41 protein-coding genes and 3 pseudogenes are annotated in these 41,595 nt (G+C 68.1%); 22 read left to right on the top strand and 22 right to left on the bottom strand.

The genetic code is table 11. The features are described from left to right. Positions 1 to 94: 94 nt before the first annotated feature. Positions 95 to 961, top strand: coding sequence for a tetratricopeptide repeat protein (locus ACWD01_RS33185; protein WP_451167111.1), 867 nt, complete (start codon positions 95 to 97; stop codon positions 959 to 961). Here the strand turns inward: ACWD01_RS33185 and ACWD01_RS33180 are convergent. Next, positions 952 to 1,113 (bottom strand): annotated as a pseudogene (locus tag ACWD01_RS33180) (IS5/IS1182 family transposase); the annotation flags it as partial. The gene ACWD01_RS33185 and the pseudogene ACWD01_RS33180 sit on opposite strands and share 10 nt — an antisense overlap. Here ACWD01_RS33180 and ACWD01_RS33175 point away from each other — a divergent pair. Then, on the top strand, positions 1,091 to 1,489 hold the full coding sequence (locus tag ACWD01_RS33175) for a hypothetical protein (RefSeq protein WP_451167113.1): 399 nt from the start codon (positions 1,091 to 1,093) through the stop codon (positions 1,487 to 1,489). The pseudogene ACWD01_RS33180 and the gene ACWD01_RS33175 overlap by 23 nt on opposite strands. A 44-nt stretch (positions 1,490 to 1,533) precedes the next feature. Further along, positions 1,534 to 1,701, top strand: a complete 168-nt coding sequence (locus tag ACWD01_RS33170) for a hypothetical protein (protein ID WP_451167108.1) — start codon at positions 1,534 to 1,536, stop codon at positions 1,699 to 1,701. Between the two features lie 32 nt (positions 1,702 to 1,733). Here ACWD01_RS33170 and ACWD01_RS33165 read toward each other — a convergent pair whose 3' ends face one another. Both ACWD01_RS33165 and ACWD01_RS33160 read right to left on the bottom strand, forming a co-directional pair. Beyond that, entirely contained in the window at positions 1,734 to 2,099 is a 366-nt protein-coding gene (locus ACWD01_RS33165) for a hypothetical protein (protein WP_319656745.1), read from the bottom strand. Beyond that, positions 2,096 to 2,359, bottom strand: a complete 264-nt coding sequence (locus ACWD01_RS33160) for a hypothetical protein (protein WP_359169482.1) — start codon at positions 2,357 to 2,359, stop codon at positions 2,096 to 2,098. Before ACWD01_RS33160 ends, ACWD01_RS33165 begins: the two co-directional genes overlap by 4 nt. Before the next feature lie 181 nt (positions 2,360 to 2,540). On the opposite strand from ACWD01_RS33160, the gene ACWD01_RS33155 reads away from it, so the two are divergent. Both ACWD01_RS33155 and ACWD01_RS33150 read left to right on the top strand, forming a co-directional pair. Continuing rightward, a complete protein-coding gene (locus tag ACWD01_RS33155; protein WP_451167105.1) occupies positions 2,541 to 4,529 on the top strand; it encodes an ATP-dependent nuclease in 1,989 nt (662 codons plus the stop codon). Continuing rightward, on the top strand, positions 4,516 to 6,384 hold the full coding sequence (locus ACWD01_RS33150; protein WP_451167104.1) for an ATP-dependent helicase: 1,869 nt from the start codon (positions 4,516 to 4,518) through the stop codon (positions 6,382 to 6,384). The genes ACWD01_RS33155 and ACWD01_RS33150 overlap by 14 nt, the downstream gene beginning before the upstream one ends. Before the next feature lie 288 nt (positions 6,385 to 6,672). Here ACWD01_RS33150 and ACWD01_RS33145 read toward each other — a convergent pair whose 3' ends face one another. Further along, positions 6,673 to 8,181: a hypothetical protein gene (locus tag ACWD01_RS33145; RefSeq protein WP_451167102.1), complete on the bottom strand. Its 1,509-nt coding sequence runs from the start codon at positions 8,179 to 8,181 to the stop codon at positions 6,673 to 6,675. A gap of 180 nt (positions 8,182 to 8,361) precedes the next feature. Between ACWD01_RS33145 and ACWD01_RS33140 the strand changes: the two genes are divergently transcribed. The 4 genes from ACWD01_RS33140 to ACWD01_RS33125 all read left to right on the top strand — a co-directional run bounded on the left by ACWD01_RS33140 (position 8,362) and on the right by ACWD01_RS33125 (position 11,725). After that, positions 8,362 to 9,354 (top strand): immunity 49 family protein, encoded by a 993-nt coding sequence (locus tag ACWD01_RS33140; protein ID WP_451167100.1) that lies wholly within the window; start codon positions 8,362 to 8,364, stop codon positions 9,352 to 9,354. Between the two features lie 338 nt (positions 9,355 to 9,692). After that, entirely contained in the window at positions 9,693 to 10,700 is a 1,008-nt protein-coding gene (locus ACWD01_RS33135; RefSeq protein ID WP_451167098.1) for a hypothetical protein, read from the top strand. A 157-nt stretch (positions 10,701 to 10,857) separates the two neighbouring features. Beyond that, positions 10,858 to 11,181, top strand: coding sequence for a WhiB family transcriptional regulator (locus ACWD01_RS33130; protein WP_451167097.1), 324 nt, complete (start codon positions 10,858 to 10,860; stop codon positions 11,179 to 11,181). Between the two features lie 166 nt (positions 11,182 to 11,347). After that, positions 11,348 to 11,725 carry a hypothetical protein gene (locus tag ACWD01_RS33125; protein WP_451167095.1) on the top strand — a complete coding sequence of 126 codons (378 nt, stop codon included), beginning with the start codon at positions 11,348 to 11,350 and terminating at the stop codon, positions 11,723 to 11,725. A gap of 326 nt (positions 11,726 to 12,051) precedes the next feature. Here the strand turns inward: ACWD01_RS33125 and ACWD01_RS33120 are convergent, their stop codons facing one another. Beyond that, on the bottom strand, positions 12,052 to 13,869 hold the full coding sequence (locus ACWD01_RS33120; RefSeq protein WP_451167093.1) for an RNA-binding domain-containing protein: 1,818 nt from the start codon (positions 13,867 to 13,869) through the stop codon (positions 12,052 to 12,054). 143 nt (positions 13,870 to 14,012) lie between these two features. Here ACWD01_RS33120 and ACWD01_RS33115 point away from each other — a divergent pair, with 143 nt between their 5' ends. Continuing rightward, on the top strand, positions 14,013 to 14,267 hold the full coding sequence (locus ACWD01_RS33115; protein WP_451167092.1) for a GNAT family N-acetyltransferase: 255 nt from the start codon (positions 14,013 to 14,015) through the stop codon (positions 14,265 to 14,267). Here ACWD01_RS33115 and ACWD01_RS33110 read toward each other — a convergent pair. Next, complete coding sequence (locus tag ACWD01_RS33110) at positions 14,251 to 15,132, bottom strand: nuclear transport factor 2 family protein (RefSeq protein ID WP_451167090.1); 882 nt, start codon at positions 15,130 to 15,132, stop codon at positions 14,251 to 14,253. The genes ACWD01_RS33115 and ACWD01_RS33110 overlap by 17 nt on opposite strands. A 90-nt stretch (positions 15,133 to 15,222) precedes the next feature. After that, complete coding sequence (locus ACWD01_RS33105; RefSeq protein WP_451167088.1) at positions 15,223 to 16,203, bottom strand: aldo/keto reductase; 981 nt, start codon at positions 16,201 to 16,203, stop codon at positions 15,223 to 15,225. A 99-nt stretch (positions 16,204 to 16,302) separates the two neighbouring features. On the opposite strand from ACWD01_RS33105, the gene ACWD01_RS33100 reads away from it, so the two are divergent. Continuing rightward, positions 16,303 to 16,725, top strand: coding sequence for a MarR family winged helix-turn-helix transcriptional regulator (locus ACWD01_RS33100; RefSeq protein ID WP_451167087.1), 423 nt, complete (start codon positions 16,303 to 16,305; stop codon positions 16,723 to 16,725). A 155-nt stretch (positions 16,726 to 16,880) separates the two neighbouring features. On the opposite strand, the gene ACWD01_RS33095 is transcribed toward ACWD01_RS33100, so the two are convergent. The 3 genes from ACWD01_RS33095 to ACWD01_RS33085 form a co-directional block, all read right to left on the bottom strand. Next, positions 16,881 to 17,063 carry a hypothetical protein gene (locus ACWD01_RS33095; protein WP_451167086.1) on the bottom strand — a complete coding sequence of 61 codons (183 nt, stop codon included), beginning with the start codon at positions 17,061 to 17,063 and terminating at the stop codon, positions 16,881 to 16,883. A 204-nt stretch (positions 17,064 to 17,267) separates the two neighbouring features. Then, the gene (locus tag ACWD01_RS33090; RefSeq protein WP_451167084.1) at positions 17,268 to 17,633 is read right to left on the bottom strand and encodes a hypothetical protein; all 366 of its coding nucleotides are present in this window, start codon (positions 17,631 to 17,633) and stop codon (positions 17,268 to 17,270) included. Continuing rightward, complete coding sequence (locus tag ACWD01_RS33085) at positions 17,630 to 17,893, bottom strand: hypothetical protein (RefSeq protein WP_451167083.1); 264 nt, start codon at positions 17,891 to 17,893, stop codon at positions 17,630 to 17,632. The genes ACWD01_RS33090 and ACWD01_RS33085 overlap by 4 nt, the downstream gene beginning before the upstream one ends. Before the next feature lie 120 nt (positions 17,894 to 18,013). On the opposite strand from ACWD01_RS33085, the gene ACWD01_RS33080 reads away from it, so the two are divergent. From ACWD01_RS33080 to ACWD01_RS33065, 4 genes and pseudogenes are all read left to right on the top strand, one after another. Further along, positions 18,014 to 18,337 carry a hypothetical protein gene (locus tag ACWD01_RS33080; RefSeq protein ID WP_451167081.1) on the top strand — a complete coding sequence of 108 codons (324 nt, stop codon included), beginning with the start codon at positions 18,014 to 18,016 and terminating at the stop codon, positions 18,335 to 18,337. A gap of 228 nt (positions 18,338 to 18,565) precedes the next feature. Continuing rightward, a complete protein-coding gene (locus tag ACWD01_RS33075) occupies positions 18,566 to 19,459 on the top strand; it encodes a nucleotidyltransferase family protein (RefSeq protein ID WP_451167079.1) in 894 nt (297 codons plus the stop codon). A gap of 186 nt (positions 19,460 to 19,645) precedes the next feature. Continuing rightward, a pseudogene (locus ACWD01_RS33070) lies at positions 19,646 to 19,819 on the top strand (DUF4396 domain-containing protein); the annotation flags it as partial. A 991-nt stretch (positions 19,820 to 20,810) separates the two neighbouring features. Continuing rightward, complete coding sequence (locus ACWD01_RS33065; protein ID WP_451167077.1) at positions 20,811 to 21,434, top strand: hypothetical protein; 624 nt, start codon at positions 20,811 to 20,813, stop codon at positions 21,432 to 21,434. A gap of 39 nt (positions 21,435 to 21,473) precedes the next feature. Here ACWD01_RS33065 and ACWD01_RS33060 read toward each other — a convergent pair whose 3' ends face one another. After that, positions 21,474 to 21,782: a hypothetical protein gene (locus ACWD01_RS33060; protein WP_451167076.1), complete on the bottom strand. Its 309-nt coding sequence runs from the start codon at positions 21,780 to 21,782 to the stop codon at positions 21,474 to 21,476. A 593-nt stretch (positions 21,783 to 22,375) separates the two neighbouring features. Here ACWD01_RS33060 and ACWD01_RS33055 point away from each other — a divergent pair. Next, complete coding sequence (locus tag ACWD01_RS33055) at positions 22,376 to 24,490, top strand: hypothetical protein (protein ID WP_451167074.1); 2,115 nt, start codon at positions 22,376 to 22,378, stop codon at positions 24,488 to 24,490. Next, positions 24,487 to 24,963, top strand: coding sequence for a hypothetical protein (locus ACWD01_RS33050; protein ID WP_451167072.1), 477 nt, complete (start codon positions 24,487 to 24,489; stop codon positions 24,961 to 24,963). Before ACWD01_RS33055 ends, ACWD01_RS33050 begins: the two co-directional genes overlap by 4 nt. A 277-nt stretch (positions 24,964 to 25,240) precedes the next feature. On the opposite strand, the gene ACWD01_RS33045 is transcribed toward ACWD01_RS33050, so the two are convergent. The 3 genes and pseudogenes from ACWD01_RS33045 to ACWD01_RS33035 form a co-directional block, all read right to left on the bottom strand. After that, a complete protein-coding gene (locus ACWD01_RS33045) occupies positions 25,241 to 25,501 on the bottom strand; it encodes a hypothetical protein (RefSeq protein WP_451167109.1) in 261 nt (86 codons plus the stop codon). A 50-nt stretch (positions 25,502 to 25,551) separates the two neighbouring features. Further along, positions 25,552 to 25,824 (bottom strand): annotated as a pseudogene (locus ACWD01_RS33040) (BtrH N-terminal domain-containing protein); the annotation flags it as partial. Next, a complete protein-coding gene (locus tag ACWD01_RS33035; protein WP_451167071.1) occupies positions 25,821 to 26,627 on the bottom strand; it encodes a MerR family transcriptional regulator in 807 nt (268 codons plus the stop codon). The gene ACWD01_RS33035 and the pseudogene ACWD01_RS33040, both read right to left, overlap by 4 nt. A gap of 1,589 nt (positions 26,628 to 28,216) precedes the next feature. On the opposite strand from ACWD01_RS33035, the gene ACWD01_RS33030 reads away from it, so the two are divergent. Continuing rightward, positions 28,217 to 28,972, top strand: a complete 756-nt coding sequence (locus tag ACWD01_RS33030; protein WP_451167069.1) for a hypothetical protein — start codon at positions 28,217 to 28,219, stop codon at positions 28,970 to 28,972. 48 nt (positions 28,973 to 29,020) lie between these two features. Here ACWD01_RS33030 and ACWD01_RS33025 read toward each other — a convergent pair whose 3' ends face one another. The 8 genes from ACWD01_RS33025 to ACWD01_RS32990 all read right to left on the bottom strand — a co-directional run bounded on the left by ACWD01_RS33025 (position 29,021) and on the right by ACWD01_RS32990 (position 38,456). After that, positions 29,021 to 30,229 carry a hypothetical protein gene (locus ACWD01_RS33025; protein WP_451167068.1) on the bottom strand — a complete coding sequence of 403 codons (1,209 nt, stop codon included), beginning with the start codon at positions 30,227 to 30,229 and terminating at the stop codon, positions 29,021 to 29,023. 48 nt (positions 30,230 to 30,277) lie between these two features. Then, positions 30,278 to 32,371, bottom strand: coding sequence for a hypothetical protein (locus ACWD01_RS33020; RefSeq protein ID WP_451167066.1), 2,094 nt, complete (start codon positions 32,369 to 32,371; stop codon positions 30,278 to 30,280). A gap of 79 nt (positions 32,372 to 32,450) precedes the next feature. Further along, positions 32,451 to 34,385 (bottom strand): hypothetical protein, encoded by a 1,935-nt coding sequence (locus tag ACWD01_RS33015; RefSeq protein WP_451167064.1) that lies wholly within the window; start codon positions 34,383 to 34,385, stop codon positions 32,451 to 32,453. 349 nt (positions 34,386 to 34,734) lie between these two features. Beyond that, positions 34,735 to 35,598: a thermonuclease family protein gene (locus ACWD01_RS33010; RefSeq protein WP_451167062.1), complete on the bottom strand. Its 864-nt coding sequence runs from the start codon at positions 35,596 to 35,598 to the stop codon at positions 34,735 to 34,737. 86 nt (positions 35,599 to 35,684) lie between these two features. Next, positions 35,685 to 36,875, bottom strand: coding sequence for a peptidoglycan-binding domain-containing protein (locus ACWD01_RS33005; RefSeq protein WP_451167060.1), 1,191 nt, complete (start codon positions 36,873 to 36,875; stop codon positions 35,685 to 35,687). A 149-nt stretch (positions 36,876 to 37,024) separates the two neighbouring features. Further along, on the bottom strand, positions 37,025 to 37,330 hold the full coding sequence (locus ACWD01_RS33000; RefSeq protein ID WP_451167059.1) for a hypothetical protein: 306 nt from the start codon (positions 37,328 to 37,330) through the stop codon (positions 37,025 to 37,027). A 45-nt stretch (positions 37,331 to 37,375) separates the two neighbouring features. Further along, positions 37,376 to 37,702 carry a hypothetical protein gene (locus ACWD01_RS32995; RefSeq protein ID WP_451167056.1) on the bottom strand — a complete coding sequence of 109 codons (327 nt, stop codon included), beginning with the start codon at positions 37,700 to 37,702 and terminating at the stop codon, positions 37,376 to 37,378. Positions 37,703 to 38,252: 550 nt separating this feature from the next. Beyond that, a complete protein-coding gene (locus ACWD01_RS32990) occupies positions 38,253 to 38,456 on the bottom strand; it encodes a hypothetical protein (RefSeq protein WP_451167054.1) in 204 nt (67 codons plus the stop codon). Between the two features lie 79 nt (positions 38,457 to 38,535). Here ACWD01_RS32990 and ACWD01_RS32985 point away from each other — a divergent pair, with 79 nt between their 5' ends. The 4 genes from ACWD01_RS32985 to ACWD01_RS32970 form a co-directional block, all read left to right on the top strand. After that, on the top strand, positions 38,536 to 39,612 hold the full coding sequence (locus ACWD01_RS32985) for a M12 family metallopeptidase (protein WP_451167052.1): 1,077 nt from the start codon (positions 38,536 to 38,538) through the stop codon (positions 39,610 to 39,612). Between the two features lie 8 nt (positions 39,613 to 39,620). Further along, positions 39,621 to 40,637 (top strand): MvdC/MvdD family ATP grasp protein, encoded by a 1,017-nt coding sequence (locus ACWD01_RS32980; RefSeq protein WP_451167050.1) that lies wholly within the window; start codon positions 39,621 to 39,623, stop codon positions 40,635 to 40,637. Beyond that, a complete protein-coding gene (locus ACWD01_RS32975; RefSeq protein ID WP_451167049.1) occupies positions 40,634 to 40,975 on the top strand; it encodes a YbaY family lipoprotein in 342 nt (113 codons plus the stop codon). The genes ACWD01_RS32980 and ACWD01_RS32975 overlap by 4 nt, the downstream gene beginning before the upstream one ends. A 375-nt stretch (positions 40,976 to 41,350) precedes the next feature. Continuing rightward, positions 41,351 to 41,595, top strand: a 245-nt coding sequence (locus ACWD01_RS32970) for a transposase (RefSeq protein ID WP_451167047.1), incomplete at its 3' end; no start/stop codon positions are given.

Here is a 41,595-nt window from a genome sequence, read left to right as displayed (position 1 = left end):
GAACCCCTCAGCAAGGTTCATCGTCCCAGGTCAGGAAGGCACTTTCGCGTTTCCGCCCCACCAGCCGCCGCACCCAAGCGAAACGGCGAGGCTAGTGGCCCTTTACGAGCAGGTGCTCGGCCGGGAACACCCCGACACCCTCCGCACCCGAGCCCTCCGCGCCAAGGTGACAGGAAAAGCAGGACGTTGGGAGGCCGCCCGCGACCAGCTTGTCGAACTGCTTCCCGCTATGGAGAACGCGCTTGGCCCCAACGCCCCTGAGACCTTGACCGTCCGGTCCGAGCTCGCCACCTGGACTGGCGAGGCCGGCGATTGGGAGGCTGCCCGTGACCAATTCGCCAAGCTGCTGCCGCTGCGCACGTACGTGTCCGGGACAAAAGCCCCCGAGACGTTGACCGTCCGCTCCAATCTCGCCACCGCGACTGGCGAGGCCGGCGATTGGGAGGCCGCCCGCGACCAGTTTGCCGACCTGGTTCCCCTCACCGAGGAAGTATTCGACCCTAAGGATCCCACTACCTTGAACCACAGGTCCAACCTCGCCACTGCGACCGGGCGGGCAGGCGATGCAGCCACTGCCCGGGCGCAGTTCTCCGAGTTGCTGCCCGTGTACGAGGAGGTGCTCGGGCCGGAACACCCCGACACGCTCACTGCCTGGTCCAACCTTGCAGGCTGGACTGGCGAGGCCGGGGATTGGCCCGCTGCCCGTGACCAGTTCGCGCAACTGCTGTCCGTGCGCCAACAAGTGCTGGGCCTGGAGCACCCTCACACCCTTAACACCCGAGCGAACCGTGCCCGAGCGACCGGACATGCAGGGAACCCGTGTGCCGCGCGCGACCAGTTCGACCAGCTGGTACCCGTCTACGAGCAGGTGCTGGGCCGGGAACACCCCGACACCATCAACACTGCTAAAAACCTCGCCTACTGGAAAAATCAATGTGGGGGAAACCAAGAGTGCGGCTGATGGTAGTCGGCCCGGCCCTGGCCGACGCGGTCACACTCGGCCAGGATGCCTCCAGCAGGACGAACTGGGGTCCGCGAGCGTAGAGCGCGCAGCAGGCCGGGGGCGTTGGCGTGCGCGGTGCCGACCGGGATGCCGAAGCCGGCGGGGATCCGAAAGACCCACACCATCCCCCAGATCATGGTCAACAGGGGGGGACCACTCATGCCGGGGCCGGAGGCCGGGAACCCCATTGCTGGGCCGATCAAGAAGGTAATGGGGGGCTACCAGTTCGTTCGCGACCGACAGGACGATCTCCGGGACGAACAACACCCGGATGGCCACGACGCGTACGTCGAGTCCTGGCGCGACGCCCACAAGCTCAGCCAGGAGTACGCTACTGCGGTTCACGCGGGCAACACCGATGAGGCCCGCCGCCTTCTCGAAGCGCTCATGGCCATGGCCGACCAGTGGAAGAGCCACCCTGACTTCCCCGCCGCAACCCGCGCCGTCCGCGCTGTGCACGGCGCGGACACCACAGCGGAGCGGTGATCATGAAGGGCTTCTAGTTTCTCATTTCGGGCACGGTCGTCGTCATGCTGCTCCTCACGCCCCTTGTGATCCGCCTTCGCATCACTTCGTGGACAGTGGGGTGGCTGGCCATCCTGCTGGGCTCCATCGCCGTGATGGCCCTGCTGGGTCTGACAGCACGCCTCACCGTTACGGATGGCCGGCCGACGCTCGTTGACGACCTGGAATCCTGAATCGGTACGGACCCCGGGAAGAGCCTGCTCGATCAGCTCGTCCAGGTCTTGATCTGAGCGGCGACCTCCCGCACCGGGAGCCCGTCCCGGGCCGCGCGGGCCAAGGGGACAACGGTGTCCAGACCGGGGCTTACCGGAAGGCCGCACGCCGAGAGATAGGCCGCGGTCACCGTGGCCGCGTAAAGAAGATTGCGCGCCTCCAGACTGGGGTTCCTCGCCAGCTCGCACAGCAGTGCGGCGGCTTTGTGATGGGGCTCGGGATAGACCTCGTGGTCCAGGATCTCCGCCCGGTGACGTGCTTCCGCCGCGACCGGCACGCCGTAGTCGACGACCTGGGGATCTCCCGGGATCTGCTGCGCTACTGCCAGGAGCCAGGCGAGATCGATTCGGAGATTCACGCGGCGTCCCTCGGCGCGCTCTCTGCCAGCCCTTCCGGAAGACCGGGGTACCGGTCCTCGCCGACCTCCGCCTCGAACTGCTCCGTGTACCCGGCCAGGAACGCCGCTGCGCCAGCCATGAAGGCGGCACGCGACTGGTTCACATCAGCCTCGATCAAGTCGGCCACGTATCCCTGCAAGCTCAGGCCGCGGCGCTTGGCCCGGTCCTCGGCCGCCGCCCTGACGGCGTCGTCCAGTCGGATATTCGTCTGCTTTGCCATACCCACCACCATAGCTAGCCACTGATACCGTCGGCTAGCAGTCGCGCAGAGGTCGGTACCACGGCGAGATCGCCTATCAGGCGGTCGGGAAGGCCCGCAAACGCTGGGAAACCGCCCATCGGCAGGGGCGCCCCTGGAATGATGAATCACCACATCGCACCAGATCGCCAAAAGGGGACGAATGGGCCTGCATATTTCGCGGATCGAGATACACAACTTCCGCAACTTCCGTCACCTGGTCATCGACGACTTCCCCGCCCACGCGGTGATCGTCGGCGAGAACGGTGTCGGTAAGTCGAACCTGCTGGAAGCGATCCGCTTGGTCCTCGACCCCTCTCTGTCCGACGCACGGCGCATGCTGCGCGAAGAGGACATCTGGGAAGGACATCCCGCAGGCCTGGCGGGCGGAGCCGAAGTGACCATCGTTGTCGAGCTACGCGGCTTCGACGGCGACGCTGATGCCAAGAGCATCCTGTCCAGTGCCGCGGTGGACTTCGATCCCTACGTAGCCCGGCTGACCTACCGCTTCGCCCCTCGCACAGAGGTAGCAACCGGCGACGGATCCCAGGTGCAGCCCACCAGCCGGCCGCTGACCGCGAAGGACTACGACGTCGTCGTCTTCGCCGGCGAGCGCGAGACCAACGACGTACGCGCCATCCGCCGCGAAGTGGCCCTGCGTGTCCTGCCGGCCCTGCGCGATGCCGAGTCAGACCTGCACAACTGGCGGCGCAGCCCCATGCGGGATCTCCTCGAACGGCTTCCCCTGGACCCGGTGAACCTGGAAGCCACCGCCTCCGCGATCGCCACCGCTGTCGACCAGCTCACCAAGGACGACAACGTCGCCAAGCTGGAAGGACACCTCACAGACCGGCTGCAGGCCATGTTCGGGCCGCGCCTGGCTGTCCAGCCCACCCTCGGCTTCGCCTCCTCCAAGCCCGACGAACTGATCCGCGCCGTACGGCTGTTCTTCGACGAGGCCCGCCGCAGAAGCATCTCCGACACCAGCCTGGGCAGCGCCAACGTCATCTACCTCGGCCTGCTGCTGGAAGCCCTCAGCCAGCAGCGACTGGACGAGGAATTCATCGCCACCCTGGTAGCCGTAGAAGAGCCCGAGGCCCACCTCCACGTCACACTCCAGCGGCACCTCTTCCGGTATCTGCTGCGCACAGGGCCGTCGCTCATCCTCACCACCCACAGCCCGCACATCGCCGCCGTCGCCCCGGTCCGCTCCTTCATCGTGCTGCGCGCCACCGAGAGCGGCACGACCGGAGCCACCACAGCCGCCCTCCCCGTCAGCAACGAGGAAGCCGCGGACCTGGAGCGCTACCTCGATGTCAGTCGCGCCGAGGTCCTCTTCGCCTCCGCCGTGGTGCTGGTCGAAGGACTGGCCGAGCTGTACATCCTCCCAGCCCTGGCCGAAGCCGCCGGATTCGACCTCGACGCCTACGGCACCGTGGTGGCCAGCGTCCACGGCACCGACTTCAAGCCCTACCGGGCACTCCTCGGCCCGAAGGGCCTCAACACCCCCCACGTGGTCATCACCGACGGAGACGCCGCACGCGACAAGCGCGGCCGCCGGGAAGCCGGCCTCAAGCGAGGCGCGAACCTCCACCCCGAGGGAGCCCGCCGCACAGCCCTCCTGGACCAGATCGCCGCCCTGCCGGAAACCCAGGAAGCCAGCTACCAGACGACCCGCGCTCCTCTCGCCGCAGAGCTCCAGAACATCGGCGTCTACGTCGGCGCCCAGACCCTGGAGACCGACCTGTGCTCCATGTTCGGCGAGGAGATCATCCAGGCCTTCAGGGAGCTGAACGGCAACGCCGGCGCGATCGGCGACGTGAGCCGCGGGGTCGCCAACGAGCTGAACGCGATCATCGACCCCGACGTCCGGAAGAAGATGCTCAAGCGGATCGGCGACCTCGGCAAGGGCCGCTTCGCACAGCGCCTCGCCGCGCACATCGCCCAGGTCGACCTGGGCGCCCGGATCCGGTCCGAAGCGCAGATCGCGGACGACGTCCCGCTGGACGAGCATGCCCTGCGCCGCCTGGGCACGGCTTCCTACCTCTTCCTGGCCATGGAACGCATCAGCCGTGCGGCCCGCGGAACGCCACTGCTCACCGGCCACGCGGCGCCACACGGCAGCGGGCAGGGCAGCGATGCAGGTCAGTGACACCCTCCTTGCGGAGCTCGACAGTCTGCACCCCAGGCAGCGGACCGCCGTGCTCCACGACGGCAACGTCGTTCTGCGGGCCGGTCCCGGAAGCGGGAAGACGCGCACCCTCGTCGCCCGGATCGCCTACGTGCTCCAGACACAGATCTCGGCCTTCCGCGGCGTGGCCTGCATCACCTACACCAACGCGGCGGCCGAGGAGATCCGCCGCCGCGTCCTCAGCAGCGGCGTGCGCGCCGAAGGGCGGATCACCTGCTCCACCGTGCACGCCTTCTGCCTGAACGAGATCCTGCGGGCCTTCGCACACCTGACCGGCCAGCCGGCACCCCAAGCCGGACAGGTCCTCAACAAGGCCGCCACCGAAGCCCTTTTGCAGCGCTGCTTCGATCAGGCCGGCATCACCGAGGTTCTAGCCCAGCACCGCATGCCCCACAACACCCGGATCCGCCGGGCCCTGGCCTGCAACGAGAGCCTGGACAGCTTCGACCCGCGGGAAGTCCAGGCGGCACGCCTCTACGAGGAACAGCTCATCCTCCGAGGCGAGATCGACTTCGAGGCCATGGTCACGCGGGCCGTACGTACCGTCCGGGAGCACGAGCACGTCCGCGACCTTCTGCGAGCCCGCTTCCCCCACCTCGTCGTCGACGAGTACCAGGATCTCGGCGGAGTCCTCCATGAACTCGTCGTCGCCCTGCGCGATCTGGCCGGCATCACCGTCTTCGCCGTCGGGGACACCGACCAGTCCGTCTACGGATTCACCGGAGCCGACGCCAAGTACCTGACCGAGCTGGCCGCTCGACCAGACTTCCGCGACCTGGAGCTCGAGGTCAACTACCGCAGCGGCCAGGACATCATCACCGCCGCCGAAGCCGCCCTCGGGCTTCCCCGAGGGCGCCTCGCACGCGAGGGCGCACCACCGGGCGACGTCAACCTCAAACGAGTCGATGGAGGTCTCGAGGACCATGCCCGACTGGCCTGCGATCTCGTCGAGGAAGCGCAGAACAGGCACATCAGCCCCGAACGGATCGCCATCCTCTACCCCGCTCGCGGTCCCCTTCTCGACGCCGTGCGCAGCGAACTCACCCGACGTGAGCTGGACTTCCGGCACGAAGGCGACGACAAGCTGCCCGCCGGAAGCCTCTCCCGCTTCGTCCAGAGGTGCGCGAGCCGCGCCGTCACCAATTACCAGATCCACACCGCACCGGGCGCCCAACGCGCTGACATGCTGCGCCGCGCGCAAACACCGTCCCTCGCCGCCCTGACCCGCGCCCTCACCACGCTGCGCACCGAGGCCCAGCTCGCCCCGCCGACCTCACGACTGCATCTGCCCAGAGCTCTGCAGCTGTGCCTCGATCCCGATGAGCTCTACCCCGCCGACGCCCCGGCCCTCGCCTGGCTGGAGCAGCTGCGCGCCGGCCTGGCCCTCGACGAGGTAGCCGCGGAGCACCCTGATCAGGACAACACGAGCAGCCTCGACACCATGGCCGACCTGTGTAGGTCCAAGGACCTCCTGCTTCAGGATCTGGCACGCGGCGAGGAGATCATCGGGAAGGTCCTACTGGCTACCTACCACGCGGCCAAGGGCCGCGAGTTCGACACCGTGATTCTCCCGGGCCTCCTCAAAGGCATCATCCCGCGGGACATCCCCGACCGAGGGAAGTGGCGCGAAGCCACGGGGACGGAGCTCGCGGAACAGAGACGTACTTTCTACGTCGCCCTCACCCGAGCCGAGTCGACGGTGACCATGATTGTCGGCCCCGGGTACCGGACCAACAGCGGGTACTGGATTTCCCGTGGGCCCTCCGACTTTGTGATCGAGATGGTGCAGCGACTCTCTCCGAAGGAACAAGCCTGACTAGAGTCAGCATCCGCTGCACTCTGCGGCTGCCCGCTGATCTGACCTCTTTGCGCAAGGCGCCGTGGCCGTACTGGGCGCGAGCCCGCGCGGCGCACGTACGTGTCGATTCCCTGATATGTGCGATAAGCGGGCAGTTGGCGCTGTACGTTGGCAAGCAGTCCTCCCGGGCGTCGCGTCCCCCCGTGCGCGGCGTCCAGGGGCATACCCGCCGGATCCTGCGTGACCATCGGCCGCCGCCTGTCTGGTCCGCCCACCACGCGTTCACCACCATTCGGGCATAGCGCGCTACTCGCTCTTCGGCAGCAGCGCACGCAGGCGTGGGTAGCGGGCGAGCAGCCGGGCCAGGTGGGTCCTGAGGCGGCCCGGCTTGAGCGCGGAAGCGACGTGGGCAAGCCAGAAGTCCTCCACGGTGCGCCTGGCGTGCGTCAGGGCATCCTGGGACGGCGCGGTCTCGTCGTGGTCGGGAAGGTGCCGGCCGTAGACGGGAATCACCTCAATGCCGGCGGCACGCAGCGCACACAGGCGGTGCTGGCCGTTGGTCAGATTCTGCTGTCCGGTGTCCCACCAGATGTGGCCCCCTCCGATGAGGGAGCGAAACCAGGCGCGGTCGCGCTCGCTCAGGTGCGTGGCGCGGTAGAGCCGGTCCTGTTCGTCGCTGTCGGGTTCGGCGCGGGCGAAGGCGAGCACGGCCGCCGTGATCGCCCTCCAGTCGTCGGCCTGGTGGTAGGGGCAGGCGGCGAAGTCCTGATCGCCGAGCCGGGCGAACAGCTCGGCGTGGGCGGTCTTGCTGTGACCCTTGGGGTAGGTGGCGGCCAGGGCCTTCGCCCGCTCACCGTAGGGACACTTGAACAGGCCATGGGGCCAGGGAAGCTGGGAGGCGGCGACGGGGCGGATGCCGGTGACGCCGTCCAGGTGCAGAGCCCGCTGGGCGGGGCTGCTGAACCTGCTGGGGTACAGAGCGGCCTCCGAACCAGGCGGCTTCGGCCGTAGGCGGGCATCGGCGTGGAGCTGCTCGGTGAGGTCGGGTTCGGTGACACCGGCCAGTTCGTAGAAGGGACCCTCGTGCCAGGCTTCGTCCTCGTCGGAGCGGCGACGCTCCGGGTTGGGCTGGATCAGGACAGTCACCGGAACCTCGGGCAGCACGAGGATGCCGGACAGGCCGTGGACCGAGGCGAGGGTAAGGCGACCGCGCGCCCAGGCAGGATCGTTCAGCACTGCGTCGAGGGCGTCACCGGCGAGGTGGCCGATCCATTCGACACGGTGGAATCCTTCGTCGATGCGCATGTCCCACTTCGGGTGCCGCAGGGCATGGATCTGCAGGTAGTCACCAACCATGACCAGGTGGGCCGGCTTGTCGAACACGGCTGCCCGCTGCCGCGGCGGCTGCGGCTCCGGCGCGGCGGCCGGCGCCACGAGGTCGGGGCCGTGGATGGTGCTGCGAAAGGGGTGCGGTCCGGCGGCCAAGCGGCTTCCGGTGAAAAGGGGCTCTGGTGTCTCTGGCCACCAGGGATGGGCGGAATCCCCGCGGGCCCGGTCGCTGTCGACCTCGCCGAGGGTCCACTGATCACCCTCGCGCAACATGACCGGGCCTGGCATGCCGTGACAGAACACGACCGCGATCTGCCGGGTTGCCCGGGTACGCACGTGGGTGGAGCCCGGAGCCAGGAAACCGATGTCGGTGATGATCTCCACCCGCTCGATCCGGGCGAACCCCTCGCCGTCCGGCACGCCGTCGACGGCCATCCGTTCCGAAGCGATCTGGAGGTAGTCCCCCGGGCGAAGCGCGGTACTCACGTGCGGAACGGTCATTCCCTACCCCCGGTGCGCCGCCTCACAGTGCGGCGGTTTGTGATCTCCTCGTGTATACCGCACCGGGCCAACAGCTCCTGCCCGGCCTCGCGAGAGGACTGTGCTGTCAGTGCCCGTTGATAACGTGCTTCGTCCAGTCGTGGAGTTCATGAAGGGGCGGGGTACGTGCGGAATGTGACATGCCATCAGGTTGACGGGCAGCGGTTGGCCGAGGCGCTCGACGACATTGACGGGCGGGCCTACACGCGGTGGCACTGGCTGCGGTACGGCAGCATCTCGCCGACGCTGATCCGGGCCATGGCGGACGAACTGCTCGACCATGTCGCCGCGCGGACGGTGATGGAGCCGGGGCTCGACGCTGCGGCCGGCATGGTCGCCGTCACCGCCGCGGAGTGTGTGCACGGAGTGCTGAGCATCATGTGCTTCCCGGACGGGGACCAGGAACTGCGGTTCCCCCTCGTCGGGGAGCGGATCAGCACGGATCCGGACGACGACGAGTTCGGGGACGGGCCCATCACCTTCCGGGACGTCGTCAAGGAGGCGCCCACCGCGCGGACCTGGCTCGACATGTTCGAGATGTGTGTCGTCAGCGGGCATGTGTGGGACTGGGAGCGGGTCACCGGGCTGCTGCTGCGCGGCGACTACGCGCCCGCCATCCGTGACGGCGTGCCCTACAACCGGTACACCTCCGTCTCCGACCCCGCCGACCTGGCCGCCATGGACGCCCTGTGCCCCTATCTCACCGAGGCGGCCGGGCATCTGCCCCGCGACTGGCCTACGGTTCCGCTGCGCAAGCCGGACGCCGGGGAGCGCGCGGAGGCCGCCCGGCGGCTCGACGAGGTCGATGACGCGTTGAGCGCGGACCAGCGGCTGCTCCGCGTACTCCTCGACGACGACCAGCACGCCTTCGAGGACGCCCTCGTCGCCCGGCTGGTCGCGTACCGGGAGAGCGTCGAGGCCGATGCCGGTGATCCCGCGCCCCGGTCCCTCCTCCCCCTCGGCACTCTCGCCCTGGCCTGCCTCGCCGTCCAGGTCCATGGGTGGGAACTCGGTGTCCGGTCCGGGTATCTGCCGTCCGGTCTGCTGGGATCGCCGGACGCGCTGCTCCGGGCGGCGGAGGGGAACCGGAACAGCTTGGGCTGCTGGGCCGCCAAGTAGGCCACCCGGGGTGCGGAGGTGGGCCTGGCCCGGCATCCAGGACATCGTCGTGGAGACGGACTCGTCCCCACCGAGGCAGCGCGTACGTCTGTGCGATAGCAGTCGGCGCCCCGAGCCGACGAACGGCGTGGCGCCCCCGTCGAGTCGAGCCCGGGGGATACGGTGGCGCCCTGCGGCATCGGTCTGCTGCTCCTCACGCGAACCTCGGCCCACTGGTTCAAGGCGGAGGCGAAGAAGCTCGGCTTCGATCAGAGCCATCTCACCGACCGCACCACCGCACACCAGTGCCTGTTCCTCACGCTCCGCGGGCCGACGGAGCGGAGCGAAAGGTACCCGCCATGTCGGCCACCCAGACCAGCAGCCGGGCCCGGACGTACGCCCTCTACACCGGAGCTCCCCGCCAGCTCGCGTGCGAGGTCGTCGCCGGCCTCCCCCGGCGCGCCCCTCTCATCCCCGCTCCCGCCCACCACGAGCAACTCCTGCTCGAGTCCGAGGTGTTCTACTGGGTTCTCGGCTCCCAGCGGAACTTCTTCGAGTTCCCCTTCGGCATCCAGTACGTGCAGCCCACCGCGGACGGCATCAGGCTCCACCTGGAGAGCAACGCGAGCCTCGACAGCCTGCTGGCCGGCCTGCTGCCCGGGTGGGTGAGCGTGGGTACCGGCGACGACGAGATCCACGGCCTCAACGGGTGCCGGATCACGGCACGAAGCGAGCGCGGCCTCGAGCTTCGCCGCCTCGGACAGCCGACCAGCATCCGGCTCACCGGACCCTCCCGACGCGCCTTCCAGAAGGCCGAAGCCGCGCTCGCCGAGCGCATCCGAGACCACGGCGGCGAGGCCAGCTGGCTCGCTGGCGACACCTGGACCGCCCACGAACGCCGTTGGGAAGACGAGCGCCAGCCACTGCCCTACGAATCCACCTGGCGTGACGCGGCCTGGCTCCCCAGCGGGCTGCTGCGCCGCCTCGGCCTCCTGCACACCGTCGCCGTCCCCCAAGTCGTCACCGGCCACGAGTCCCGGCTGGGGGAGTGGTGGGTCCTGGAGCTGGACCACGATGCCGACACCGGCCTGCGCCGCGCCGAGTTGGTCCAGGCCCTCACCGACCCGGAGCACGGTCTTCCGCTGGAACTGCGGGGACACCGTGACCTGACCCCCGGCAAGGGCCTCGGCCTGATCCTCCTGAAGTCCCCGGACAACACCGCCACCCTCCAACTGCGCTACGACCGCTTCGACTACCCGGTCAAGCCCGAGCGGGCCGAGATGTTCGCCGCGATCCGGCGACGGATCAGCACCGTGACGGGCGAGGCCCCGCTCCCGGCGATGCCCGACTGCTCGGCCACCGGCTGAGACGCCAAGCACCACCAGGACCGCCGTCAAGCCCCCGTCACCCGAACGGATTGCCGTCTCTCGGCGATCTCAGCCCCGTGTTCGTGCCGTACCGTTTCCGGACTGCGCCTGCCCGGGGGGGGGTAGGGGGCCGGACCAGGGAGAGGGCGGCATAGGGGTGGTCGGGGATGATCAGGACTGGAGTGAGCACGCGGCCTGCCGAACCGCCGATCCCGACGAGCTGTTCGTCGAAGGCGCGGCACAGAACAAGGCCAAGGCCATCTGCACCGGCTGCCCGGTGCGTACCGAGTGCCTCGCCCACGCCCTCGACCTGCGCATTGAGCACGGCATCTGGGGTGGGATGACCGAGCGCGAACGGAGGGCTCTTCTGCGGCGGCGCCCTCTGGTCACGTCCTGGCGCCGCCTGCTCGAGGCCGCCCGATCGGAGCACGAACAGACCGTCGGTGCCGAGGACGGACAGGCATGGGGCGCCACCGGATGACGAGTGGCTGCCTCGGCCGAACGGACCTCCCCAGTGCCGGCGGTCACATCAGTGCCGTCCGCCCGGCTGGCCGTTCCTGACAGCTTCGCTCCCCTTACCTGCAGCCGACTCACTAACGTCACCCCCTATGGCGACAGACCTCGTTAGCGGCCCTACCCGCAGCTGCATGCGGGAGATCAGCTCACGGATCGAACTCTCCCCACTCGCGGGGAAAACCGATCTGCTGCTGCGGATTGAGGACCGTAATGTCCTCGTCGGCGAGTGCAAAATCTGGAAGGGCGCCTCGAAGTTCCACGAGGCCATCGACCAGCTGTTCGGCTACCTGACCCGCTACGACCGCTTCGCGGTGCTTCCGCTGTTCATCCACGCAGCGCAGCCGAAGCCGATCGTGGAGAAGGCCACTCAGCTGCTGACCAACCATCCGCGCTGCGTCTCCGCGACTGTCCCCGATGACGACGGCCGCCAGTACAGCTTCGTGCTGAGGTCCCCTTCATCGACGCCCTGGGATGCGGAGGTGGCCCTGATTCCCTTCGTGATCAGCTAGGCGGCTCTGCACTGGGGGAACCGAGTGGTGGCACGTCCCGGAGCACCTGCGGGGACGTGCCACCGCAGGTCAGCCAGACGCTGACGCTTCTGCGTTCACTACGGTGGGCCACGGCAAGTTCTTCCGGGTCTTCGTGTAGCCGACCACCGCCGGCGCGGCCCCCGACACGGTCGACCTGACCGGCACCGTCCATATCGACTTCGGAGCTCGGCGCTCCCTGTTGGCGGCCCTGCCGCGACGACGGACAGGCCCCACCACTAAGCACTCCGCTAGACCAGGTTCCACGCTCTCTTCTCTGGCGCAACGCCGGTGCGCACAGTCCGGTCCTACAGGACGTCCACCTCGGCGTCGACGTAGCCGAAGTGGCGAGCCATGTGTACCAGCGCCTCCTGCAGCAGGCGCTGGCGCTTTGCGCGGACCATGGCGGGCGCCGTGGTGATGGTGACGGCCATCCGCAACCTGGGGCCGCCGTCGTTGGGGCCGAGCGGCGTCAGGTCGACGTGCGTGTCCAGGTCCGGCAGGACGCCGTTGTCGGCGGGCTGTTCGCACGTCATCCGCAGTTCGGTGGTGGGCGGGGCGGCCCACGACAGCCCGGCCGGGTCGCCGACGACATCGGGCAGCAGCTCGGCGGCTGTCTCCCACGCTGCGAGCAGCACGGCCTGGACCTCGTCGAGGCCCAGCCGCGTTTCCCCGCCGGGACCGAGGAGCGCGGCCCATGCCTCCGGGTTCTCTATCAGGACGTCCGCGCAGGCGACCACGGTGGACTCCATCGTGGTGGGCAGGGCGAGCATGACGGAGGCCTTCACGGCCGGGCCGCCGTCGGGCCCAGCGATCGTGCACGTGTAGCCGACGGAACGGGCCGAGTTGTCAAAGGGCCCCCGTTCCCAGCGAGCGGCGGGCAACTCCGCGCCCCGGCGCCGGGACAGCATCGTCACCGCGCCGGCCACCGCGCTGTACTGAAGCTGCTGTTCGAGCAGCGTACGCCGGGGTTTGCTGACCTCCAGCGCGCCCGGGTCGGCCCAGGGCAGGTTCACCAGGGCGCGAAGGCGTAGCGCCGGCGTCTGGCCGGCGGTCCCGATCTCGGCCGACCGGCCCTGGTCCAGGCTGAAACGGGGAAGCGGCTGCCACCGCCACACGCCGCGGCCCGAACACGACAGCCGGCCCGCACCCCACGATCCGCCGTCGAGGTCCACGCTCCGAGCGTCGGCCGGGATCACCCACGGGGTGTCCGAGTCGGCGGGAAGGCGGGGGAGGCCGATGGCCGCGAGCGGGTCCTGACCGCCCGGGGCACGCCGCCCCGATTCGACGATCGCCTGCCAAACAGGCGCGGCGACGGCGGCCGGAGGGCGGCCGGGCACCAGACACAGCACCCATCCCGGCTCGCCGTCCGCCTCATGCTCGAAGTCCTGCAGTACGGCCGCGCACTGCGCCCACGCCTCGCCGGCCGGTTTCCCCAGCCCGGCTTCGGTCAGCTGCTCGTAGGCCGCCCGCATCTCCCGCTCGCGGTCGGGCACGCCTTGTCCGACACGCAGCCCGCTGCCGGGCCCGGCAGCCGACACGGCCTGCCGCACGAGCTCGGTGAGAGCCTGGGCAGTGGGCATGCCGGAGGCGCGGACGCCGGCGGAGAGTAGCTGCAGGATCTCGGCCCGGGGCAGCCAGTACGTGCTGTCGCCGTCCCTCATCGGTACGGCGACAGTGTCTGAGCGCGGCGAACCGGGCTTGCCCACCGGGGCCGGCACGACGAAGAGAGCGTCGGCTCCCTGCACGGGGATGTCGATGAACAGCACCCGTGCGCCGTCCGCACCAGACCATCCGACGCGCACCCCGCGAGGAGCCGGGGCGACCCGCTGCCGGATCAGCTTGCGGATCTGGTCCACGTTCACCGCGGCCGGGTCGAGGCCGACGATGCGGTCCAGGACCTCTTCGTCATGCTCGAGTCGGGTGGCGATGCCGATGCCGATGACCCCGCCGCCTCCGTTGGCGAACGCCGCGACGTCCTTTGTGAGCTCCTCGACCGCCTTGGGATCGGCCAGTTGGTACGGGGCCGCCTTGGCGTCGAGCCACTGCGTCTCGCGTAGTCCGAGCAGGGACACCGGATCGTGGGCGTCCAGCGCGGCCAGCGCGCTCTTCAGATCCTTCACCACCCCTGCAGTATCCAATGCTGTATACCTCGGGCCACCGGGTCTCGACCGTCGCTGAGCCGGCGGCCGTTGTCCCGGCCACCCGCCGGTGGGGTCTCCGGACGAAGCTGGTCCGGGCGCAGCCGTACGCTGCCAAGGTGGCAGCCATGGAATCCGTCGACACCGCCCTGGACCGTGTCTGGCCCGCCCAGCTGCGCACCGACCGTCTCCTTCTGCGGCCGGTCACCCGGGAAGACGGCCCCCTGGTAAGCGAGTTGTTGACCGACGACCGAGTCCGCGCCCACCTCGGTGGTCCGGCCACGGAGGAGCGCGTCGCCGCCCGGCAGGCCGCCTACCCGACGATGGCCGGCGGGCGAGCCGACGGGCTGTTGCGAAATATCGGGGCTAGTGGGTGGTGGTGATGGGCTGGGTCTGGGTGATGGTGGCTTGCTGGAGTTGGGGGAAGCGTCCGTTGCCGTCGGTCAGGGTCCAGTCGTGGTGGGTGCGGGCGGTGACGGGGCGGCCGTCGGTGTCGATGCCCTGCCAGTCGAGGTCCATGGAGAGCGTCAGGTGGCCGGTCTCCTGGGGGTGGACGGTGAGGTTGTGTACGTCGTGGTGGCTGGCTTGGACGAGGCTGGGCAGGCCGGTGAACCAGTCGGCGATCGCTTCGGCGCCGTTGAGGGTGCGTCCGTCGCTGAGGTGGAACGAGGCGTCCTTGGCGAGGATCTCGGTCAGTGGGGCGGGGTCGGGGTTGCGGCTTTCGATGAGGGTGAGCCAGTAGTAGACCAGGCTGGCGGCGCGGTTGAGGGGGTAGGCGTCCTGGAAGGGTTCGTCGATGAAGTGGTCGAGTTCGACGATGACGCGCCGCATGGTGGGCAGAGCGGGAGTGCTGTAGTCGAGCTGCATGGCGTAGTGGAGGGCTCCGGCGCGCTCGTCGCCGTTTACCGACCGGTTGCTGTAGTGGAGGTCGATGCTGGCCAGCCACTGGCCGGTGGTGCCGATCGGCAGGATCTGGAACCGCTTGATGTGGTGGGCATGGCCTTCTCCGACCGGGAAGGCTTCCACGCTGGTGCGGTAGTTGTCCTTGCCGGTCTCGATGCCGCCTTCGGGTCCGACCCCGCGGATGATCTCGATGTCGTCGCTGAGGAGGTCGAACTGGTTGTCCCAGTTCTTGGGGTCGCGTTCGTAGAACGCGAACCAGCGGTGCAGTTGTGCGCGCGCGGTGTTGGCGGCGTTCTGCAGGTCGATCTGGGCCCGCAGCTGGGCCAGCTCGGAGTTCTCGGTCATGGGTGGGGTCCGTTCGTGGGGTCGGTGTTCTGGCGGCGGTTCTGTTGCCCCGGCCCTGGGGTTGTGCTGGGCGTCTGGGCAGGGGCGGTGTCAGTTGTTGACGCGGTCCATGAAGGCTTCGGGGTAGCGCAGGCCGGCGGCGGCGCCGGGCGGCATGGCTGCTTCCAGGGCGGCGAGCTGGTCGGTGTCGAGGTGGATGTCGGCGGCGGCGGCGTTCTCCTCCAGGTAGGTGATGCGCTTGGTACCGGGGATGGGGACGATGTCGTGGCCCTGGTGGAGTAGCCAGGCCAGGGCGAGCTGGGTGGGGGTGTGGCCGGCTTCGGCGGCCAGGGTGCGGACCCGCTCGGCCAGCTTCAGGTTGTTGTGCAGGTTCTCGCCCTGGAAGCGGGGGTCGAAGCGGCGGTAGTCGTCGGGGGCCAGGGTGGCGGTGTCGGTGATCTTGCCGGAGAGGAATCCGCGGCCTACGGGCGAGTAGGGGACCACGGTGATGCCGAGTTCGCGGGCGGTGGGCAGGATCTCGGGCTCCAGAGCGCGCTCCCACAGTGAGTACTCGCTCTGGAGAGCGGCGATCGGGTGCACGGCGTGAGCACGGCGCAGGGTGTCGGCGTTCACCTCGGACAGTCCGATGTGGCGGATCTTGCCGGCTGCGGCGAGCTCGGCCAGGGCGCCGACGGTGTCCTCGATTGGTACGGCGGGGTTGCGGCGGTGCAGGTAGTACAGGTCGATGTGGTCAAGGCCCAGTCGCTGCAGTGAGGCGTCGACGGCCTGCCGGGCGTATTCGGGGGTGGAGTCGACGGTGAAGTCGGTCCCGTCGGCGCTGGCCCGGGATCCGAACTTGGTGGCCACGACCGCTTCGTCGCGGCGCCGTCCTGCCAGGGCGCGGCCCAGGAGGCGTTCGTTGTGGCCGGCTCCGTAGACGTCAGCGGTGTCGAGAAGGTTCACGCCGATGTCGAGCGCGTGGTGGATGGTGGCGATGGACTGGCTGTCGTCGGTGGCTCCGTAGAACTCGGACATGCCCATCAGGCCCAGGCCCACGGCGGACACCGAGGGACCGCCGGTGCGCTGCTTCATGTGAGGACTCCTGTTCGGTGGGGATGAAACAACATTATGCTCCATAACCATTATTGTCAATCGTTGTAGATGGTTATAACTTCCTCTAGGGTGGGGTGCATGACGCTCACTCCCGACCCGCTGACCTCCGAGGTGACCGCTCTCTTCTCGACGATCACCGACCGGTACACCCGCGAATACGAGTCCGCGGCGGCCCACCACGGCCTCACCCCGCAGCAGGTCAAGGTACTCATCGCCCTGGAAGGCGCCGCCCTGCCCATGCGGCGCATCGCCGAGCGCCTGGGCGCCGAGCCCTCCAACCTCACCGGCATCGTCGACAAGCTCCAGAGCCGAGGCCTGCTCGAGCGCCAGCCCGATCCCGGCGACCGGCGTGTCAAACTCCTGGCCATCACGGACACCGGGAAAGAGATCGCCCGGGACCTGCTCGCCCGCCTCCGCTTCGCCCGCGACCCGCTCGCCGCCCTCGATGAAAACCAGCGGCGTGACCTGCGCGACCTGCTCCAGCTCATGGCCGGCACCTGAGAGCAAGGATCCACCTCTGCCCTGGCCACGGGGCCGGGCAAGTCGATCGCGGTCCCGAGCAGGCCGCACAGCTCCGGCAGGACCTCGCCCTGGCCCTCGCCATCGCACCCGCGCGGTGGATGTACGCGCACCGGCGCACTCCCCCGGCCATGGCTTCACCGCAGGTCCGGCTGCTCGATGGTGAAGGCGCTGCCGGCGTGGGTCAGCCGCGGCAGCCTGGCCAGTGAGTGCGGGACCGCGGACAGCCGCAGTTTCGTGCCGCTGGCCTTCGCCGCGCGGGCGGCTGGTGCCGCCGGGGCTGCCTCCGCGTCCCACACCAGCCGCGAAACCGACGCCACACAAGCACCGACACGGTGATCCACCCATGCCAACGGCGCTCTCCGGCATGCTCGCTCATCCAGACACTGACCAGCCCGGATAACCCACAGCGAAGATGTGGGACAGCTTCTGACGGCACGCCTCACCGTTACGGATGGCCGGCCGACGCTCGTTGATGACCTGGAATCCTGACTCGGTACGGACCGTGGGAAGAGCCTGCTCGATCAGCTCGTCCAGGTCTTGATCTGAGCGGCGACCTCCCGCACCGGGAGCCCGTCCCGGGCCGCGCGGGCCAAGGGGACAACGGTGTCCAGACCGGGGCTCACCGGAAGGCCACACGCCGACAGGTAGGCCGCGGTCACGGTTGCCGCAAAAAGGAGATTCCGCATCTCGAGGCTCGGGTTTCTCGCCAGCTCGCACAGCAGCGCCGCGGCCTTGTGATGGGGTTCGGGGTAGACCTCGTGGTCAAGGATCTCCGCCCGGTGACGTGCTTCCGCCGCTACGGGGACGCCGTAGTCGACGACCTGGGGGTCTCCCGGAATCTGCTGCGCCACTGCCAGGATCCACGCGAGGTCAATCCGGAGGTTCACGCGGCGTCCCTCGGTGCCGTCTTCGCCGGGGTCTCCGGGAGTCCGGGGTACCGGTCCTCACCGACTTCCGCATCGAACGCGTCCGTGTACGCGGCCAGGAACGATGCGGCGCCGGCCATGAAGGCCGCGCGGGACTGGTTCACGTCCGCCTCGATCAGGTCGGCCACGTACCCCTGCAAGCTCAGGCCCCGGCGCTTGGCCCGGTCCTCGGCGGCTGCCTTGACCTCTTCGTCCAGGCGGATGTTCGTCTGCTTTCCCATACCAGCACTGTAGCTATGTGCCGGTACCAGCGCATAGCAACTGGAGAGGTCGGCCCGGGACCGGAGCGGGAGGTGGGATCATTTCGGGGGCAAGTGGGACGGGTGCGCCGGAGGGGCAACATGATCGACCTGGAAGAGCGCGTGAACCGCGTGTTCAATCCGGACCTGCGTCCCCTCGTCAGCGAGGCGTACCGGTGCTACGTCTCCGGCTCGGCCCGCGGCGCGATCGTCCTGACGTGGACAGCTGTCTGCGCCGACCTCATCGCCAAGGCCCAGATCCTCCACGAAGGGGGCGAGAGCCACGCGAAGGACCTGGTCGCCGATGTGGAGCGAGCGCAGATCAGCGCGGAGTCCGAAGCGATTCACCTGAGTCCGCGCCCGCCCCGACCCGCGATCAGATTCCCCGATATGTGCGATAAGAGGCCAGTTGGCGCGGTACGTTGAGCAGCAGTCCCCCCGGACGCCGCGTCCCCCCGTGCGTTGCGTCCGGGGGCATAATCCGTCGGCTCCGGCCTGATCAACGGTCGCCGCCCGTCGGGCCCTGACATACACGGCCCTCGCCCGCGCGCCTCGCCAGGACCACTTCTCACCCCTCCGCGGGATGGCCATCGGTGGAACTCAACCTGATGGTCCGGCCACTACCCTGGTGGCCAGCGGGATCGAGGGAGCAACATGAAGCGCACGAGAGCTGTCGAACTGGTCGAAGCGATGCTTCACCGGCTCGACTGCCCTCAGGAATGGCCCCTCCGCCTGGTCCGGCAGGTGTGGCTGTTCGGCAGCTTCGCGCGCGGTGCCACCGAGCCCCACGACGTCGACGTCGCTGTCCGGTTCGAGCGCGACGAACGGATGAACCAGGCCGTCGTCCAGGCCATCTTCTCCGGCGGTAACCCCTACGCGCCGCTGCGCCGCGCGCTCGCCGGGGCGTCCCGCGGCCTGCAATTCCAGTTCGAGGACGCGGCCCGCGAGCAGCTGGAGGCCGAAGGCACCTTCATGCTCCCGCTGTGGCAACGAGGTGACACGCTTACCGAAGCTCTCGGCGTGCTCCACGCGATCACCGAGGACCCCGAAGCCGGCCGGGCCGAGCGACACGACATGATCGACGCTTTCGAAGGCCTCGACCGGCACATCCCCCGCCCGATCCGGGCAGAACTGATCGGGTGGCAGCGGCAAGAGGCCATCACCATTTCCCGCATTGAGCTCTCTGACGCGCCGGACGACACCGACCTGCTGGCGACCTCGGACATGCGCTGGGCCTTCCGCCGGTGGAACGACGACAGCCCGCTGCGCCGCGCGGCCCTGGCGGGGCTGGCCTTCATGAAGGAACTCGGGGTCGAGCTCGACGACGTCGAGCTGGCCGGTCAGCGGCTGCCCACGCCGCGGCGCCGTGCGGGGCACCGGAGTGAACCCCGCTGGTGGATCAACTGGAAGTGGCAGGGCCACCAGAGCATCCCGTACTGCGTCACCCGCGCCGACGGCTGGCTGGAGGTAGTACAGCCCACGCGGACGCGCCCGCTGAACGCGTTGGTGATCAAACCCGGGCCCAAGGCAGCAGCATTCCGACACTGATCTACCCGTGCCAGCAGCCGGTGATTCGGTGGACCCGCGAAGCGTGGCCCCCTCGCGATCACGCCCCGCCTCCAGGATGCTCCGACCAGCGCTGGCGTAAGAAGCACCCGGCAGAAGGCCCGACCCGGCCATGCCCCAGCTCCGGGCTCCACGTCCTCGTTCGCCGGGCCTGCCCACACGTATCGAGACGACGCGATCATCGCTCTCACGCCGGGCGCGATGGACGCGCACCTGTCCGATGGACTGTTCTGGTCGGCCCTGCTGGGCGGCTTCGTCGTCGCCTTCTTCATCACCACGCTGGTGAACAAGTGGATGATCGGCCGCGGCAAGGGCCACGCCGTCGTCCATGCCTACCACTGACCACCGCCCGCTCGACACCGTGCCCGGCCGCACCTTCACGGTGCGGCCGGGCACGTTCGTGGTCAGGGGCGTTAGCTGGAGAGGTACCCGTCCGCGGCCCCGCCGCCCCGGCTGGCAGGCCGACGAGTCCCGGACCCACTCGCCCGAGGGAACGCACGCCCCTCAGAAGGTCCGCGGCCGGCATGCCGCTATGCTCCCCGGCATGGTTGTGGCCCGGGCGACCCGTAGTGCGCCGCGGTCCCGCTCTCGTGCAGCGGGCCCGTGGCGAGTGTGGGTGCTGGCCGCGCTTCTCCTCACCCTTATGTACTCCCACGGTGTCAGCGCGGAGAGCGCCGTAGGCCACGCGCATCCCGGGGCGCCGACCACTGCGGTAGCCCTGGACGCTGCGAACCCGCATTCCGCTGGGCACAGCCACGAGGCGCCCGACCCGCACTCCGGCCAGGGGCATACCGATCACCAGGATGCTCCGGAGCCCGATCACGCGGCTCACCAGTGTGTGTCCGGCCAGCCCCAACAGGGCGCTGCGCTGCCCGGCCCGTGCGAGACCCAGGCCATTCACCGGCCTCCGTACGCGTACGCATCCGGCGCGGCTCGACCTGTCACGGCCCTCTTGGCCCCTGCCCCCGTGCCGGACTCAGCGGTCCTACGGATCTAGACCTTCACGCCAGCCAACCGGTCGACGTACTTGGGCACACCCCTCAAGCCGTCTCCGCCCGTGCACCAGCGGCGGCTCGGTCATGCCGCGCGTACACGCCTTGGCTGCCACGCGGTGGCGTGCGGCGCTGCATGGCCGGCTCACGTTGCGCTGTGCCCGGTGACGCCGATCTTCGGCCCCGTCCTGCCCGGCTGTCTCGTTGAGAGCCCCAGGCCCCACTGAACTTCCCTTGAAGGGTCCGCTTTGTCCTCCTCGCCTACTCTCGCCACGACGCCCCCGTCCCCGTCGCAGCCGACCCGCAGCCAACGCCGCTCCAGCAGCAGACGGGAAGGCGTCATGCTGCCGTGGCGCTATCTCGGCTACGTCGGCTACTACGTCGGTGCCGGCCTCATCAGCGGCGCGGTTGTCCACCACCCCATGGCCCCCACCCGCTATTCGTTGATCGCCGCGTCCGGCGTACTGGTCTTCCTGCTCGCGACCGTCCTCAACGACATCATCCTCGCGACCGAGAGGCAGCCCCTGGCACGCATCCTGCGCGTGCTCGGTACCTCGACGATGCTCTCGTTCGGCCTCGGCATGCTCAGCGGCGGCATGCAGCACTTCGCAGACCTCCCAGAACGCTGCGCCGTGCTGATACCGCTGGGCATCGTCCTGTCCTTCGTCGCCTTCTTCCTGAAGGAGGCCAAGAGGCCCTGGCGGCGCATCCTCAGCCTCACGGGCCTGGCCATCCTCGTCGTAACGGCCCTCACCTTCCTCGGCCTGCGCCACATCGCCCCCACCATGGCCGAGTCCGGAGGCGGACACAGCCACAGCGACGCCGTGACCGAGAAGGGAAGCGACGAAGGCCCGGAGGACCACCACGGCAGCAACCCCACCAGCCCACCCTCCCAGCCCGCCGCATCTCCGGAAGACGCCCATCCCAGCAAGGAGCCTGGGCACGACGACGGCCACCAGCATTGAGCCGACCTGCTTCCGCCGTCAGGCCCCGGCGGCGGGGGGTCAGCGTGGCTGGGTGATCTGCTCGCGCTGGCGACGGCGCCTGTAGCGGGTTACCCCGCGCGGCTTGAACACCGACAGGGCGGCCGCCGTCAGGAGCACCAGCAGGGCGGCGGCCGCGTCCGCGATCAGCTGGATGCGCATGCCCTCCAGCTCGCCGTCCGCGAGGGCGGCCCGGGCGGCCGCGTCGGCAAGATGGCCGACCGGCTGCATGTGGACCAGCAGCAGAAGGGTCGCCACCACGGTGATCAGGAGCTTCGCGATGACCCAGTAGTGCCGCAGCAGCCCCCATACCGTGCCGAACGACTGCACCAGGCCGGCTGCGGGATCCCGGCGTCGATCAGCGCGATGGCGCCTTCGTAGAACCCGCCGATCGTCTCCTCGGACGCGTTCGCGCAGTGCGTGCGGGACAGGCACAGACCGACGAGGGCCTGCTGCGCCACCTCGCGTGGCGCAGCAGCCCGAGTACGCCGGACGCCGCTTCGGCGTCCAGGAGACCGACGCCAGCAGGTAACCAGGTTTTCAGGAGGCCGAGTTGGGCCCCTGACGTGCACTGCTTGCGCGTCAGGGTGACGGTCCGTTACGGTTCGCTCGCCGACATGGAACATGTCGGCCGCGCACCGCTCCGGATATACGGAACTGCACGTCTCAGGGTTGGACCTGCGGCGTGAAGGGTGGCTGGCACCCGTCATCGACGGGAGTCCGGGTCCATACGACCTGGCTGACCAGCAGCCCGCCTAGCCCCGTGGAACACCGGTCGGCACGGAGACGTCCCGGACAAAGAGCCGGCGATGGCTCGTGACGGCGCTCGCTGCCCTTGTGACAGCGCGCAGTGGACTCCTTGGCACGATTGTCAGGGACAGCAGGTCATTCCTGCGGCGCGTTAGTCCCTGAAAGGGCCTTCCGTGAGCATGAACATCGACGACATTGACGACGGCAACCTGCCTCCCTCCCTGCGTCGGCCCAATCCCGTGCCCGACCCCGTGCCCGTCACGCAGCTTCGCGGTCTTCGCAAGGCACTCATCGAAAACCCGGTGAACTCGCTCGACGACAACGCGGTCAACGTCGTCACGGGCGGTGTGGTGGAGCCGATCCGGCTGCGCCAGATGGTCGAGGCACGGGGCGAGACAGCGGACTCCGGCCTGCTGCTCAACAAGCCGGTCGTGGGCGGCACCTTGTACGCGGTCGGGCAGCACCTGCGCTTCCTGGACCTCGACGTGCTGCCCGACTTCATCAACCAGCGGTGGGCGCACCAGTTGCGCACCGCCATGGACGTGGAGCCCTCCACGACGGACCCGGTCACCTACGAGACGCTGGTCGACAAGGAGAGCGGAAAGCCGCTCGCGATGTTCGTCGTCCGGGTTCGGGACCGCAAGGCCCTGGCTGCCCTGGTGGCCGACAGCATGCGCAAGACGTTCCACGCCCAGGGCCAGAAGAACATCTACACCGACAGCGTGCTTCAGCAGGGCGTGAAGGAGCCGCTGACCCTGTTTCTGGTGCGCATCATCTTCGACGACGGCACCGAGGAGACCTACCTCGTTACTGGCGATGGGAACAGCCGTTTCGTCAGCATGTGGCTGGCCCGTACGGGAGGCGACATCGACGCGGCGATTGCCGCGTGCACGGCAGCCGTGATCGGTGCCGTGGACCGCCACGAGCCGCGCCGGCCGACCGACCTCCGGATCGCCCGGGCGGCGGTGAAGGAGATGGCCACCCGTGTCCGCAACGGGCTCGCCGAGTCGGTCCTCACCGAGGAGACCCGCCGGGAGGGCCACACCCTCACCTTCCCCGCCATCGTTGTGGTCGGTGCGCAGGCCGAAGACAACAGGCCCCTGCCTGACCTGGTCGCCGCGCGGGACGATCTGGTCGCGAGTATCCACGTGCACGTCACCCCGTGGACCGACGGCGCCCAGCACACCCAGGGCATGCAGCGCGTCTACCGTCACGCCTCCCGAAGCAAGCTGATCACGAGCTCCGTCTACGAGGTGCTGCTCGGCCAGGTCGGTCCCGCGGCGATGTACGACATGCTCAAGGTGCCTGGGCACCGGCTGTGGGCGTCAGCTCTTCACCAGCGGGTCGTGCTGGCCGGTCCGGGTGCCACTCAGATGAACATGCTCATCAAGCAGGAATTCGGGATGGGCAAGGCCGACCGGCAGCGAATCAGCGCTCACCTGGCCCCGATGGCTCTGTCCCCCTACAGGAGCTCCGAGAACATCGACCAGGCCATCCGCGCCTTCGGCAACGGTGGAACGATCACCGAGATGGTGTGGAAGCGATCCTGGGACCTGACGACCGGCACCAATCCCCTCGACGTCCTCGACGACATCCTCCAGCGTGCGGAGGCCGGTGAGCACAGCGCGATCGCCGAGCTGACGGTGCTGGGAGGCACCGCAGCGATGCTCGACGGCTACATCACCCGCGACCGCGGCTCCAAGCTCGGCGCCACCCGCGAGAGCGGCAAGGCCCCGTTCCGTGCCGTACCGAACAAGCTGCTGCACAACCTGGCGTCCACTCTCGGCGGGCTGCGGATGCTCCACTCCATCGCGTACGCGCACGTGGCGGCCGACCGCGCCATCCTCCCGAAGCAGTTCCACACCGCCGACCGTGAGATCGACGGCGTCCTCGTCCGTGACGGCGAGCCCCACCTGGACAAGGCCGGAGCGACGAAGACCATCGTCTACGAGTGGGACCTGGTCTATGCCTCGGACCCGGTGGAAGCCGAGGCCGGCATCGCCGCCGAGAAGCAGAAGCAGCGCGACGGCAGCGGCGCCGGCGGTGACCTCACGGCCGAGGACGTCCGACAGCGACGGAATCTGGAGGGAGGCATCAAGAACGCCGTGAAGGCCGCGAACACGCTGGCCAAGATGGTCCCGAGCCGGAGCCGCGACGTCTTCGGCAGTGCCGAGGGTGTACAGACCCTGCGCGACCAGCTGAAGAAGATCGACGAGATCCTCATCGCCTACGGCCCCCACCAGACGGGCCTGCTGGACCTGGATGAGGACGACGAGGACGACGAGTGAGCTCCGCTTCGATCCCCCGCCAGATCATTCGCCAGCTCACGCCCGTGCTCCGGACGATGGCCCCCTTGGTCGACGCCGCCGTTCTCAACGAGGACAGCGGGCTGCCGGCCCGGCTCACGTTGCGAGCCACACCGGAAGCTGTCCGGCGCCGCATCAACGCACCCAACGCGGTCTATATCGCCTGGGACGTCCGGTGCCACTGCCGCTACGTAGGAAGTGTGTGCCGACAGGAACGGACGGCTGTGGGTACTCGGCTCGCCGAGCACTACAAGCACAGTACTGACGGCCCGAACCGGCAGGCCCACTGGGCCCTGCTGACTGTTCTGCCCATACGATCCGACGCCCCACTGCAGATCGTCCGGGCGGCGGAAGGGTGGGCCGCCCGTCTCCTTTCCCCGCAGGACGGGACTGCCCACCCGCACATCGACATGGCCGAGCCGCCCGCCGTGCTCGCGGCGTCCATCGGCGCGTAGACACCAATTGTCCGGTCCCGGCTCCATGCCGGGACCGGACTCCCACAGAACTCAATGCCGGGCCATGGAGCTGGTATCCGCCGCCTGGATCTTCTGCTGATGCCCCCCGCACAGGGAGCACAGGCCGGTGCCCGGGTGCGCAGACGACGGCGTGTACGACGCTCCGGCTCGCGCTCCACGACCGACCGCAGCCCGGACCGATGCGGTCCGGGACTCGCTCGCGTAGGGGCGCGGCAACGAGGTCAGCGCGCCGGCACGGGCAGGACGCCCCGGATAACTAGGTGCTGCCCGTACGGGTGGCCATCGGCTCCATCTGGACGCCGCTGCGCAGCGGCTTCACCGAGAACTTGAAGCCCTTGAGCGGGCCGTGGCAGATGATCCCGGCCGGGGTGGGGATGCCGATGCCGTCGGGGGAGAGGGTGAAGCCGAGCCTCGCGTAGAAGTCCGTCAGCTCCGGCTCGTGCGTGGCGTACAGGACGGCCGCGCCCAGCTTCCCGGCTGGCTGCGAGCCGGCCGCTTTCTCCGCTTCGGCGACCAGGGCCCGCGCGATGCCCTTGCCGCGCCACTGGTCGATTACCGCGAGGGAGTCCAGACCTTGCGGGGGGAGACGGTCTCCTGGACCAGGAGCTCCAGCCCGAGTCCGGCGGCCAGGTTTCTGGTGAGGTCGAAAGGCTTGACCCGTCCCCCGAAGAAGGGGAAGTCCATGTTCTTGCTGTCCCAGTAGATGAAGGACAGACCGGAGCCGAGGCCGAAGAGCATGGGCTCGGACAGATCGAGTCCCTGGTGCCGCAGCAGCACACCCAGAGCTGTCGTCTCGCAGTGCTGCGTACCGCGGGCATCAATGTCTCTTACCGTGGTCATGCCATGCTCTCCTGGACGGGGACGACCACCCTGGTCATCAGCTCTTCTCGCGGCGCCTCAGCCGGCCCGACGAGGTAGGCCTCACGGACGGGCGCTTGCGGGCGCAGCCCGCTCTCATGGACGGCGGCGAAGAGCGCGTTGTAGGCCAAGGGCAGCTGGGCATAGGGCCCGATGTGCACGGTCTCGGCAACGAGTCCGCCGGGCAGCACCTCGAACTCCAGGCCGGGCGCCCCTGCTCCCTGCTGCGTCTGCACTCCGACGGCGATCTCCACCCGCTCTTCAAGATCCAGCGGGTACAACGCCCACAGCGGCGGTTCCCACGCGATTCCCGCCTCGCCGAGCACGGGCAGCAGCCGGCCTACGCCCTCCTCGACCCCCGCTCCGATCTCCGCAGAGAGGCAGACCGCTCGCGCCACTGCCAGCCGTCGCTCCGGCTCCCTGCCCATCGTCACCTCGTAACCGGGTAGGCCGCCTTCCACCAGCCGCTCCAGCATTCCCAGCCGGGCCTGGTCCCTGCTGATCCGCTCGGCCAGCCGGTCCCGCTCAGCGCGCAGGACCTGTGCCCTGCGCTCAGGCTCGGCGGCCAGCGCTTGGGCGATCACAGCCAGGGGAAGATCCATCTCGCGGAGCAGCGCGATGGTCAGCGCATTGCGTGCCTGTTCAGGTGCATAATAGCGGTAGCCGGAGCTGCCGTCCACGCGGACCGGAGCCAACAGCCCCATCTCGTCGTAATGCCGGAGCTGCTTGACGCTGAGCCGGCACAGCCGAGCGAAGCGCCCAATGGTGAGAAGTTCGTCTTGCAAGCCCTCATGGTGGACTCTCCCACGGTGGGAGAGTCCACCGCTGTTACCCATGGGCGCGATGGCTGCTGGAATGTAGGGCTGCACCTTCGGCACCGCACCGCAGGGTCGGTGAGGCAGGCCGGCGCAACCCCGGGGCGCGGCGGGGGAGCGCCCGATAGATGCGGTCCCATTTATCCTGGACCTGTCTCTCAGCACGCAGCACCGCTGGCAGGACACGGGCCTTGTTCAGCCGCGGCCGGACGTACCCGGCGGCCAGGGCCTTGAAGCTGGTGGTGTCTCGGGGCCTGCCAGCCTGGACCTCCTGCACGACGGCCCGCAAATGCCTCCACCATCGAGGTGCCTTTGTTCGAGCGCAAGGCCGAGCACTTCCTCGCCTTCGCGGGTATTTCCGCAGCCTCATCTGCCACCGCCGCCTCGTCCGTGCGAACGGGCCGAACCGGTCAGCGTGAGGCGGCACCGAGGCTCGGCCGCAGTCTGCTCAGAGTGGTTCTGCATGTCAGCCAGCGCGGAGCGCCCGCGCAGGCCGGGCTCGTCTACGCCGCCATGGGCGTGATGAGCGCCGCCGTCGGCCTCGCGACGGCCGCCGTGCCCGCGCGGGTCGGCCTGCCGCCCCGCTGGCGGGCCGCCCCCGCCGCGTCTGTCGTACTCTCGGCCCCGCTCGTCCTTGTCGACTCGCTTCTCGCCCTGTACGCGGTCGTGATTATCCTCGGCGCCGCTTACGCGCCGCACCTGATCACCGTGTTCGGCCTCACCGAGCGGTCGTGCCCGCCCCCTGGCTCGCCGAGTCCATGGCCTTCCTCACCAGCGGGGCGCGGGTGGCCAAGCCCTCTCCGGCCGCCTCGCGGATTCCCCTGGAGCGCCGGCGGCCCTTCGCGGTGGCGGTCGTCGCGGCGGCGTTGTGCGCGGCGCTCTCCTGGTCGGTCCGCAACGCGTGCCGTCGGGCGCCATCTGCGAGGCGTGAGCGACCCCTGACGGGCCGAGGCGTCACTGCAGCCTGGTGGAGCGGGACTGCGTCGACCACCCGACTGTCAGCGCCGTGGTCTGTGTGACGTACGCCCTTGCGTCCGGCGCGCTGCGTGCCCGCACCCGGCGGCGCCGACACTCGCATCGGCCGCGGCGGCATCGTGCCGAGCCTGCAGCGTGTGGAGCGCCGCCCGCTCGTCAACCTCCGGCGCCGCGTGGTAGGCGGTGCGACATTCGAGGGGCCGGAGGGTTCGGCGTCTCATGCGGGCACCTCGCCGTACAGCACTGTCGACAGCGCAGCGCGTGTTGACAAGACGACGACACGAGACCGGTCGGCCGACCCAGCACCCGCGCCAACACCGCTCCATGCCCCGGCATTTGTCGCTGCCCCTACCAAGATCCGTACCGTACGCGGTCCAAACACTCCCGCAGTCGAGCCGCAGGACCGGCATTCGTGGGGCATGGCGGCGATGGGTAAGGGGCCTGGCAGGCAACCAGACCGGGCTGAGCCGGCGTCGGTCGTTCTGCCGAGCGACCCAGGCATGCCGCGGATATCCTGAATACGGATGGATCAGTGCGCTTCGCCGATCCCAGCTCCGGTTCCGGAAACCCGCAGGAGCGATGCGATGGACCTGTTGCCAGTCGAGATCAAGGTCAACATCGAAGGCGATGTGGGGGCGGCCCTGCCCGCTCTGGGTGGGGCGCACGGTGTGATGATGGTGCGTGAGATCTGGTTCGCCGAGGACTCCGACGGCGTCTCCGAGGGGCGATTGCCGCTGCTGGACGGCGGAGCGATCGTACGGCTCAGGATCGGTGGCGGTCCGGACGACCTGACGGTCAAGCTGCGTCCGTGCACACGGGAGCAGTTGGTCGGCCGCTTCTCCGCCGCTTTCGACGCTGAACCCTTCACCTACAGGATCGAGGAGGACTGGTCGGGCGCACGCCGTGTGCTGGCCGCCTCCCTCGTCCACGACCATCAGCCGGGGCATCTTACGGACGCGGTGGCGACCGGTGCCGATCCCGCCGCGCCGATCGGCGCGCTACAGGATCAGTTCCTGCACGCGTGCGCTCCAGACGTCCAGTTCGGTGGGCTCGTCGCGCTGGGGCCGATTCGCTCGACCAAGGTCGAGGACGTTGCGCTCGACGACCTGGAGGTGAACCTCGAGGTGTGGTCGGGCGCCGGTCTGGAGTTCCTGGAGGTGTCGAGCCGGGCCAAGCCCAAGGACGGTGACGACGCCGAGGAGCTCACGGCACGGGCCGAGCGCAAGCAGCGAGAGCTCGAGGATGCGGTGCGAGCGCGAGGAGTCACCATCTCCGAACTTCCCGACACCAAGACCCACCGCGTTCTGACCGCCTTGGCGGCTGGTGCCGGGCCAGGCTGAGACGCAGACCTGGTCCAGCTGGTTCAGTCCAGCTGGACCACTGGACCATCAGAGGGCGATCACCGTCAGGTACTTGTCGAGCTCGTGGCGGGCTGCCGCGGCCACCTCCGCCAGATCGCCTTCCACCGTCTGCTCCGCAGAGACGGCACCGTGCAGCGTGACGGACTCCCGCAGGCTGACGCTGCCCGTCGCCGGTTCCCGCTTGAGCGTCATCCGCGCGTCGCCGAAGACCGCGGTCCACCATGCGGGGGCAGCGGCGTCACTCTGCGCGCCCCCGACGGGGTCGGGGTGCACATCCGTGCCGGCGACTTCGAAGAGTCGGTCTTTGACCATGGCGAAAGCGGCTGTCCGCAGTTCGTTCGTGCCGCCGAGCCAGGCAAGGACGGACGGGTCCAAGGGCGCGCCGCCGGTCTCGGTCAGGCCGCCGGTCTCGGTCAGTCCGGTGCGGACGGCTCCCACCGCGACGGCGGATCGGTACGCGGTGTCCGCCGCGTCCCCGTCGGGCCAGGGTTCTCCGGGTGGCACGGCCGCTTGGAACACCTCGTGCAGCTTCGCCACATCGACGTCGAGAGTCGCCGTGAGGGCCGTCGGCCCGGTGTCGAACTGTTCGGTGAGCACGTTGCGGATGATGAACGGCGGCGCGGCGGCGTCCCGCAGGTTCGTCACGACCGCTTCGGCCGCAGCGGGGCTGAAGGACACCAGGAAGGAGCTGGACGCCTGCGCGTCGATGCCCCCGCCAGGGCCGCCCTGGACGCTCATGAGCAGCGGACCGGTGCCGGTGGGTGGCTGCTCGATGACGCACGAGACGGCGCTGCCGGTGACGGGCACCATGCGCAGTTCAGGGTCCGGGTCCCCGCGGCGGTGGGCGAACAGCTCGGCGATGCGCGCGGGCGGGGCGGGGTGGTCGTGGTTCGCGAGCTTCTCCACGATGCCGGCCTGGACGTCGGCGGGCAGGGTGACCGTACACGAGAAGGTGCAGGAGCCGCCGAGGTACTGCGGGTGAGGACCTACGGGGGACTGAACCATGGCAGTGGCCGAGAACTCGAGGTCGGTTGTGCCAGGCCTCGTCGCGACAGTCACCCGCGGTGGCTGGAAGTAGAACCGGGTGGGTTCACCGGAGCGCGCCAGGTCGGCGTTGACGGCGTCGGGCCGGATCCGGACGCCGACGGGTGACGCTCCGTCCGTACCGCCGTTCACCGGGATCACGAGCGAGTCGGGGCCGAAGATCGGGCCTGTGGGGATAACGCTGCCTGGCATCGCGGTGCCCCTGTCGGTCGAAGGCGGTTCTGCCGGCGGTGGTTCGCGTCAGTGGATCACCGCCGACGTGACAAGGAGAACGGGCTCGTCGACGAAGTCGTGCGCGACGGAGACGGTCCGCGCGCCGGACGGCGCGTTCACGGTCAGCACGACCGTGCTGTCCAGGCCGGTGACGGCGGAATCCACCGGGAGCGAGGCGTGCACGAAATCGATGTCGTGGGAAGGGCTCAGCGTCAACGCGGGAACCGGGTCTCCCGGGTTGGCATCGAGTGCGATCTCCACTTTGATGGTGCTGACGCCCTCCGCCTCGAAGTTCAGCCCGGTCGCGTTGACCGTGAGCGGGTACTGCACCTCCTGCACGGTGTGGGTGCGGAACGTGAGGAAGGTCAGCATGTCGGCCTTCGGCAGCGGAGCGGCCACCTCCAGGGTGCGCGACACTTCCACCACCGTCACGGCACCGACGCCCGGGAGGGTGGTGGTCTGCCCGGCTTCGAGCACCCTGCCCCCGAGAGGGACGATCGGCTCCGGGCCTTGGCCGTCCCGCACGTCGGCGCACTGGAGGAGCTTGAGGTCGAGTGGTCCCACGTTCGTGGCCTGAGCGCTGGGCGGCTGCGATCCGGATTGCGGAGTGGTCGTCAGGTCACCGTTGTGGGCGGTGCGGCGCAGGTTCAGCAGCACCTGGCTGCGCACGGGTTGGGGGAAGAGGTCGTCGAGCCGGACGGCGATGCTGCCGAAGAGGGGCGCCGTCCCTGGCGATGCGAGCTGTTGCAGGAACAGGTTGACGAGGGACGCGGCTGGTGTGGGACGGTCGTCGCTGATGTCGACACCCACTTGGATGGTGGTGCCGTCGCCGTCGGCGAAGGCGACCTGGCCGCTCCGAAGGCCTTGCAGAGTGGACGGAGTACGGGAGTCCAGCCCACTGGGCAGGGCGACGCGCAGGGTGCGCCCGACTGCCTCCGGGACGCCGGTGACGTCCGCCCGCAGGCGGGCGAGGTCGATCGGGTCTGCCATCGGGCCGACCGTGAAGGTGAAGTGGAACCGGCAGCCGCTGATGGAGGCGGGCGACTCGTCGACGATCGAGTCGCAGGCCGCGAGGGCGCCCTGCGCCGTGACGAGGATCCCGTAGGCGTCCGGTACTGCGATCACCGTGCCGCTGATCTGGCCGAGGAAGACACGCTGGAGCGAGGGATACTTCGACGGGATGTCGCCGAGCGTGGTCAGTTCGCGGTACTCCGTACGCTGGGGCGCGAAGACCCTGAAGTCGTTGGCGTCGATGATGGGCCGCGTCACGTCCCCCGCCGTGATGGTGAACCTGCTGCGGTGGGTGTCGGTGTTGAACTTGTCTCCGATGAGCAGGCTGCGTCGGAAGCGGGCGGTGCACGGGAAGAAGACGTACGCGCCGATCCTGTCGATGAGGGACGGCTCGAAGGGAGTGCCCCCGGTGTTGCCGCCGTCACCGAAGACTTCGAACTGGAATCCGTGGAAGATCGGCCCGTGGACGGGGAATCCGGTGTCGGGCGACGTCACCAGCGCCGTCTGGTAGCCGGAATAGGTCGGCTCGAACTCCAGTCGCAGCTTCCCGTGCAGGGTGAGGTGCACGTAGACGGCCTCGACCAGCGGACCGGACAGCTCGAACGCGGCGGTGAAACTTGTCCCGCTGACGGTGGCCGTGGTGCCCGTCACCGTATGCTCCGTGACGGATCCGTCAGGCTCCGTGAGGGGTACGACCAGCTTCACGACCGGCTGCAGGTCGGGCACGGGGTGCAACTCACCCGACTGGACGGAGGAGAGGACGTTCTCCGACAACTCCTCCTTCAACGTCAGGGTGAACGCGGCGCGGTTGAACGTTCCTCCACCGGTGGCAGGCGCGCTTGTCTGGACGACGTCGAAGGCGAACTTCCGGTCCATGGCGGGCAGGATGTACGCCGGGAGGAACCACGTCGCGTTCGGGAAGGGGGCGAAGGCGAGCACGTCCGGGACAGGACCGCTCTCCAGGCGCGGAAGCAGCGGGGCATCCGAGGGGAGTTCGGCGCTCCTGCTCTCGTTGACCACCGAGCCGATGTGGTCTCCCGTCCGTTCTACCAGCCAGGGCTTCGGCTCCGCGACGAGGAATTCGTCGAATGCCTGCTCCATCTGTCCCATGGTGTCTCCCCGTCGGGGTGATCCGTCGTGTCCCGGACGGGCGGTTCGGCCCGTCCATCCGGGGCATGCGGTCCGGTGGTCACACGGTGACGTTGGCGGCCGCGGCAACGTACCGGTTGACGGTCTCGATCTTGTCTGCGGGCGTCCTCGGCAGCGGAGTGGCCAGTTGCGGAATGTATTTGATCCGCCCTTCCGGGACGGGAACCCGGACCGGCTCCGAGGTCGTGTAGAAGACCGGCTCGTCGGTGAAGTTGGGCCCGAGCACCTCGACGGACACGGTGTAGCTGATCTCCTTCACGAAGACGTACTTGTCGGAATACACCTCCCACAACGCGTTCTTCACGTTGTCCTTAGTCACCACGATCGCCGGGAACGTGTCATCGTCGATGGTTGGCGTTATCGTCACGGTGATGTTGGACGGAAGCCGGACGGGCGACACGATGAACCGCACAAAGACGTAGCCGACCTGACTTGCGGTCATGACCGGGGCGTGGTCGGTGCTCAGTTCCTCGATCACGGCCACCGACGGGTCGGTCGGGGCGATCTGCGGGGAGAGGTTGACGCGGGGGTCCTGCCCGTCGAAGATCAGCTTGCGCCGCAGTTTCACCTGGTCCGACGGCCAGCCGTCGACAGGGTTGTCCAGCCGCAGGAACGAGATGTTGACGATGTCCCTGGCCGTCTGCTCCCGCCAGACGGCGGGCTGCTCCTGACCGTTCGGCTGCGTCTCGCCGGGTACGTAGTGCTGGCCGCTGGCCCTCATGCTCAGATTGACCTGGCCGTTCTCCACCGGCCTCGAGAAATCGGGGTATCCGGCCTCCAGTTGGACGGACCTGAGCGGGCTCCTCCGTTCGGTGCCGTCGAAGAACTTCTCGCTGAAGTTGACCTCGGAAAACCCGGCGACCTGGACCTTCTTGAAGAACTCGCCGATGTCGATGATGAACAGGTACTTGTTCAGATCGGCCCGGACGGCAGGCAAGAGGTCGCTGAGATTACCGCTGACGGTATGGCTCACGGCTACCGTTTGGTCGAGGACCAACTCCTGGCGGACGTGGACCCCATTGTGGGCGTGTGTGGACTTGATCGACACGGCCGAGCCTCCGAACAGCTCGCTGAACCAACCGCGGTCGGCCGTTGCCTTGGAGTCGCTCTTGGCGGGATCGAAGTCGAAGATTTCGTGCTTGACCATCTCGAGCGCCGTTTTTTTCATCTCGTTGACGTTCTCCGTCACCCATTTCTTGGTGTCCGCGTCGAGCACCGCGTTGTTCTGCGTTATGTGCGTTTTGATGGCGCCGCTGGTGATACATCTCTGGTAGGCGAACTCCGCTTCGAGCGAGTTGATCCGGAACAGGCCGCCGGTGGAGACCGCGGCCGAGAAGGAGTCGAACACCTTGTCGATGTCGACATCCACCTCGATCGTGACACCGTTGATGTAGAAGGTTTCCTGGAGCGCGTTGGTGACCAGGAACGGCGGCGAGGCACCCGCCTTCAGCGCGCTCGCGATCTGGCCCGCGGCCGGCAGGTTACAACTGATCAGGAACGAGCAGATGCCCTGCGCCTCGATGCTGCCCTTCCCGCTGTGCTGGGCTGTCATGAGGATCTTGCCGCCTGTGACGGCCGGGTCCTGAACGGAGCACACCACGGCGCTTTCCGTGATCGGAATGATGCCGAGCGACGGCTCCGGATCGTTCTGCTGGAAGTTGAAGAAGGGGCCGAGCCGGTCCGGGATCTCGTGCTCCCGCTGCTTCAGCTTCTGAATCGCACCGGTGATCACGCTCGGCGGAATGGCGAACGTTGTCGAGAACGCGCAGAAGCCACCGCCCAGTTCGGTGCCGGCCAGATCGCCGGGCGTGATGTGCGCCTCCTCCGACATCAGGCCCTTGAACAGGGTCATCTGGAAGTCGAAGTCCTGCGGGGAATCCTGCTTCCGCGCCAGGAAGACCCGGGCGGGCTGGAAGTAGTACTGAGTGGGCAGCCCGGCCTGGCGCAGTTCCGGATTGTGCGCGTCCGGGTACACGTGGAGCTCGAACGGTCTGCCGGTGTCATCATTGACGGTGACGATGACGAAGTTCGGACCGAACAACGGTCCGACTCCTGATGCGAAGTCAGCCATGAGTGGCACTCCCTGCCGGAGGATTCAGCAGATCTGCTGGAGGAGTCACCCGGTACGGCCCCGGCGCATCAGAACATCACCGCTCCCTGGGCATGGAGGCCGGTCGACGGGTGCGCTGTGAAGTTACTTCGACTGTAGGTCCAACTCCCCTGGAACCGCCACCTGACCAGGTAGTTCGTTCGGCAACTGTCGGACGACCGAGCAATCTGTGCCGAGCCGGTCAAGGAAGTCGGCAGGTCCCCTCGACGGGGATTCAGGCGTCCTCGAAGACCAGATCCTCTGACGGATGCGTCATTCTCACCGTGTGGCCGTCGGTGACCTCTAGGACGTGGTGCAGGCCGGCACGCCGCTCGCCTGTGGACAGGATGGAGAATCGGTCCTGAACACCCGCCAGATAGGCGGGGAAGCACGCCAGCGGCATCGTGCCGAGGCGCAGGTAGTCCATCGTGCGGCGAAACAGCTTGGGGAGGATCACCATGTCGTCGGTGAGGGAGGCCACGCCTGTGATCTTGGCTCCGCTCGTGGTCACGTCGCTCGCCCACAGGCCCTTTCCGGCCGCCCTGGCCGCGCCGGCCGTAGCGGCCATGTCCGTACGCAGGCTCGTGAACAGGGTGCGGTAGAACGTCGGGTACGCCAGCCCTTCCGCGAGCAGGTGGTGATTGACCGTCGTCTGCAGCACGGCGACATCCACGTCGATCTCCAGGCCACTGGTCCCGGGCGGAGTGCCACGTCCGACCAGGGCCACGCAGCGCCCGTGCACATCGGCACCGCGGGTGAGGACGAATCCGGGGACCGTTTCCGGGGTGGTGGCGGTCACGGTCTCGTCCGGTCGGCGCTGGACATCGGTGAATCCCAGCCACTTCAGCAGTTCGTCGCGCGCTGCGTGAGCGAACTGAAGCGGCTGGTGGTCGCGCTTCGGGCCGTAGTGGGTCTCGAGCGCGTCGACGGCATCCAGACGCAGCTTCGCGCGCCCCACAGTGCTGTGCTCCACAGCCCGACCGCCCCCTCCACCGACGATAGTCCACTCGGCCGGGTTCTCAGCGGTGAAATGAACCGTATCTCCATCAGGCTGCGATCCCTTGAGATCGTAGAAGCCCTTAATGAGCAGCATGGGCATGGCCACTCCTCAGCAATGGGAGGTTGTGTTCGAGCCCCGAGACGTTCGATACGAAATTACGGCCACCTTTCTGGTGGCTGCGTTCGCTAAACGGTGTTGCGGAGTTCTTGAAGGTACTGCTGCACAAAAGCGTTGAACGCCGTCTGGAGGTCTTGCTCCTCCTCCAGTTCGGGATCAAAGCCGTCGGGGTCCTCCCGGTAGACGAAATCACCGAGACCGTCGGGTTGCATCTCGCTCAGATCCGCAGCGGTCATGAGGTTGTTCAAGTGAGTCGACTCCAGCTCTGTCTCGGTCACGTCGCCCGGCGTCATGTTTCCCGCAGTGTCCTCCAGTCCAACGGCTTGCTGGAAGTCCGAGAGCGCACTCGCGGTTTCTTCGCTGAACGAACCGTCGATGGAGATGAGCGAGCCACCCGTGGCGGTCCGCCAGTCGTTCAACAACGCCTGGACGTACCTGACGTCCTGGGCTTCGTTGCCCCCGTCCGGTCCGACGGACCCGCTCAGGGGAGAGCCGAAGGCGAGAACGGCCGGGCCGAGGACTCCGCCGCCGAAGATGACGACGGCGATGGCGGCCAGTGCGGCGAGAGCGGCGATGACCGCGGAGACGATGATCGCCTTGGCCAGCGTCTCCAACAGCTCTCCGTCCACCTCCACACAGATCTCGTAGACGATGAGACCCTGAGCTATTTCCGGCTCGGTCGCCCGTTTGTAGTGCAGGGACGCCTTGCAAGGAATGATGCCGAGATAGTTCCGCTGATAGAACGTGATGGTCCGATCAGGGTCGAATATCTTCCCCTTTTCGTACCGGGTAAAATTCGGGTCGTTCACAGAAATGAAGTCCATGAGCGACAGGAAGGTCTCGATCTTCTCCCTCCCGGCCGCCCGCCCAGAGTCGGAGTTCGGTTTAATCTCGTAGAACTCCATGCGGACGCCCGGCTCGTGGGTGATGATGTCCGGCACCGCGAATCGTTCGTTCTCGTCGTCCCCGGAGTCGACAGGCTTCTTTCGCACTTCGCACGAGTGAGAGATGAATCCTTCGTCCAGCGTCGGGTTGCGCGTCGCGAGGAAGCTGGCAAGAAAGCGGCATCGCGTCGTATCGGACGCCTCGTCGAAGAAGTCCGTCCCGGTTCCACCGCGTTGGTACGGGTTGCACCCACCCTTGCTGAAGCAGTAGTCCTGACGGACGACCCATTCGACGACGAGGCCAACCTTGGCGGCCGCCCAACGGGGCGCGCCGGCCTCACGAGGTGTAGTGCAGAATTTCGTCACGAGAGTCACCTCTCCTGTGTGCTCTCGGTCTCAATGCCGTGTGACGTGACGCTGGCGATCGATATCGTGCGATGGCACACGGCCTTATTCCCATGATATCCGCACCACGCTGGTCCGCAGCCCGGAGAAGGTCGCCACGAGCGGTAGCGGACGATGCCTCAGAGGAGATGCACGCACTCCGTGAACGAACGGATCAGCAGGGCCCATGAGGCTCCACCGAGCAATCCCACGAAGCAGACCGCAGCGGTCGGGCCGAGCAACCTCTCGAGGATCTTGATGATCACCCCGGATGCAATTCCGGCGAGCGCGAGCATGATGGCTCTGTCGGCGTCGCGCAGGTTTCGATTCCACTCCACGACACGCCGGATGGCGTCGTCCCCCAGGGCGCGGAGGTCGTCGATGATCGCGTCGATCGTCGTCTCGACCCGTGCTCCGTAGCAGTTGGCAAACTCCTCGATGGCCATGCTTCTCTCCTCACTGACTTTCCGTAGACCGTTTGAGAGCGGCGCCTAAACCTGCCCCTGAACCTGGCCGAGCGCTTCACGCGTCGCCTGCAGCAGCTCCGTGAGGCGCATGTTGGGGGTTCTGTCGTATGCGGCGAGAATTGACGAGACCTCAGGTGCTACGTTCACTGAAGGGTCGGCCAGGACCGAGCACACGGTGAACTCCAATGAGCTCTCGTCGAACCCCTCACGGATGGCCGGGTCCAGTTCGCTCATGTAGCCGTTGATGTTTTCGAGTGCACCTCCGATCACATCCGGGGCGGGCACTTCGGCGGCATCCATCTGGATCCCGCGCTCCGCGAGCGCGACGGCAAAGTCATCGGCGAAGGCCATGGGAATTCTCCTCGGTCACAGTGCTGCGAAGGGGCACCGAGCGCCCCGACTGGGACCCATGGTGACCCGCCCACGGAGCCACGTGCGCCTTCACTGATCCATGTGGGGGCCTGCGCGCTACCCGACTGCTGCGCCCGAGATGTTCCCGAACGGGGCGCGGGGCCCTTCCGTGACGTCCCCGTTCGTGATCACCACCCGACGGCCGCCCTCTGTCTGTCGTGGGCGGCGTCAGCCGTCCGATCACCCCTCTGATGCACTTCCTCATGCCGGAGTCGGTGCGCCGGCAGAGACATCCCGCGGATGGCTCCTCCCGAACCGGCGTGTGCTCCGCACGATCACTCTCATCCCCGTCCGCTACTTCGGCGCGTCCCCACTCGAAGGCGTCGAGCTGGTGCCCGCCGAGGGTGACGCGGCGGGCACCAGGTCGGGGTGATGCTCTCGGCTCGGAGGACGGTCAGTTCCCGCAGCACGCGAGATTGCGGATGGGTATGCCAGGGGATCTTCATCCTTGCCGCAGAGAAGTCGTGGTCATGCCACCTGGTTGGGTGCTTTAGGTGAGAGGCGGGACGTGGAACACATGGGTGGACAGCCACCAGGCACTGAGGTGAGTGATGAACGCCAGTCCGTCGAAGCCGGGGCGTGGTGCGAAGAAGACCGCGTCGAAGACGAGTACGGCCCGAACGAAGTCCGCGTCAGCGAAGAATCCCGCATCCGCGAAGAAGGCTCCTTCCCGCAAGCGGGCCGCTTCGGACACCGGCGCCCCGGATACGTATGGCTCGGGTGTGCGCGGCAGAGGTGAGTACCGGACAGGACCCGTCTGCGGGACCGCGCTGGTGGACGGGGCGACGTTCCGCAACAAAGGGCTGATGTTCGCCGACGTGAACGGCAAGGCGATCTTCGAAGGCGACATCGTCCTTGGCACGGTCGACGAGATGAAAGCCTCCGTTTCTGCACCCGGCGACATGGAGTCCCGCCCGCTCGCCTCGGTGGGAATCGTGGGAGAGAACTATCGCTGGCCCAACGCGATCATTCCCTACGAAATCGACCCCGCCCTGCCGAACGTGGAGCGTGTGACACGAGCCATCGATGTCTGGACCTTTCGCACGCGCATCCGCTTTGTCCTGCGCACCCCCGCGAACGCGCACCAGTACCCCGACTTCGTGCGCTTCAGCCCCGGCGACTCGTGCAGCTCTCCGGTCGGACGGAAGGGCGGGCTTCAGGTGATCGAACTCGGCCCGAGATGCGGTCCTGGAACCGTGATGCACGAAATCGGCCACTCAGTAGGTCTGTGGCACGAGCAGAGCCGTGAAGACCGCGATCTGTACATCGAGATCAAGTTCGACAACATCCTGCCGGACGAACACTACAACTTCTACAAAGCGGGTGGCGACGGAGACGACTTCGGCCCCTACGACTTCTCGTCGATCATGCACTACGGGTGGAACGCATTCGCCATCGACGAGTCGAAACCGACGATCGTCCCACGGCGTCCGCTGGGCCCAGGCGTCGTCATGGGGCAGCGTGAATTTCTGTCCGACGGTGATGTGGAGGGCGTCCACGCGCTCTATCCGCCCGCTCCTCAGACGTCCAAGGAAGTGGCCAAGGATCGCATCGAGGACTGGACGCTGAAGGAGGTTCCCAAGGACCCGGTCCATGACCAGCCACCGAAGGGAATCGACCTGCAGACACCTGCCCTGGCACCCACCAGCCCGTACATCCTGGCCACAGGGCATCAGGCGCCGTCCCTGGTCGGCCAGGCCGACGGTCTCGCTGCGCAGGTGGGCCAGCTCGCCGAGGTTGTGGCCGGGCTCCAGCAGAGTATGACTGCCGTGATGACGGAGCACACGCAACTCGTGAGCAGGCTCGACTACCTGCTCGGCGTTGGCGTTCCGGCCGGGCCGCAGCAGTGATCCTCATCGTGTCCTACGACGAGGACCACGCCCTCGCCGTGATGAGCCACCTCGAGGCGGCCGGGCGCGAGGTTCTGCGTATCGACCTCGCCGACTTCCCCGTACGCGGTGCGATCAACCTGGAGTACCCCGCCGTCGGGTGGCCGGAGCTGACCCTCACCACCCCGGCCATCCACGCCGAGGTCGACCGGTGCCACGTGGCATGGTGGCGGCGCGTACGGCCCTTCACCTGTGACCCGAAGCTCGGTACTCCGCTGGACCACCACTTCGCGGTCAGCGAGACAGGCCAGGCGCTGCACGGTCTCTTCCAGGCGATGGACTGCACCTGGGTCAATCCCCCTCTCCTGGACGGGATGGCCCAGCACAAGCCCTACCAGTGGGAAGCCGCGCGCAGAGTCGGTCTGACGCTGCCGCGTACTCTTGTCACCAATCAGCCCGAGCGAGCTCAGCGGTTCGTCGACGAGATCGGAATCGGGCGCACGGTGTTCAAGTCCTTCCTCGCCACCGCCGAGGCATGGCGCGAAACAAGAGTCGTGCGACTGCAGGACCTCGCACATCTCGAGGCCGTCCGCTACGCCCCGGTCATCTTCCAGGAGTTCGTGGTCGGCGTCGATCTCCGCGTAACGATCGTGGGCGAGCGCGTCTTCGCGGCCGAGATCGACGCCACCGACACCAGCTATCCCGTCGACATGCGGATGGTGATTGGCGAGTCCAAGGTCCGGCCGGTCACCCTACCGGCGGCCCTCACCGCGACGCTGCTCCGCCTCATGCGCCACCTCGGGCTGGTGTACGGCGCCGTCGACCTGCGCCGCCGGCCCGACGGGCAGTACGTCTTCTTCGAGGTCAACCCCGCCGGTCAGTGGCTGTTCGCCGAGGAGCACGCGGGGCTGCCGATCACGAGCGCGGTCGCCGGGCTTCTGTCACGCCTTGACGACCTGGGGTCCCAGCGGACCGGCGCGGTTGGCGCGACCGGCGTCGCCGAGCGGACGGCGCCGAGGCCGGCCAGTCCGGTGGCCGGACTATGAGCTACACAGTTACCGGCACCGTGACCATGCCTGCCGACGCACCCACGACCCGCGCGGCACGGGTGGTGGTGGAAGTGCGCAGCACCTCAGGGGCCGACGCGCCCTCCACCGTTACCGGGAGCCAGGCGCAGACGGACCTGGAGCTCTCCCCCGGCGGCAGCGTTCCCTTCCGCGTCGACGTGGACGATCTGGACCCGCGGGAGACGTACGGCATCCGCGTCCATGTCGACCTCAACGGCAGCGGGATCGTCGAGTTGGGCGACCTGATCACGACCCGGACCACCGCCGTGTCCGCCCAGCACACCCAGGGGATCGTGGCAGAGGTCAGCAGGGTGTGAGAGTCAGGTGCCACGTGAAGCCGGAGCACCGCCGTCGTCCTGACACCGAGCGCGAGGCGAAGAACAGCGGCGGCAGGATGGGTGGCGTCCGGATGCTGACTGCGACCCCACCTCACAAAGGGTTCTGGCCCCCCGGTGGGTCTCCCTTGTTAGAGGGCGTTTATGCAGTTCAAAGCAGGTAAGCGGCTTATGTGAGTGCCCCGTTTCAGCATGGTTCACCCAGTAGGTTTCGAATGTCGTCCGGCAAGGCGCGACCCCCGTCGCCCGTCTCATCCTCTTCTGGTCCTGGAAACCCGTCTGACGTAGAGATACGGCAGAAACTCCCACCCTCCTGCGGAACAGAACCTTCCGGCATGCCCATGCTCACGCTGTGCCGTGAGTGAGCGCAAGCCGTACCCCAGCGACCTGTCCGACGCCCGATGGGCCCTGATCGAGCCGACGTTGACGGCCTGGCGGAATGCCCGGCTCGAACGCCGTCCCACCGGAAAACCGGCCCAAGTCGATTTGCGCGACGTGTTCAATGCAATCCTCTACCTGAACCGCACCGGAATCCCCTGGAAATACCTCCCACACGATTTCCCCGGCCACGGCACCGTCTACTTCTACTACGCCGCCTGGCG

It is taken from the genome of Streptomyces sp. NPDC002835 (genome assembly GCF_053591995.1).
The sequence above is the reverse complement of the archived record's forward strand: the minus strand, read 5'-3'. Positions and strand labels throughout refer to the sequence as shown.

Coding starts and splice junctions, on each gene's coding strand:
- ACWD01_RS33125 (WP_451167095.1), top strand. CDS start 11,348: ATGCGGGAGATCAGCTCACGGATCGAACTCTCCCCACTCGCGGGGAAA.
- ACWD01_RS33175 (WP_451167113.1), top strand. CDS start 1,091: ATGCCGAAGCCGGCGGGGATCCGAAAGACCCACACCATCCCCCAGATC.
- ACWD01_RS33010 (WP_451167062.1), bottom strand. CDS start 35,598: ATGCCCATGCTGCTCATTAAGGGCTTCTACGATCTCAAGGGATCGCAG.
- ACWD01_RS33110 (WP_451167090.1), bottom strand. CDS start 15,132: ATGACCGAGAACTCCGAGCTGGCCCAGCTGCGGGCCCAGATCGACCTG.
- ACWD01_RS33115 (WP_451167092.1), top strand. CDS start 14,013: ATGGAATCCGTCGACACCGCCCTGGACCGTGTCTGGCCCGCCCAGCTG.
- ACWD01_RS33155 (WP_451167105.1), top strand. CDS start 2,541: ATGGGCCTGCATATTTCGCGGATCGAGATACACAACTTCCGCAACTTC.
- ACWD01_RS33065 (WP_451167077.1), top strand. CDS start 20,811: ATGCTGCCGTGGCGCTATCTCGGCTACGTCGGCTACTACGTCGGTGCC.
- ACWD01_RS33025 (WP_451167068.1), bottom strand. CDS start 30,229: ATGCCAGGCAGCGTTATCCCCACAGGCCCGATCTTCGGCCCCGACTCG.
- ACWD01_RS33075 (WP_451167079.1), top strand. CDS start 18,566: ATGAAGCGCACGAGAGCTGTCGAACTGGTCGAAGCGATGCTTCACCGG.
- ACWD01_RS33160 (WP_359169482.1), bottom strand. CDS start 2,359: ATGGCAAAGCAGACGAATATCCGACTGGACGACGCCGTCAGGGCGGCG.
- ACWD01_RS33135 (WP_451167098.1), top strand. CDS start 9,693: ATGTCGGCCACCCAGACCAGCAGCCGGGCCCGGACGTACGCCCTCTAC.
- ACWD01_RS33170 (WP_451167108.1), top strand. CDS start 1,534: ATGCTGCTCCTCACGCCCCTTGTGATCCGCCTTCGCATCACTTCGTGG.
- ACWD01_RS32995 (WP_451167056.1), bottom strand. CDS start 37,702: ATGGCCTTCGCCGATGACTTTGCCGTCGCGCTCGCGGAGCGCGGGATC.
- ACWD01_RS33150 (WP_451167104.1), top strand. CDS start 4,516: ATGCAGGTCAGTGACACCCTCCTTGCGGAGCTCGACAGTCTGCACCCC.
- ACWD01_RS32975 (WP_451167049.1), top strand. CDS start 40,634: ATGAGCTACACAGTTACCGGCACCGTGACCATGCCTGCCGACGCACCC.
- ACWD01_RS33100 (WP_451167087.1), top strand. CDS start 16,303: ATGACGCTCACTCCCGACCCGCTGACCTCCGAGGTGACCGCTCTCTTC.
- ACWD01_RS33105 (WP_451167088.1), bottom strand. CDS start 16,203: ATGAAGCAGCGCACCGGCGGTCCCTCGGTGTCCGCCGTGGGCCTGGGC.
- ACWD01_RS33080 (WP_451167081.1), top strand. CDS start 18,014: ATGATCGACCTGGAAGAGCGCGTGAACCGCGTGTTCAATCCGGACCTG.
- ACWD01_RS33085 (WP_451167083.1), bottom strand. CDS start 17,893: ATGGGAAAGCAGACGAACATCCGCCTGGACGAAGAGGTCAAGGCAGCC.
- ACWD01_RS33020 (WP_451167066.1), bottom strand. CDS start 32,371: ATGGGACAGATGGAGCAGGCATTCGACGAATTCCTCGTCGCGGAGCCG.
- ACWD01_RS33000 (WP_451167059.1), bottom strand. CDS start 37,330: ATGGCCATCGAGGAGTTTGCCAACTGCTACGGAGCACGGGTCGAGACG.
- ACWD01_RS33030 (WP_451167069.1), top strand. CDS start 28,217: ATGGACCTGTTGCCAGTCGAGATCAAGGTCAACATCGAAGGCGATGTG.